At 43.2% G+C, this 57,671-nt stretch carries 52 protein-coding genes and 1 tRNA gene (1 of these 53 running past the window's edge); 4 read left to right on the plus strand and 49 right to left on the minus strand.

Features of this window, described 5'->3' with window-relative positions:
- The 11 genes from NH399_RS11985 to NH399_RS12035 all read right to left on the minus strand — a co-directional run.
- Positions 1-334: DUF4870 domain-containing protein (locus NH399_RS11985; RefSeq protein ID WP_253040468.1), on the minus strand; the 334-nt coding region annotated here is incomplete at its 3' end.
- Between the two features lie 618 nt (positions 335-952).
- Positions 953-1,237, minus strand: coding sequence for a hypothetical protein (locus NH399_RS11990; protein WP_253040469.1), 285 nt, complete (start codon positions 1,235-1,237; stop codon positions 953-955).
- A 105-nt stretch (positions 1,238-1,342) separates the two neighbouring features.
- Positions 1,343-2,314: a hypothetical protein gene (locus NH399_RS11995; protein ID WP_253040470.1), complete on the minus strand. Its 972-nt coding sequence runs from the start codon at positions 2,312-2,314 to the stop codon at positions 1,343-1,345.
- A gap of 175 nt (positions 2,315-2,489) precedes the next feature.
- Positions 2,490-3,140, minus strand: a complete 651-nt coding sequence (locus NH399_RS12000; RefSeq protein WP_253040471.1) for a TIGR02466 family protein — start codon at positions 3,138-3,140, stop codon at positions 2,490-2,492.
- A gap of 78 nt (positions 3,141-3,218) precedes the next feature.
- Complete coding sequence (locus tag NH399_RS12005; RefSeq protein ID WP_253040472.1) at positions 3,219-6,128, minus strand: TonB-dependent siderophore receptor; 2,910 nt, start codon at positions 6,126-6,128, stop codon at positions 3,219-3,221.
- A gap of 216 nt (positions 6,129-6,344) precedes the next feature.
- Complete coding sequence (gene lnt / locus NH399_RS12010) at positions 6,345-7,883, minus strand: apolipoprotein N-acyltransferase (protein WP_253040473.1); 1,539 nt, start codon at positions 7,881-7,883, stop codon at positions 6,345-6,347.
- A gap of 129 nt (positions 7,884-8,012) precedes the next feature.
- Positions 8,013-8,894: an HlyC/CorC family transporter gene (locus tag NH399_RS12015; protein ID WP_253040474.1), complete on the minus strand. Its 882-nt coding sequence runs from the start codon at positions 8,892-8,894 to the stop codon at positions 8,013-8,015.
- A 166-nt stretch (positions 8,895-9,060) separates the two neighbouring features.
- A complete protein-coding gene (gene ybeY / locus NH399_RS12020; protein ID WP_253040475.1) occupies positions 9,061-9,522 on the minus strand; it encodes an rRNA maturation RNase YbeY in 462 nt (153 codons plus the stop codon).
- Entirely contained in the window at positions 9,519-10,520 is a 1,002-nt protein-coding gene (locus tag NH399_RS12025; RefSeq protein ID WP_253040476.1) for a PhoH family protein, read from the minus strand. The genes ybeY and NH399_RS12025 overlap by 4 nt, the downstream gene beginning before the upstream one ends.
- A gap of 14 nt (positions 10,521-10,534) precedes the next feature.
- Entirely contained in the window at positions 10,535-11,860 is a 1,326-nt protein-coding gene (miaB, locus tag NH399_RS12030) for a tRNA (N6-isopentenyl adenosine(37)-C2)-methylthiotransferase MiaB (protein ID WP_253040477.1), read from the minus strand.
- Between the two features lie 160 nt (positions 11,861-12,020).
- A complete protein-coding gene (locus tag NH399_RS12035) occupies positions 12,021-12,329 on the minus strand; it encodes a hypothetical protein (protein ID WP_253040478.1) in 309 nt (102 codons plus the stop codon).
- A gap of 119 nt (positions 12,330-12,448) precedes the next feature.
- Here NH399_RS12035 and NH399_RS12040 point away from each other — a divergent pair, with 119 nt between their 5' ends.
- Positions 12,449-13,024, plus strand: a complete 576-nt coding sequence (locus NH399_RS12040) for an ACP phosphodiesterase (protein WP_253040479.1) — start codon at positions 12,449-12,451, stop codon at positions 13,022-13,024.
- A 2-nt stretch (positions 13,025-13,026) separates the two neighbouring features.
- Here the strand turns inward: NH399_RS12040 and NH399_RS12045 are convergent, their stop codons facing one another.
- The 5 genes from NH399_RS12045 to NH399_RS12065 all read right to left on the minus strand — a co-directional run bounded on the left by NH399_RS12045 (position 13,027) and on the right by NH399_RS12065 (position 20,586).
- On the minus strand, positions 13,027-13,512 hold the full coding sequence (locus NH399_RS12045) for a hypothetical protein (RefSeq protein WP_253040480.1): 486 nt from the start codon (positions 13,510-13,512) through the stop codon (positions 13,027-13,029).
- 56 nt (positions 13,513-13,568) lie between these two features.
- Positions 13,569-15,701, minus strand: a complete 2,133-nt coding sequence (pnp, locus tag NH399_RS12050) for a polyribonucleotide nucleotidyltransferase (protein WP_253040481.1) — start codon at positions 15,699-15,701, stop codon at positions 13,569-13,571.
- 111 nt (positions 15,702-15,812) lie between these two features.
- Positions 15,813-16,082, minus strand: a complete 270-nt coding sequence (gene rpsO, locus NH399_RS12055) for a 30S ribosomal protein S15 (RefSeq protein WP_253040482.1) — start codon at positions 16,080-16,082, stop codon at positions 15,813-15,815.
- 287 nt (positions 16,083-16,369) lie between these two features.
- Positions 16,370-17,665: a PP2C family protein-serine/threonine phosphatase gene (locus tag NH399_RS12060; RefSeq protein ID WP_253040846.1), complete on the minus strand. Its 1,296-nt coding sequence runs from the start codon at positions 17,663-17,665 to the stop codon at positions 16,370-16,372.
- Between the two features lie 125 nt (positions 17,666-17,790).
- Positions 17,791-20,586 (minus strand): TonB-dependent siderophore receptor, encoded by a 2,796-nt coding sequence (locus NH399_RS12065; protein WP_253040483.1) that lies wholly within the window; start codon positions 20,584-20,586, stop codon positions 17,791-17,793.
- A 1,154-nt stretch (positions 20,587-21,740) separates the two neighbouring features.
- Between NH399_RS12065 and NH399_RS12070 the strand changes: the two genes are divergently transcribed.
- Complete coding sequence (locus NH399_RS12070) at positions 21,741-22,184, plus strand: winged helix-turn-helix domain-containing protein (protein WP_253040484.1); 444 nt, start codon at positions 21,741-21,743, stop codon at positions 22,182-22,184.
- 60 nt (positions 22,185-22,244) lie between these two features.
- On the opposite strand, the gene truB is transcribed toward NH399_RS12070, so the two are convergent.
- The 22 genes from truB to NH399_RS12180 form a co-directional block, all read right to left on the minus strand.
- Positions 22,245-23,159 carry a tRNA pseudouridine(55) synthase TruB gene (gene truB, locus NH399_RS12075; RefSeq protein WP_253040485.1) on the minus strand — a complete coding sequence of 305 codons (915 nt, stop codon included), beginning with the start codon at positions 23,157-23,159 and terminating at the stop codon, positions 22,245-22,247.
- Between the two features lie 17 nt (positions 23,160-23,176).
- Positions 23,177-23,542: a 30S ribosome-binding factor RbfA gene (gene rbfA / locus NH399_RS12080; RefSeq protein ID WP_253040486.1), complete on the minus strand. Its 366-nt coding sequence runs from the start codon at positions 23,540-23,542 to the stop codon at positions 23,177-23,179.
- Positions 23,543-23,571: 29 nt separating this feature from the next.
- Entirely contained in the window at positions 23,572-26,238 is a 2,667-nt protein-coding gene (infB, locus tag NH399_RS12085) for a translation initiation factor IF-2 (RefSeq protein WP_253040487.1), read from the minus strand.
- Positions 26,239-26,254: 16 nt separating this feature from the next.
- Positions 26,255-27,757, minus strand: a complete 1,503-nt coding sequence (gene nusA / locus NH399_RS12090; protein WP_253040488.1) for a transcription termination factor NusA — start codon at positions 27,755-27,757, stop codon at positions 26,255-26,257.
- 33 nt (positions 27,758-27,790) lie between these two features.
- Positions 27,791-28,312 (minus strand): ribosome maturation factor RimP, encoded by a 522-nt coding sequence (rimP, locus tag NH399_RS12095; protein ID WP_253040489.1) that lies wholly within the window; start codon positions 28,310-28,312, stop codon positions 27,791-27,793.
- 290 nt (positions 28,313-28,602) lie between these two features.
- Complete coding sequence (locus tag NH399_RS12100) at positions 28,603-29,667, minus strand: mechanosensitive ion channel family protein (RefSeq protein WP_253040490.1); 1,065 nt, start codon at positions 29,665-29,667, stop codon at positions 28,603-28,605.
- A gap of 11 nt (positions 29,668-29,678) precedes the next feature.
- Positions 29,679-31,103 carry an NADH-quinone oxidoreductase subunit NuoN gene (nuoN, locus tag NH399_RS12105; protein WP_253040491.1) on the minus strand — a complete coding sequence of 475 codons (1,425 nt, stop codon included), beginning with the start codon at positions 31,101-31,103 and terminating at the stop codon, positions 29,679-29,681.
- A complete protein-coding gene (locus NH399_RS12110; protein WP_253040492.1) occupies positions 31,100-32,638 on the minus strand; it encodes an NADH-quinone oxidoreductase subunit M in 1,539 nt (512 codons plus the stop codon). Before NH399_RS12110 ends, nuoN begins: the two co-directional genes overlap by 4 nt.
- A 16-nt stretch (positions 32,639-32,654) precedes the next feature.
- Positions 32,655-34,616 (minus strand): NADH-quinone oxidoreductase subunit L, encoded by a 1,962-nt coding sequence (gene nuoL, locus NH399_RS12115; RefSeq protein ID WP_253040493.1) that lies wholly within the window; start codon positions 34,614-34,616, stop codon positions 32,655-32,657.
- Between the two features lie 9 nt (positions 34,617-34,625).
- Positions 34,626-34,931, minus strand: a complete 306-nt coding sequence (gene nuoK, locus NH399_RS12120; RefSeq protein ID WP_253040494.1) for an NADH-quinone oxidoreductase subunit NuoK — start codon at positions 34,929-34,931, stop codon at positions 34,626-34,628.
- On the minus strand, positions 34,928-35,557 hold the full coding sequence (locus tag NH399_RS12125) for an NADH-quinone oxidoreductase subunit J (protein WP_253040495.1): 630 nt from the start codon (positions 35,555-35,557) through the stop codon (positions 34,928-34,930). Before NH399_RS12125 ends, nuoK begins: the two co-directional genes overlap by 4 nt.
- Before the next feature lie 66 nt (positions 35,558-35,623).
- The gene (nuoI, locus tag NH399_RS12130; protein WP_253040496.1) at positions 35,624-36,115 is read right to left on the minus strand and encodes an NADH-quinone oxidoreductase subunit NuoI; all 492 of its coding nucleotides are present in this window, start codon (positions 36,113-36,115) and stop codon (positions 35,624-35,626) included.
- On the minus strand, positions 36,112-37,143 hold the full coding sequence (nuoH, locus tag NH399_RS12135; protein ID WP_253040497.1) for an NADH-quinone oxidoreductase subunit NuoH: 1,032 nt from the start codon (positions 37,141-37,143) through the stop codon (positions 36,112-36,114). The genes nuoI and nuoH overlap by 4 nt, the downstream gene beginning before the upstream one ends.
- Positions 37,140-39,341, minus strand: a complete 2,202-nt coding sequence (nuoG, locus tag NH399_RS12140; RefSeq protein WP_253040498.1) for an NADH-quinone oxidoreductase subunit NuoG — start codon at positions 39,339-39,341, stop codon at positions 37,140-37,142. Before nuoG ends, nuoH begins: the two co-directional genes overlap by 4 nt.
- A 44-nt stretch (positions 39,342-39,385) precedes the next feature.
- Positions 39,386-40,672, minus strand: a complete 1,287-nt coding sequence (gene nuoF / locus NH399_RS12145; RefSeq protein ID WP_253040499.1) for an NADH-quinone oxidoreductase subunit NuoF — start codon at positions 40,670-40,672, stop codon at positions 39,386-39,388.
- Entirely contained in the window at positions 40,665-41,180 is a 516-nt protein-coding gene (gene nuoE / locus NH399_RS12150) for an NAD(P)H-dependent oxidoreductase subunit E (RefSeq protein WP_253040500.1), read from the minus strand. The genes nuoF and nuoE overlap by 8 nt, the downstream gene beginning before the upstream one ends.
- On the minus strand, positions 41,180-42,433 hold the full coding sequence (locus NH399_RS12155; RefSeq protein WP_253040501.1) for an NADH-quinone oxidoreductase subunit D: 1,254 nt from the start codon (positions 42,431-42,433) through the stop codon (positions 41,180-41,182). The genes nuoE and NH399_RS12155 overlap by 1 nt, the downstream gene beginning before the upstream one ends.
- On the minus strand, positions 42,433-43,110 hold the full coding sequence (locus tag NH399_RS12160; RefSeq protein WP_253040502.1) for an NADH-quinone oxidoreductase subunit C: 678 nt from the start codon (positions 43,108-43,110) through the stop codon (positions 42,433-42,435). Before NH399_RS12160 ends, NH399_RS12155 begins: the two co-directional genes overlap by 1 nt.
- An 11-nt stretch (positions 43,111-43,121) precedes the next feature.
- Positions 43,122-43,598 carry an NADH-quinone oxidoreductase subunit NuoB gene (locus NH399_RS12165; RefSeq protein WP_253040503.1) on the minus strand — a complete coding sequence of 159 codons (477 nt, stop codon included), beginning with the start codon at positions 43,596-43,598 and terminating at the stop codon, positions 43,122-43,124.
- A complete protein-coding gene (locus tag NH399_RS12170; protein WP_253040504.1) occupies positions 43,589-43,945 on the minus strand; it encodes an NADH-quinone oxidoreductase subunit A in 357 nt (118 codons plus the stop codon). Before NH399_RS12170 ends, NH399_RS12165 begins: the two co-directional genes overlap by 10 nt.
- A 389-nt stretch (positions 43,946-44,334) precedes the next feature.
- A complete protein-coding gene (locus tag NH399_RS12175) occupies positions 44,335-44,847 on the minus strand; it encodes a TIGR02281 family clan AA aspartic protease (RefSeq protein WP_253040505.1) in 513 nt (170 codons plus the stop codon).
- 8 nt (positions 44,848-44,855) lie between these two features.
- Positions 44,856-45,188, minus strand: a complete 333-nt coding sequence (locus NH399_RS12180) for an MGMT family protein (protein WP_253040506.1) — start codon at positions 45,186-45,188, stop codon at positions 44,856-44,858.
- Positions 45,189-45,542: 354 nt separating this feature from the next.
- On the opposite strand from NH399_RS12180, the gene NH399_RS12185 reads away from it, so the two are divergent.
- Complete coding sequence (locus NH399_RS12185; protein WP_253040507.1) at positions 45,543-46,667, plus strand: site-specific integrase; 1,125 nt, start codon at positions 45,543-45,545, stop codon at positions 46,665-46,667.
- Between the two features lie 3 nt (positions 46,668-46,670).
- On the opposite strand, the gene NH399_RS12190 is transcribed toward NH399_RS12185, so the two are convergent.
- From NH399_RS12190 to NH399_RS12220, 7 genes are all read right to left on the minus strand, one after another.
- Complete coding sequence (locus tag NH399_RS12190; RefSeq protein WP_253040508.1) at positions 46,671-46,973, minus strand: hypothetical protein; 303 nt, start codon at positions 46,971-46,973, stop codon at positions 46,671-46,673.
- A 108-nt stretch (positions 46,974-47,081) separates the two neighbouring features.
- Positions 47,082-48,140 carry a hypothetical protein gene (locus NH399_RS12195; protein ID WP_253040509.1) on the minus strand — a complete coding sequence of 353 codons (1,059 nt, stop codon included), beginning with the start codon at positions 48,138-48,140 and terminating at the stop codon, positions 47,082-47,084.
- 95 nt (positions 48,141-48,235) lie between these two features.
- A complete protein-coding gene (locus tag NH399_RS12200; RefSeq protein WP_253040510.1) occupies positions 48,236-49,426 on the minus strand; it encodes a hypothetical protein in 1,191 nt (396 codons plus the stop codon).
- A 656-nt stretch (positions 49,427-50,082) separates the two neighbouring features.
- Positions 50,083-50,952, minus strand: coding sequence for a phage integrase N-terminal domain-containing protein (locus NH399_RS12205; protein ID WP_253040511.1), 870 nt, complete (start codon positions 50,950-50,952; stop codon positions 50,083-50,085).
- Positions 50,953-51,912: 960 nt separating this feature from the next.
- Positions 51,913-52,845 (minus strand): hypothetical protein, encoded by a 933-nt coding sequence (locus NH399_RS12210; RefSeq protein ID WP_253040512.1) that lies wholly within the window; start codon positions 52,843-52,845, stop codon positions 51,913-51,915.
- A 4-nt stretch (positions 52,846-52,849) separates the two neighbouring features.
- Entirely contained in the window at positions 52,850-53,272 is a 423-nt protein-coding gene (locus NH399_RS12215; protein ID WP_253040513.1) for a hypothetical protein, read from the minus strand.
- Between the two features lie 8 nt (positions 53,273-53,280).
- Positions 53,281-54,336, minus strand: coding sequence for an RHS repeat-associated core domain-containing protein (locus NH399_RS12220; RefSeq protein ID WP_253040514.1), 1,056 nt, complete (start codon positions 54,334-54,336; stop codon positions 53,281-53,283).
- Between the two features lie 677 nt (positions 54,337-55,013).
- On the opposite strand from NH399_RS12220, the gene NH399_RS12225 reads away from it, so the two are divergent.
- Positions 55,014-55,319 (plus strand): hypothetical protein, encoded by a 306-nt coding sequence (locus tag NH399_RS12225; RefSeq protein WP_253040515.1) that lies wholly within the window; start codon positions 55,014-55,016, stop codon positions 55,317-55,319.
- Between the two features lie 9 nt (positions 55,320-55,328).
- Here NH399_RS12225 and NH399_RS12230 read toward each other — a convergent pair whose 3' ends face one another.
- From NH399_RS12230 to tpiA, 4 genes are all read right to left on the minus strand, one after another.
- On the minus strand, positions 55,329-56,321 hold the full coding sequence (locus tag NH399_RS12230; protein ID WP_253040516.1) for a tyrosine-type recombinase/integrase: 993 nt from the start codon (positions 56,319-56,321) through the stop codon (positions 55,329-55,331).
- Positions 56,322-56,566: 245 nt separating this feature from the next.
- A tRNA-Leu gene (locus tag NH399_RS12235) sits at positions 56,567-56,653 on the minus strand.
- Positions 56,654-56,682: 29 nt separating this feature from the next.
- On the minus strand, positions 56,683-57,129 hold the full coding sequence (secG, locus tag NH399_RS12240) for a preprotein translocase subunit SecG (protein WP_305885095.1): 447 nt from the start codon (positions 57,127-57,129) through the stop codon (positions 56,683-56,685).
- Between the two features lie 4 nt (positions 57,130-57,133).
- A protein-coding gene (gene tpiA, locus NH399_RS12245; protein WP_253040517.1) for a triose-phosphate isomerase crosses the window boundary here: on the minus strand, positions 57,134-57,671 show its 3' portion. 218 nt of this gene lie beyond the right edge of the window; 538 of the gene's 756 nt are visible here — the last part of the coding sequence; the start codon falls outside the window, past its right edge; it ends in the stop codon at positions 57,134-57,136.

A 57,671-nucleotide genomic window follows, 5' to 3' on the forward strand; every position in this document is an offset into this window, starting at 1 on the left:
CGTCATTCGTTTTTACGGCAGCCATAATAATCAGCACTAACCAAACAATACCTAATACAAACATGAGTATAATGCCAACAAACACAAACATAAGCAGAACACAAACCAGCCCTGCAATCCCCATAGTAATATTAAAGTTAAGCGCTTCCATACCATGATAATTAATGTATTCAGATTGTTCGCGCTTCATTAGCCACAAAACCAAAGGGCCAACAATGCTGCCAAAGGGAATTAGTAAACCAGCAAATGCACTCAGGTGGCAAAACATTGCAAAGTCTTTTTCTTCTTTTGACAGAGCGCCAACACTATCGGTTACTTGATTGTCATTATCCATTGAGAAACCTCCCCAGTATCCTACGACCCGAAAGCTCAGTCGTACTGTTAATTGTATTATTATCCAGAGGTACTATAACAAGCTAAGCGGAACAACCCAAGTAATAACCAGACTTTTACGTATTCTTGACCTTCTCCAACTCAATCGAGCTTCAACTCAACCAATCGGTTTATAATGATAGCAATAGTCTTGTATTCCTTTGCTGTAACTATCCTCTTTATCAATCAAAAAAACTAATTTTGCTAGCATAACCTAAATAGCCGTTATTTAAAGAAAAGGAGAGATTCGCAACTCTATTACAACTAATCAGGGCAAGCTTGGTGGAATCAACAATTTATTCGTCGCTCTATTGTTGCAACGGTATATGAAAAACCTGTTGCAACAGGCAATGTACTAACAAACGCTGAGGTGGTTCAACTCAGAGTGGCAATGCAGAAAACTCAATCACACTACAATACTTTATATAATGGAAATGCAGACTTTGCTATGGATATTGAGTTTAAGATAACTCACTAGAAGATGGCAGTCGAGGCCACCTGGAAATCAAACGGGCAAGACCCTGGAGTTGACTAAGAAAAAAGCCTGCTTGTCATAAGACAAGCAGGCTTTTTAAAGTGATTAATTGTTTTTCGATGGAATATTGATTTTACGCGAAATATGCTCAGCCGCTTTTCTAGCATTTTCTCTTTCTGCAGCCGCTTGCTCTTTTGTGATACAACGACGTGACTTCATACGCGTTCCCACTTTTGCGGTCTTTTCACAAACCAGCTTATCTTTATAGGATTTTTTAGCAACCTGCTGCTTCGCATCTTTAGCGTCTAATGCATCCTTGGTGCCCTGAGTCGTCGAACATCCAACCATTAAAACACAACACATTCCAACTAATACTGATAACTTTCTCATAATGTCCCCTTCTATCCGATTTATTATTAATTGTGCTCATAAAGCATTGCATAAAATCGGAGATATTAGTATCCAAAAGAATGGTTACAAGAATTGATTAAAAGCTTAAGATTTATTGAATTTGAGTTGATGACCGACAACAAAGCCCTTCTCCAATACATCCTGACTAAACGTAAGCTCCAACCCAGCACTTTTAGCCATATTGATAAACTCTTCTCGCTGCATACGTGTCAGTGTTGAGTCCACCATATTCTGTAATCTTTGCGCATTATGCTCTAGCTGCTGTTGAGTCTTTTTTATGAATACTTCTTTATCTTTGGCGGATTCCTGCTTCTTGTCTTTCATAATGGCATTAACCAGCTCAAAGCAGTTGTAGATGATGTTCGCATTTTGATAAGCGCCAGCCAGCTCCTGTAACTGAGCCAGAATCTCGTTCACATCATTTCGATACTTATCAGCTTTCTTCGACTGCTTTAGTTTTTCTACGTCTTCAGGCCTTGTTAAATCACCCATTTCTCGAACAAGCTTCTTGAGAGCAACAAAAAACTTTAAACTCATTATTTTTTCAAACTGAACCAGCTCATCTTGCGCAATGTTATAAACAATCGATGAGTCGGTATGAATGAAAAAAGCGGCCTCACCATCCTGCTTAAGTAAATTAGCAACAAGAGGCAACGTCTCACTCCAATCGGTATATTCAATACCATACTGACTGGTAACTAAGGAGTATTGCTTTTCAGAAACAAACTTTTCTACTTTTGTTTCTGAATAAAAGTTGAAAATACCCTGGTGACTTTCTTTTAACTCCTGAATTGTTGACTCTGATACTTTTGCCGCTTCGATACCATTCAGCTCCAAACTTTTCTCATTTGTCTGGCAAAACTCAATAGCGAGCTTTAATATCGATCCATTGCCACTGCATAAGTCAAGCAGCCTGGCGTTATCATCCAGCTTAACAAAACTATCATTCCACATTTGTTTGATACTGCCATCATAGCCGTCATCAAAAGTCGTATTAAGGGAGGATAGGTTGCCTTCGGACCAAAAGTCACTCCAGGCAGAATCAAAGTTCGTCATAACAAAATTCCAAGAATCCAAACAAATTACTTAATTTCAAAAAGAACACTATAACCAAAACATTTCAAGTTGCAGGTAGGCGCCAGCAAGCAAATCCCCTGAGCTTAGATACACTAAGTGATTAGGGTGAGTGCGCGCAGCCAATACTGCTGTATCTTGAAAGGCGACGGATATATCAAGAGCGCCAACGAGACCATGAGTTAAAAGCAACGACGATACGTTCTTCCTTACCCATGTGAGCAAATACTTCATGTCTCAGATAAGATGGAAAGATCACAAGCTGACCATTTTTATGCCCGTACTCCACACCACCTAAACCGAATTTTCCCTGTAGGTTTTCATTGGATGGGTCCTGATACATATCGGCCCCCATGCGCGGATCATGAAATCGAACTTTACCGCTGAATGCCTCAGTGTCAGCATCAGTTCCTGTCTTTATGCAATAAATGCCGGACCAGGATGCCATAGGATGATTATGATTTCCCTGAAAACCTCCTGTTTTAGTCACATGAAACCAGGAGTGATAAAAAAACTCTATCTTGTTTAACTGCTCAGCAGAATAGCCATTATATTGTACTACGACAGAAGCGAGGGCCTTGTGACAAAATTGAAATAACTGCTGCACACTCGGTTCATTCCAATAAAACAGATCAAACTTACTTTCAAATACGCCGTTATTTTGTGTACTTCGCATTGTTTCGTTTTTGTAACGACTTTCATCGTTACTGCATTCAATAAAAAGCTTGGCAAGCTTAGGGTTTAGCTGTTCTGCCTGCTCCCATCGAAAAGTCGTCAAAGGCACAGAAAAGTGGTCAAGGGTTTTCATATATAAACCTACTACTGACAGTCTATTAAATGAAAAAAAAGGCCCCTTGCGGAGCCTTTTTTAACCTAACTCAAAAACTTAGAAGTTTTGAGTGTATCGAACGTAAGGAACACGTCCGAAGATGTCATGTACTTCTGAGTCATAGAAAGGATGACCAAAAGTAGCACTCTGTGGAGGTTCTTCGTTAGTCAGGTTAGTCGCACCAACTGCGATTTGACCGTCCCAAGGAGTGTTATAAGTGAACTGGATGTCAAATGTTCTCCAGCTATCCAGAGTGTTAGTGCCGTCTTGAGCTTCATCAATGTAACGCATGAATAAGCTAGCACCCATATCACCTAGACTCCACTGAGCACCTAGAGTGTAACGGAAATCAGGTCGAGCACCGTTTGCAGCAGTAACCTGACCTTCAAGGTTCTCAAAACCGTCACCTGGAGCAACTTCTTGCTCAAAGTTAAGAACTTTAGTGAACTGACCTGAGAACTTGTAAGCACCAAACTCAGTAGACATGTTATAAGCAACGTCGAAGTCGAAACCGTTAGTCATTACACCAGACAAGTTTTGCTGGTTAGTACGAGTAACCGTTTGAGCCCCTGAGCCGTCACGAACAACTGTGTGAGACTGACCTAACTGCTCACGGTTAAACATACGCTGTGCAGTAAGAGTCGCAACCTGGTTTGTGAACTCAATGTCGTAGTAATCGAAAGACAAGCTTAAGTCTTCCATTGGCTGCCATACAACACCAAAACTCATAGACTCAGATTCTTCTGCATCTAGATCTGGGTTACCACCACTAAATGTTTGGTACTGAGTAGTACGACAAATCAAAGTGTCTGGAGTACCATCGTCGTCACCATCAAAAAACTCATCAGGCTGCCCATCACCAGTAGTATCTCTTCCGCCAGCAAGGAGCTCACCATTTGAATCAACAACTTGAGCAGCAATACAACGAGAACTATCAACTGCATCGTCAAAGCTTTGAGATTGGCTACCATATAACTCAGTCATATCAGGGGCACGGAAACCTTCACCGTAGCTAGCACGAATCAACAGGCCATCAGCAGGACGATAAGCTGCACCAATTTTTGGGTTAACCGTTGTACCGAAATCTTCGTACTTATCCCAACGTAAAGCGGCAGATAGTTCTAGTACGTCGGTAACAGGGATGATAGCTTCTGAGAATAGAGAGAAACGCTCACGGAAACCAACAACATTATCACCACCAGAAGTACCGAATACGTTACCAGAGTTAGACTGAGGGTCATTAACCTGCTCAAATACAACATCTTCGTACTCGAAACCAACTAACGCAGCGATTGTACCCGCGTCTGTGTCAGCAATATCAAAAGTGATGTTACCGTCAGCACCGTGACTTTTAACTTCACTACGGAATACCGTCATGTGACCGAAAGACTGAGCGACACTCGCATCAGTAACACCATTCACGCCAAAGATATCAAAAGAGCCATCATCGATAGCGTTTTGTAATAGAGTAGAGAAACCGTAACCAGAACCTAAGTCCAAGTTAACAGCGCGATTGTAAGTCATCGCTAACTCCCAATCGAAACTATCAGTGGTACCCTGAACACCAATAACCTGAGAGATATTATCATCAGTTACGTTAGAGTCACGAGTTCCACCAGGAACATTACGATAGCCGATATCAAGACTGAAACCGCCAGGATTCGCAGGGGCATAATTAACGCTTACCCCATCAATAGGACCAAATATCCATAGACCATCATCGTTCTGACTGTATCCATATGCAGGACCATTGACATTAGGATTATTGAGCAGAGGATTATTTGGGTTATTCGCTGCCATAGTAGGTAAGAAAGGAGTACCGCCAACACGAGGAGCAGGTGCGTAGCGACCAAAACTCTTTACGCGAGAAACGATAGTACGGTTGAATAAAGAAATATCTTCATTGATTTCATAGTCACCATCAATGAATACGGAGTCGCGTTTTACAGCAGCTGAGTGAGCAGAAGTCGCAGCATAGTTAAACAAACACGCCTCGCCACCAAAGAATCCAGACTGACCAACAAACGAATTGGGGTATTCAGCCGAAGAACCTAAAGTCGCAGGACACCGTGAGTCAGCAAATGATAAGGTAATATCATGATAAGCAGGTGTTCCAGTGTTGACATCAGTTAAGTTACCATTAGCATCCAAATATTGGAAATTACCAGTCTCAGGGTCTCTAACCTGCACCAAACCACCATTCGCATCTAAAGCATTAGAAGACGCTCTGTAAGTGCCAGGGAAACCAAATGAGCTGAAACCGTTAGCAGTGAAAGTACGGTCAGTGTTGAACAACATTTCACGATCATAGTGTTCCCAACTGAACGTTAAGCTACCTTTGTCTGAAGCAACACCCATAGTGAAAGACATAGTGTCTTCGTCAGCACCAGACTCAGTAGGACGGTTAGCACCAGCAATTAACTGAACGCCGTCGAAGTCTTTACGCAAGATGATGTTGATTACACCCGCAATTGCGTCAGAACCGTATACCGCAGAAGCACCGTCACGTAATACTTCAACACGCTCTACAGCAGCAAATGGGATTAAGTTAAGGTTTTGAGAAGAACCACCGAAAGATGGAGAACCAGAAATACGGCGGCCATCTAATAATACTAGGGTACGGTTAGCACCTAAACCACGAAGGCTCACAAGTGCGTTACCAGTAGCACCGTTACCGCTACCAGAACGGTCACGATACGAACCGAAGCTGTTGAACGTCATTTGACGTAAAGCATCAGCGATAGAAGTGTCACCAGAAATGTCTAGGTCTTCACGAGAGATAACGGTGATAGGTGATGCAGTTTCTACGTCAGTACGCTTGATACGAGAACCGGTGATTTGAACTTTGTTTTCTTCCGCACCGTCTTCGCTTTCTGCGAAAACAGCAGGCATTGCTACAGTAGCTGCACCTGCGATCAACGCGTAGCGCACAGCTTTAGCAACTGGATTGCTATTAAGAGTACTCAATTTCTTTCTCCCTGGTTATTACGTTTATTCTTCTCTCAGGCTTCTGTGTTATGCTCACAAATTGACCTGGAAAAGCATTATTGGCCTTTGGCCTTTTATAAATCAGTCACGATACTAACCATTTTCTATTTCAAAGGTCAACGCTTTTTTTAACATCCAGAAACAATTATTAATAAACTTTAAAAAACTTATAAATAGCTTTAAAACACCGAATTTTTATTGAATTTTGAGCCCGCGAGCCAAAGGAAAATACAACAATAAAACAAACGTAATAAAAGCAACTAGTAGCAAAGAAAAACCGTATTTTGAGTACAAAGTTTGTGCAAACGTAAAATTAACCTCTGCGCTCAAAACACCTTGCTTAAATGCCTCAATTCGATGAACAATCGTTCCTTGATGATCAACAACAACGGTAATCCCCGTATTGGTTGAACGTAATAAAGGAATTCCGTTTTCCAGCGCTCGCATCTGAGCTATCTGAAGATGCTGATGAGGCCCCCATGAACGACCAAACCAAGCATCATTACTGATGGTCACAATGATTGGAAATAGTTGATTATTAAGATCTTTTGAAAAACCCTGCAATAAGCCGGAATACGCAATCTCATAACAAATAGCAGGCAGTACAGCCCAATTATTAATCTGGATCGCTTTTTGCTCTGTTGAACCGGGAGTAAATGACGACATGGGCATATCAAGAAACTCAATAATACCTCTTAACCACTGCTCTAAAGGCACAAACTCACCAAAGGGAACAAGATGTTGCTTATCATAGCGTGCTTCCTGGTGGCCCAATGCCAGCATTGAGGCGTATATTTTTTTCGATTCAAGATCGACGACAGGAATACCCAGAAGTAAATTTGACTGATGCTGCTCAGCAGCTTGATCCCAACGTTCAAGCCAAGCCTCTACTCGATGCTTTACCGCTGGAATGGCGGCTTCAGGCCATACAATTAAATCACTCTGCCAGTAAGGCTGAGTCATAGAATCATAACGCTGAATGAAGCGCATCAAGTTCTCACGTTTCCACTTCTCTTGCTGTGGAATGTTGGGCTGCACCAAAGCAATTGATGCTGTTTTACTAGCGCTCAGTCCAGTATGACCATAATGATCAGCGCCACCAGCAATAACTAATCCACCCACCATCAAACTTATCGCTATCACCATATGCCTTTTGAGCGGGTGCAGTATTAACCAGGCAACCATAACGGACTGAAAAACGATCACGAAAGAAAGACCATAAACTCCTAATATTTTTGCCCAACCATCCCACCAGGTGCCAACAAATCCATATCCCGCAAAAAGCCACGGAAATCCAGTAAGAAATGACGCCTGAAACCAATCAAATACAATCCAGATGACAGCGAATGACAGCACCCCATTCACTTGACCAAAGCGATGGCTAATACGCGCACTTAACCAACCAACCGCTCCTTTAAACAGCCCTAAAAAAAAGACAAATAGGAAGGTTAACAAAATACTCAAAGTCAAAGGCGCGTGGCCAAACTCATGAATACTGACATGCACCCAGCTGACGCCTGCGCCAAAAAAACCCACACCATAGCAATAAGCAAGCCAAAAGCTTTCTTTTGGCGATTTGTTAAATAACAAAAGATACAGAGTGATGATTGAGAAAAAAATGGCAGGCCAGAAGTTAACAGGAGCCAAACCCAGCACATATATTGCGCCACTCATAAAAGCTACAACAAGCTGAATACCAAACGGTTTAGCAGCTATCGTCTGTTGGATAGACATAGAATAATAATTACCTTTGTTATTTTTACTTTTGTTCGCGGGTTTTATAACTCACAAATAGGCATAAAAAAACCGACTCTAACATTTCTGCGAATCGGCTTTATGATAACAAACTAAAGAGACTAACAATTATTGATTAGCAACCTGCTCTAACTCAGGCGTGCGATTTAATAAGTTAAGTTTGAGTAGTTTAACTCGACGAGTATCCGCTGCAGTCACGGTAAACTTGTAGTGCTCTAGCTCAACAACTTCTCCGCGCGCAGGCATGTGCCCTAAAGCTTGCATAATGAGCCCACCGATGGTGTCAAACTCTTCGTCACTCAACTGAGCATTAAAGTATTCATTAAACTCATCGATAGGCGTTTGTGCTTTCAGCATAAACTCCGTTTCGCTGTGCTTTTTAATCAGATCGTCTTCATCGTCAATATCAAATTCGTCTTCAATTTCACCAACGATCTGTTCAAGCACGTCTTCGATGGTAACTAGACCAGCGACGCCACCATATTCATCCACAACAATCGCCATGTGGTTTCGATTCACTCGAAACTCTTTTAACAACACGTCAAGGCGCTTACTCTCGGGCACAATGACTGACGGTCGAAGAATATCTTTTAAATCAAAACGCGATTGAAAGTCTTTTGACTCGACCTTCTCCAAAAGTACTGGTAGTAAGTCTTTAGCTAACAAAACCCCTTCCACATCATCGCGATTATCGCCGATAACAGGGAAGCGTGAGTGAGCCGACTCTATCACCGTCTTTAAAATATCTAAAAGCGGCATTTGTTGTTCAATAACAACCATTTGCGAGCGCGGCAACATAATATCTCGAACTTGCATTTCGGATACTTGCAGCACGCCTTCTAGCATGGTGAGAACTTCACTATTAATGAGAGAGTTTTGCTCTGCGGTTTTGAGAATTTCCAGAATATCGGCTCTATCCTTGGGTTCAGCCTGAAATAATAGTCCCAATCTTTCTAACCAGGTCCTCGAGGGAGGTTTTTCGTCGTTCATCAGATTTTCTATGGCCTCTAAAATTAATGAGTCAAAGTCAGTGTAACAAACCAGTTTTTATTTGGCTATTACGAATGATTAGTATTCATTGCTGCTAAGTCAGACATGTGCTTTACACTATTACTCAAGGGTAAATAGCTAACAACAATTGTGCCAAAAGCTCATATCATTCAATGTGATAGGGATCGTTAAAACCCAGCTTTTGCAAAATTTTCGTTTCAATAGATTCCATCTCTTCGGCTTCTTGCTCCTCAATATGATCATAACCGAGCAAATGCAAAGTGCCATGAACCACCATGTGAGCCCAGTGCGCCTCGGGTGTTTTTTGTTGCTCATCAGCTTCTTGAGCAACCACTTGCGAGCAAATAATCAGATCACCGAGCAAATTGGATGGAATAAAATCAGGAATATCGGCAGGAAACGACAGCACATTAGTCGGTTTATCTTTACCGCGATACTGCGCATTAAACTGCTGACTTTCTTCTGTCGAGACACAACGCAGTGCAATCTCTGCCTCATCCTCAGCATAATCAATCAACGTCAGCGCAGCCTGAATCCATTTAATAAAATCAGCTTCAGGCGGTATTTCTAAATCACTGTCGTTTTGAACATCGATAAGGATATTCATGACTCGTCACGACTTCCATTGGCATCGTGAGGTCGATTATCAAAACGCTCGTAGGCCTGCACCACCTTTTGTACAACAGGGTGACGAACAACATCCGTCGACTGAAAAAAGGTAAAGCTAATGTCTTTTACACCTTTGAGTACCTGAATCGCTTGTCTCAGACCAGAATCCTTGCCTCTTGGTAAATCAATCTGGGTAATGTCGCCTGTAATTACAGCGCGCGAATTAAAACCGATACGAGTCAGCAGCATCTTCATCTGCTCGGCTGTCGTATTCTGACTTTCATCCAGAATGATAAAAGCCTCATTTAATGTTCGCCCACGCATATAAGCCAAAGGAGCCACTTCGATAACATTACGCTCCATCAACTTGGCCACTTTTTCAAACCCTAACATTTCGTATAAAGCGTCATATAAAGGTCGAAGATAAGGATCCACTTTCTGAGCCATATCACCGGGTAAGAAGCCCAGCCGCTCACCGGCTTCTACCGCAGGTCGTGTCAAAATAATACGACGCACTTCTTGCCGCTCAAGCGCATCCACCGCACAGGCAACGGCAAGATAGGTCTTACCCGTCCCCGCAGGTCCGATCCCAAAACTGATATCATGACTCAATATATATTCGAGATACTTAGTCTGATTAGCACCCCGAGGGCGGATCTTTCCACGGCGGGTAGCAATAGAAACTTCCTGCTGGCCATGACTTTCAGCAGCCACAGTGAGTTGCTGACATTGCTCTTGCAACAATAGATGAATCGATTGGAGCTTTAATGCCTGGCCGTTTTGAGTATCAAGATACAGGCTCTCTAACACCTCGCGACCAACCCGAATATTTTCAGGTTCTCCGATAAGGTGAAAGCTGTTGCCACGATTACTGACTTCTATCCCTAAACGTCGCTCTATTAAGCGAAAATTTTCATCCAGATAACCACAAAGGTTTGCCAGCCTCTCATTATCGGCTGGCTCCAATGAAAAATCCAAAGAACTAAGTTGTCCCAAAGAAAAACCTCTTTTTATTGAATCAATTCTGCTCTCAACGAATTGGGTAATGCTTCTGTGATCATAACATCTGCAAATTGCCCAATTAATTTATGAGAACCAGTAAAATTAACGACTCGATTGTTTTCTGTTCGTCCACTGAGCTGCATAATGTCTTTCTTGCTTGGCCCTTCAACTAATAAACGCTGACGTGTCCCCACCATGCGGCGGCTGATTTCCATCGTCTGCTGATTAATGCGTTGTTGTACCAACTGAAGACGCTCTTTTTTCACCTTCATGTCTGTATCATCCTCTAAATCAGAGGCAGGTGTTCCAGGTCTTGCACTGTATATAAAGCTGAAGCTGTAGTCATAGCCCACTTCAGCAATCAAATCCATTGTGGCTTCAAAGTCTTCATCAGTCTCTCCTGGAAACCCAATAATAAAGTCTGAAGACAGGCAAATATCCGGTCGGATCTCTTTCAATCGATTGATTTTCTCAAGATACTCCGCCGCCGTGTGGCCACGTTTCATAGCCGCAAGAATGCTATCAGAACCACTTTGAACAGGTAAATGCAGATGACTAACCAGCTCAGGTACATCACGATAAACTTCAATGAGGCTATCAGAGAACTCAACCGGGTGAGACGTGGTAAAACGAATCCGATCAATACCGTCTACCGCCGCAACATAGGTAATCAGCTCTGCCAGATCAGCCAAACGTCCATCATGAGTTTCACCACGGTAAGCATTCACGTTCTGCCCAAGCAGATTAATTTCTCGAACGCCCTGGTCCGCTAGCTCGGCAACTTCGGCAATCACGTCATCAAACGGACGGCTCACCTCTTCGCCACGAGTATAAGGAACCACACAGAAAGTACAGTATTTGCTACAACCTTCCATAATAGACACGAAAGCGGTCGGACCTTCTGCTCGAGGTTCAGGTAAGCGATCAAACTTTTCTATTTCAGGGAATGAAATATCGATAACCGGATTATGATCAGTCTTCACACTGTCGATCATATCTGGCAGGCGGTGCAGTGTCTGAGGACCAAAGACCATATCAACAAAAGGCGCACGACGGCGAATTGAGTCGCCTTCCTGACTCGCAACACAACCACCGACACCAATCATCAGATCGGGGTTATCTTTCTTCATGTTTTTCCACTGTCCTAACTGAGAAAACACCTTCTCTTGTGCTTTTTCTCTAATAGAACAGGTATTTAGCAGAAGAACATCCGCATCATCGGGATTATCGGTAACTTCATACTCATGTGAGTCATTCAGTAAGTCAGCCATACGAGACGAATCATACTCGTTCATCTGACAACCCCAGGTTTTGATATATAGCTTTTTGGTCATACTTCCGCGCTAATAAAATTAAGACGACTTAACAAAGCCGACCATTATACCATCGGTTAAATTGCGTTCACCAGTTTAAAAATGCGAAAAATTAAAGCCTGAGACTCATCCAGGTTAAAATAAGCTCAATCCGTTGCAACAACATCCAATACGTGGTGTTTTAATCTCCTATCGAGCGAATGAGTGTTTGCTCGATCATTTCCAGTTCTTCGTCAAAAGCCTCAAAATCCTCTATCTCGACGGCTTCTTGTGCTGGCGCAGCCTCTTCGACTGTATCATCGTCGTAAGTCTGAGTTTCGCTAATCTGCTTACGTGCTCCCTGCGCTGCTCGCTGCATCATCTGACGATTTAAATCCGATAGTCCAGCCATGAGAATGGTTAACTGGCGACCTTCTCGTTCGTCAGTAAAAGGCACATCATTAAGCTTGCGCAAAAGCTCTAATAGAGGTTTTTTGGTCCAGCTGGCCATAAACGTGTTTAATCCTCATGTGATTTATCAAAGTCATTGCAATTTTAAGCATAGAGGTATAATGAAAGAATTCCAAATATCACGTTTAGAATTGCTACCGAGTACTCAAAGGAAACCGATTGAACTACTTAGCTCATGCGCGCCTGTCACCGCCCGACCCTTTAATGACTATTGGCAATCTCATCGCCGATCATGTAAGAGGAAGATTGCCCGAGGCCTGGCCAAGCTCACTCACGGCCGGAGTCACCATGCACCGACAAACCGACAATTACTTTGATCACCATCCGCGTATTGCTGCTATCCGCCAAGGCTTTCCTCAAGGTGTCAGGCGATTCTCGGGTATTGCCATTGATCTCGCTTTTGACCATTGGTTAGCGCTCAACTGGGACGCTCAAGAAGATATCAGTCTGGAGGATTTCCAACAGGATATCAGCCAGCTATTACGTATGCATTGGCAATACATTCCCAACTCACAACAAGCATTTATGGATTACCTGATCAGCAGGCAGCTCTTTGTTCGCTACCAAACACCCGAAAGCATTTTAAACACAGCCCATCGGCTGGCTCAGCGCTTTAAAGATCCAGAGCCTTTGATCGCAGTCACAACCACACTGGTTTCTTCTATTGAATCTTATGAGGAAGTATTCAGTGACGTTTGGCAAGATACTCAAAGCCACTTTGAGAACTTGCCGTAAGGTTATTTTTTCTTCTGATAAACACCGTAAAACACACTGGTCCAATGGGTGCCTTTGTCGCGGCTCATTTCCCAAATTTGATGCACATCTCCATTCTTTTTCGGCTTCCAACGAATACGATGCAATTCTTTTTTTCCTTTGGCATCCACCTGCTCTCCTGATAATTCCATGGTATTTCCTTTCCAGCGACCTTCCAACACCAACAGGCGCCCACCGTTATCAACCCAGGTTTGGTGCCAAAGCTTGCGGCTGGCATCATAAATATTAAAACTTTGCCCATGATAACCGCTGGTAGCAGAATAGCTTTCATGAACCACACAGTTACCCATTTGTTTGGTAATCGTGTTGGTGCCAGCCACCTTTCCATCTTTTTGATAGACCGTCCACTCTCCCAGCCAAAAATCAAACTGTTTGAATGCAGCTTTATCACATTGTGCCCAAGACAATGACACAAAACACAAACTTATGATGATGATCAATATACGCATAAAAACTCTCAACTAAAGGGGCGAAAAAAAGGCAGCTTACGCTGCCTTTTTAAGTCTTACTCGTTTGAACCTGCGTTTTCAGCAGCAGGTGCCGGCTCTTGAGCCGGTGGATCGATTAAGACTTTCATACTTAATCGAACACGTCCCTGACGGTCAATCTCAAGTACCTTAACTTTCACTTTGTCGCCAATGGCCAAGTGATCGGTGACTTTGTTGACACGCTCGTGAGCTATTTGAGAGATGTGAACCAAGCCATCTTTGCCTGGCTTAATATTCACAAATGCACCAAAGTCTGCAATACGTGTTACTAGACCTTCATAGATAGCGCCTTCTTCAACGTCTTCTACGATATCTTTAATGCGCTGTTGTGCGCCTTCACCGGCTGACTTTTCAACAGCAGCGATGCGTACTGTTCCATCATCATCGATTTCAATGGTCGCACCAGTTTCTTCGGTAATAGAACGAATAACACTACCGCCCTTACCAATAACTTCTGCAATCTTCTCAGGATCGATTTTGATAGTAAGAATGCGTGGTGCAAACTCAGAGATGTCATCACGGTGAGCTGGAATCGCTTCGTTCATCACTTTCAAAATGTGTAAGCGACCAGATTGAGCCTGATGTAAAGCCACTTCCATGATTTCTTTGGTAATGCCTTCAATTTTGATATCCATCTGCAACGCAGTGATACCGTCATCAGTACCCGCAACCTTAAAGTCCATATCGCCTAAGTGATCTTCATCACCCAGAATGTCAGATAGAACAACAAAGTTATCACCTTCTTTTACCAATCCCATCGCGATACCGGCAACAGGCGCTTTTAATGGCACACCCGCGTCCATTAACGCTAAGCTGGTGCCACATACGCTGGCCATAGAGCTTGAACCGTTAGATTCAGTGATCTCCGAAACCACACGTAATGTATAAGGGAAGTCTGCAGCAGAAGGGACAACGGCCTGCATACCACGCTTAGCCAAACGTCCGTGACCAATTTCACGACGCTTAGGGCCGCTCATAAAGCCAGTTTCGCCAACACAGTAAGGAGGGAAGTTGTAGTGCAACATGAAGGCATTCTTCGACTCGCCTAATAGGCTGTCAACGATTTGCGCGTCACGCTCAGTACCTAAAGTCGCAACCACTAAGGCCTGAGTTTCGCCACGAGTAAACAACGCCGAGCCGTGAGTACGTGGCAAGATGCCTGTTTTGATATACAGAGCACGAACCATGTCACTTTCGCGACCATCAATACGAGGCTGACCTGCAACAATGCGCGAGCGAACAACACTTTTTTCTAGCTTAGAGAAAAAGGCTTTCACGTCGTCAGCGTCAATTCCGCTTTCTTCTGTCGCCAAAGCAGCAACAACGCCTTCACGAATTTCACCTAAACGGTCATAGCGCTGCATTTTGTCGGCAATCTGATAAGCACTAGTAACATCCGCTTCAGCCATAGAGAATACTTTATCTTTTAGCTCAGTATTTTCTTCTGCTGGTTTCCAGTCCCAGTGGTCGATTTCTACTGCAGAGGCAAACTCATGGATGGCTTTAATAGCAATCTGTGACTCAGCATGGCCAAACATAACCGCGCCCAACATAACAGACTCAGACAGCTCTTTTGCTTCTGATTCAACCATCAGTACAGCGCTTTCTGTACCAGCAACAACCAAATCCAACTCCGACTCAGCCAGTTCTGCCTGAGTTGGGTTTAAAATATATTCACCGTTTTTATAACCAACACGAGCCGCGCCCAGAGGACCATGGAATGGAATTCCAGAAATTGCTAATGCAGCCGACGTACCAATCATGGCAACAATATCGGGCTCAATTTCAGGGTTAATAGATACAACGGTTGCAACAACTTGCACTTCGTTCATGAAGTGATCTGGGAATAATGGACGAATAGGACGGTCAATCAGACGCGCAATCAAAGTTTCGCGGTCACTTGGGCGGCCTTCTCGCTTAATAAAGCCACCTGGAATTTTACCTGCTGCGTAAGTTTTTTCTTGATAGTTCACAGTCAAGGGGAAGAAGTCTTGGCCTTCTTTTACATCTTTTTTACCCACTACACTGACTAGAACTGAAGTGCCTTCCATATCAATTAATACGGCACCAGTTGATTGACGGGCAATCTCCCCCGTCTCCAAGGTGACAGTTCGGCCACCAAATTCAAAGCTTCTCTTTATGGGATTCACAAGGTTTCCTTAATCGATTTATTCATAATTTCGATATTTTTTTACATTTCTCTTTTTTGCATAGGAATAATAGCAAAAAGGGGCCATGAAGGCCCCTTTTCGTTAGCGTTATTAGCGACGCAGACCCAGTTTCTGAATCAAGCTGCTATAGCGCTCTAAGTCTTTTCGCTTGAGGTAGTCAAGCAGCTTACGGCGCTGACTAACCATTCTCAACAAGCCACGACGCGAATGGTGGTCATGGATGTGCTTTTTGAAGTGTCCCTGAAGGTGATTAATTTGAGCAGTTAATAATGCTACCTGAACTTCTGGGGAACCCGTGTCGCCTTCGCCACGTGCGTGATCAGCGACAATGCTTGCTTTTGCTTCAGCAGATAAAGACATGTTTCATTTCTCCGTTAGTGAGTTACTACTTACACTCTTAGCCGATCACTAATTCAGCCAGAGCTATAAATAAGCCGCGCAATTCTACCCGACTCCCCTTAAGGCAGCAAGCAAAATGCATAGTAAATGCCCTAATTAGCAAAGATTAAAGTAGACACTCGCCCAAATAATCGATTCAAAGTGCACGCAGGAGGCAAGTAAGCCAATTTCCCAAGGGTTAAAGCACTACTGGCGGGGTAAGTGCGTGCAGCCAGCTCACGCAAAATTTGCAAAGTGACGAATATCCATTAAGGCATCAAGGTGTTTTTAATCGCAATAAGAGTCTGGTCGTCATTAATACGCTTACCGCCAAGGAACTCATTAAGGGTTCCATCAATGCTCTCTAGCAAGGACTGTGCACTGCCGCTATGTTGACGAACCAGCTCGACCACCCGCTCAATACCGAATTCTTCTCCAGCAGGACTTGTCGATTCAATAACACCGTCTGTGTAAGCCAATAATAAATCCCCCGGCTCAAAGGTCACTTCTAGAATTTCCCACTGGTACTCTCGCAATACTCCCAGAGGAATGTCTTGAGACTTGTCCAACAAAATAATCTCACCGTTACTCTTACGAACAATGGCAGGAGGATGGCCAGCGGACGCATAGCGCAGAACCTGGGTTACAGGTTCATAGTTTGCCGTAAACAGAGTCACTATATTGCCGCGATTTTTACGCGTAAAGAAATGCTGATTTAAATAATTAATAACTTCTGCGGGGGCGGTCTCAAAATCCCCTTTAAAGGTTCGTAAAATAGCGTCTAACATGGCCGCTTCAATAGCAGCACCGGGTCCGTGGCCGGACACATCAGCAATCACCAGCCCCCAGGCTGATAATTGGTCATCGTAATCAGGATAAACTTCCGTTAAATATTGAGACAGATCCACCAGATCATAATAGTCTCCGCCAACATACTTGAAGGTTCGAAAAATAACACTGGAATCAACGCCTGGCAGTTCAAATTTATCAGGGTGAAGGGCTTGCTGAATATTGGCCATAGAACTCAGTTCATTGCCAATCCAATGATTCATTTCGTCATACTGTCGACGGAACAGGCGATGCTGCTCTTGCGCGAAAAACAGATGGCACATAGAAACAAACGGAACATAGTCAAGCGACTCTACAAAGTCGGGCTCATTGACGAGCAATAACAACCAATGCTTTGCCTTTCCTTCCAGAATAATAGGAATAGGTAATACATAGTCAACAGCAAAACCGATACGCTCAAAAAATCGCTCATTAGCGAATGAGTTGCGAGCAAATAACTTAGGTTCAGACTTGCGAGCTTCGAAACATAACTCTGGCACCACAAAAAGACGATTGGCTTCTGATATACCTAATAAAGAATCTCGCTCCAAAACAATCTCTTCACCATTAACAATACCTTTAAACTCAAATTGATGATCATTACCCACTTCTGCCATCAAGGCAAAAGGAACCTCGACGCCTAAGCGACACAATAAGTTTTTTAAAAGGCTTAAACTCGACTGTTGAGCCGGTTGGCTTGAATAGCAAAGCAGTTCGTAGAGCTCTTGAGTTGTCATCACAAAACATTGAAGTCCGTCAATGATATAGATGAATACTAGAGTGAACTAAAAGTGAATTCAACGATAATCCGAGAAGAATAAAATAAAGCCAGCAATAATGCTGGCTTTATTCTTAAAAGTTACTAGAAAGTAACCGTATAACTCACAGACACTTCACGCCCGATAGGGTTAGAGAATCCGCCGTTATTAAAGAACCAAGGCCATTGGTTATTGGTTGGGTCAACCGCTGGATCTTCGTTAAAGAGGTTATTGATGCCCAGACTGATTAAGCCTGCGCTCCCCATATCCCGACGAATGCTCACATTGGTCAGCTGATAGGGATCAATAAACTCAGAAGATAAGCATGAACCATCAGGTGCGCCACCACCATTGACACCACACATATCACCAACCCACTGATGCTTAAGCGTTGCTCCCCATTCATCACGGGTCCAATCAACAGTTACATTTGCTCGCAAGTCAGGAATGCTGGCAAATCCGGTGTTTTCTACAATAGGGGCAGAAGAATCAAATTGAGTTTTGAACGAATCAACATAAGCTAACTCAAATTTAAATGCGAAGTCACCAAGGTTTTCTGCTGGTAATTTATAACGCGCTGTGATGTCAGCCCCGGTGATTTCTTGCGATGACAGATTACGGGCAACTGCTGCAATTCCAGATAAACGACCTGCAGGATTACGCGTAATATTGTTACAGAAGCGAACGCCTGTCGAATCACACTGATTAACCATAAACTGCGCGGTTGGTGTAGACACAATATTTTCCAGGCGCATGTTATAGGCATCTACCGTCAACGAGAAATCGTCAGTAACACTCCAGACAACACCGATGTTGAAGTTCTCACCTTCTTCTTCCTCTAAAGCCACATTAGACCCAGTTTGAGTCGGAACAGATTGCTCAACCCACACTGGCTGGCTGTCATCAGTTCGAGGGATGGGTTCAGCTGGATTATTAGGATCTGGGGTGAAGTTAGGATCCGTTACAGAAATAAATCCGTTAGTAGTTGCACCAAATAACCGTTGAAGATCTGGTGCACGGAAACTTTCACCCGCTGAGAAACGAACTAATACTTCACTATTCGGACGCCAGGTTAAAGCAACACGAGGACTTAACGCACTTCCCACATCAGAGTCGTCGTTATAACTGTCATTACGTAATGCGACACTCATTTCCCAAGCTTCTGTCAACGGCAACCCTAGCTCGAAGCCCACACCAATGTGATCTCGCTCACCGCTACCAGCAGAGCTTCCATCAAAAGCGTCTCCCGATAAGGTGATAGGATCTGCAGTATTAAAAAACCATTGACGTTCGTAGTCAACAAACGCAGCAAAACCAACGGCGCCACCAGACAGTTCCCAAGGGAGTTCACCAGAAACCTGGAAGTCAGCAATCACATTGTTAGATTCGGAGTTACGCACCGACATGTAAGAAACGCTATTAACAACAGAATCTGGAATGATCTGGAATAAATCCAACCCATTGGTTACCAGATTGTTAAATGCCGAACTGATAATGTTCTTACGTTGAATCGTTAAACGACTCTGATTGTAACCGACTGATGTAGTCCAATCGTATTGTCCGCTACCGAAAGTACCTTCGGCACCCATCAAAACATTCACACCATCGTTTTGAATTAAGCTAGAACGATCACCAAATTCAAATAAACGACGACGGAAGAATCCATCACGCTCATTGGCTGTACCAGTGGTTGGGTTATTCGCAGCTCCCGCTGGAACCATACCCCATACATAATCAAGAGAACCATTAGGCAAAGTGCCCTGACTCACACCCGCCAATATATTACTCACAGCAGGAGGAGACACAACAGAGAAGTTATTGCCTGGCTGCTGTCCACCCCACCAAGCATTGTAGTAGTTGGGCTCAAGATTCGTACGAGTCTTGTAGTTAGAAAAACCTGCACGAGCATAAACTTTAATATCGTCTGTTAGCTCATGATCAACTCGTGCCATGATGGCTTTTTTATCGTTTTCGGGGAACAACTGACGATGCTGAGAACGATCATAACGACAAAAATCACCAGCAACGCCCGTATTAACTAAACGACTGCCCAGCTCATCGTTAGGATCGCCGCATAGAGGGTAAGCAATAGTTTCGGAAGACAAGTTGCCATCGGCATCAGCCGAAATTGCCTGGAAGTTAGCACCACCAGAACTGTAAGCACCTCTAGGATCAGCGATATCGGTCGCAGCATAATCTCGATCGGTCGCTTTTAACTCGTCATTTGCCGTAAATTCAGCCATAACACTTACTGAGGTCTGACCGTTAGTTGAACCAGCGACTACTGACACACGTTTGTTTTCGTAGCCACCATCAGATGTATCACCAAAACGAACACCTAACTCCAGACCTTCAAAATCTTTACGAGTAATGATGTTGATAACACCAGAAACGGCATCTGAACCGTAAATAGCCGAAGCACCATCGGTTAAGATCTCTACACGCTCAATCATTGAGGCAGGGATCGCAGATAAATCAACAAAGTTATCGGTTCCTGAATTGGCAACAGGATAAACAGGTAGACGTTTTCCATCGATTAACGTCAATGAACGTCCATTACCAAAACCTCTTAGGTCAACAGAAGAAGCTCCTGGTGTAAAACCAAAGGTAAAACTTTGATCAGTAGAACCACCGGTATTTTGAACAAGTGCATCCATTGCATCCTGCAATGTTGCATATCCCTGGTTTTCCATATCCTGTCGAGTGATAGTGACAACGGGTGATGGGCCTTCTGCTTCAGAACGCTTAAGTCTAGAACCCGTTACAACAATTTTTTCGTTCCCACTTTCTTCATCTTCAGTCGCAGAAAAAGCAACAGGCATCATTAAAGACGAACTCAACCCTAGTAGTAGTACATTCCTAACGGCATGCACAACAGTATTATACTTTTTGTTATTCATGATTATTCCTCAAAGAATAGCTCCACAGCTCAACCAATACACTGTTGTTATATTTTTATAATGTCTGGTCGAGGCGATTGTTTGCCTTATAAACAAGACGAATCCATAAAATAGGATTCAAGAAATAAATACAATTGAGGTGTAAATGAATAATTATTTAATTTCTTTTGAATAACTTTAAATTAAATAAATTTAAATATTTGAAGGATAAAAATTCGATAAGCTCACATTTTTAATAAACAAGAGAAACACTTTGTTACCTATATGTAACTAATATTTAAGGTTAAAGCCAGAACAATAAAAACCATAATTTTCACTTCTAACTTCTTAATAAAATAAGCATTTCTGTCAGATGCAAAAGACACACCTGCTTCATAACTATTAGATAGACAAATCCAATGCTTCCATCTCAAAACATGACCTGTGTCACAATAGCTACTTATAAGGAAATAATAAAAAAGAGCCCTATGTCCATAGGGCCGTAATAACCAGAAAGTGCCTTTTTTACAAGGCCCAGCTATTAAGACAAATAACCTACGATGAGTACAATCTCGACAAGGTTGAAAATCCGTTTAATTTTTCCTACTTATGTTTAATAAGCAAAATTTCTCGAAAACTCAGGCATTTGCGGAGATAAAAAATAAACTATTTCACTTTTTTTCAACATTTTTCAAATTCCTGTAACCCTTTTCATCTCTATCACGTCTTAATAGAACAGCAATCAAAAAAAGGCAGTCTGTTCATTACACACTAGATACGATTCGTTTCAAGAACGCTGTTGAGACAAGCAACTTCAAGGGTATAACGAAACGCACTCCGTGCTTTACTTGTAGCACAAAAATACTTATTCACAAGGGCTTTGCTAGCAACAATTGATTACAAATGAATAATATTTGTATCTTACTTTTTTGCTAAAAAGAACAGGAATAAGCAATAGGTCGCTTTAATCAAGCGGTTAATCGAATTGGCTATTTTTATATAATATTTTTTAAACTATTATTCAGCCATTATCGATGCACATAAAAAGCAGACCGTAAGTGCAGAGAAATGCAGTAAGCAAAAACATGAACAGATTGGCAAATAAATAAAAAGAGCGAAGCTATAGGCTTCATCTTTTAAAGCAGTACTTTTTATCATTAGGAGGAGTTCAGGTGATGTACGAAAAGACATCGAATACAAATCAAGATTCAACCGTTAAGATAGGCAAGCTTGCTCTTTGCCGAGACACCCATACACTATTGATTAACAATGAATCTCATCACTTAAGAAATAAATTATTTCTGCTCCTGAATTATTTAGTCATCAATCAAAACCGACTGATTAACCGAGATGAGCTTATCTCCAACATTTGGGATGGGAACTACTATATTGGTGAAAAAGGATTAACTCATGCAGTTTGCATGTTAAGAAACCTGTTGAAGAAGGATCCTGACTGCGGCGTATTAATTGATACGATTCCCAAAACGGGCTATCGCTTAAGAATCAGAACAGAAAATAAAGAAGCACCGACGGAAGAAAATCAATTGTCGGTAAAAATGGATGCGGATCTTCCAAATTGGTGGCCAAACTCTTCTTTCTACATGCATGAAGCAATTTAGCGATAGGTAGATAAACTCCAACTGATGATAAAAAACTGGAAGCCAAAGCTTCCAGTTAAATCAAAGATTAACTAACCGTTTAGGAGCCAGCTGCATTTCTGCATTAAGTTCTGCCACTCCAAGAAAAACACGATCAGAATTAAATACCTTTACCATACCTTCACTTGGCGCATCAGGAACCGACACTGCTTGACCTTGTAGAAAATAAGCAGCAACCGCATCAATTAGAGTAACCTCTGGCAAATCGCACAAAGCAGCATCAATAGGAAGCAATAGAGCATCCATTTCTTCAAACTGCTTTTGCTCCTTCATATCACGTAAAGACTCTAGTGATACCATAGCGTCTGGCTGAAAATCAGCAACCCAGTCGCGGTACAAATAGGTAACATGAGCACCACAACCTAACTTTTCTCCAATGTCTTCAACCAGGCTGCGAATGTAAGTCCCTTTGCTACATTCAACATACAAAGTGAAATTATCTGCAGAGAAATCTTCTATCTCTATGTTATAGAGATGAATGGGACGGGCCTCGCGTTCAACTTCAATGCCTTGACGAGCAAGTTTATAGAGCGGTTGTCCCTTATGTTTCAGGGCTGAATACATGGAGGGAACTTGCATCGACTCCCCCAGAAAAGACATCACCGCATCATGAAGTTGTTGTTCAGAAACATCAACAGGAAGCTCTTCACGAATCTCCCCCTCAGAATCACCGGTGGTCGTTTTAACGCCAAGCTTAGCAGTTACTCGGTAAGCTTTATCTGAGTTCAATAAAAACTGAGAAAACTTGGTCGCTTCGCCAAAACAAATCGGCAACATACCGCATGCTAATGGATCAAGACTGCCAGTATGACCTGCTTTTGCAGCATTAAAGAGCCGCTTTACTTCTTGCAGAGCGTGGTTTGAAGTCGCTCCGGTCGGTTTATCAAGCAACAAAATGCCATTAACCGGACGGCCACTAAAACGTCTACGTGCCATAAAATTCTCTTAGCTTATTAATCAGTATCTTTGGAGCGAGCTTCATTAATCAAAGAAGTCATCTCCTGACCTCGAATAATTGACGCATCGTATTGGAAGTGTAGATGAGGCATGACTCTCATTCTAACTTTTTGAGCTAATGTGCTACGAATAAAACCTTCTGCCTGAGTCAATATCTCTAGCGCAGTCTTAACATCGTCTTCTTTGTCGATACCAAGAAACGAGACATAAACTTTAGCATGTTGCAGATCCTTAGTGATATCTACTGCCGAGACAGTAGGCATACCAACACGAGGATCTTTCATCTCGCGCTGTAAAATAATAGCCAGCTCTCTTTGAAGCTGCTCAGAAACGCGATCTGTTCTTTTAAACTCTCTAGCCATAAAACCTAAACTTAGAGTGTTACTCGAACCTAAATGGTTCGAGCAACCTCAATAATTTCGAAACATTCGATCTGGTCACCGACCTTAACGTCGTTGTAGTTCTTAACACCGATACCACATTCCATACCATTTCGAACTTCATTGACGTCATCTTTGAAGCGACGTAACGATTCCAATTCACCTTCATAGATAACAACATTATCACGTAGAACGCGGATTGGATTATTACGTTTCACGTAACCTTCGATGACCATACATCCAGCAATTGCACCTAACTTAGGCGAGCGGAATACATCACGAACTTCTGCCAATCCAACGATGTCTTGTCGACGCTCAGGAGAAAGCATGCCCGACATGGCGCTACGCACCTCTTCGATAACATCGTAGATAACACTGTAATAACGCAGGTCAACACCTTCGCTTTCAACAGCACGACGAGCAGATGAATCAGCACGAACGTTAAAGCCAACAATGATGGCATTCGACGCTGCCGCTAACGACACGTCAGTCTCAGCAATCGCACCAACACCGGTTGCAACAACATTCACCGAAATTTCTTCTGTTGATAAATCCATCAATGATTTGCTAATGGCTTCAACAGAACCTTGTACGTCTGCTTTGATAATAACGTTAAGCGACTTAGTTTCATCTTCGCTCATATTAGCGAACATGTTTTCAAGTTTTGCTTTTTGTTGACGTGCGAGTTTTTCGTCACGCTGCTTGCTCTGACGGAACATAGCAACTTCGCGAGCTTTACGTTCACTTTCAACAACCAGCATGTCATCGCCTGCATCAGGAACACCTGACAAGCCTAAAACTTCAACTGGCATAGATGGGCCAGCCTCATTTACCGTCTTACCTTGATCGTTAATCAATGCACGAACACGTCCATAGTGCAGACCTGCCAGCATAATGTCGCCTTTGCGCAATGTGCCTGACTGAACCAGTACCGAAGCAATAGCACCACGGCCTTTATCCAAACGAGCTTCAATAACAAGACCTGATGCCAAACCAGAGTCACTTGCCGTGAGTTCTAAAATCTCTGCTTGTAGAGAAATAGAATCCAATAAGCCTTCAACACCTTCACCTGTTTTTGCAGAAAGATGAACGAACTGAGTATCACCACCCCAGTCTTCTGGAATCACTTCGTGTTGTGATAATTCATTCTTTACACGATCAGGATCTGATTCAGGCTTATCAATTTTGTTAACAGCGACAATCAAAGGCACTCCCGCTGCTTTCGCATGCTGAACCGCTTCAATCGTTTGAGGCATCACACCATCATCGGCAGCAACAACCAAGACAACAATATCAGTCGCGTTAGCTCCACGAGCACGCATTGCTGTGAACGCCGCATGGCCAGGAGTATCTAAGAAGGTAATACCACCACGCTCAGTATCAACATGGTAAGCACCAATATGCTGAGTAATGCCGCCAGCTTCACCATCAGCAACTTTACTGGTACGAATGTAATCCAATAAAGACGTTTTACCGTGGTCAACGTGACCCATGATTGTTACTACTGGTGCACGGCCTTTTTGTGACGCCGATGCATCACTGGCAGATTTCTCTTCTAACAGTTTATCCTCAGCAGAAACTTGACTTGCAGCAATGGCTTTATGACCCATTTCTTCAACGATCAACAATGCAGTGTCCTGATCAATCGACTGATTGATGGTGGCCATAGTGCCCATCTTCATCATGACTTTCATCAGGCTGGCAGCTTTAACACTCATCTTCTGTGCTAACTCACCAACAGTGATAAACTCAGGAATCTCAACCTGATGAACCACAGGCGCTGTTGGCTTAGAGAAACCATGACGCAGTGCTTTCGGTGCTTTCATTGGGCGAGTAGACTGAGTGATGTCATCCAGTTTACCTGGCTTACGTTTAGACGAAGAATATTTGTTAATCATTTCTTCGGCTTCGTTCTCAGAACGATTACGATTGGTTTTCTTTTTGCGGCGCTTCTTCGCAGGAGCTGCAGGTGCATCGGTAGCAGCAGTTCCAGGAGCCGTTGTCGCAGGAGCAGCAGCTCTTTCAGTCGTTTTGGCAGCAGCGGCAGCAGGCTTGGCCTTGCTATCAACTTTTGCCTTACTCTCTGTTTTTGCTTTAGCTTCTGTTTTAGTGTCGCTTTTAGCTTTTTGAGCTTTCGACTCACTGTCTAGAATTTGCTTGGCTTTTGCTTCTTCTGCTTTGCGCTTAGCGAGTTCTTCTTCTTTACGCTTAGCATCTTCGGCATCTTGCTTCGCTTGTTCTTCAGCCTTACGTTGCGCTTCCGCTTCTTCCTCTTTACGTTTGGCTTCTTCGGCAGCTAGACGTTGCTCTTCCTGTACGCGCTTCTCTTCTTCAAGCTCCTTTTCTTTACGAGCTTCTTCTTCAAGATTCGCCTTCTTAACGTAAGTACGCTTCTTTCGAACTTCAACGGTTACTGTTTTTGCTTTTCCAGTAGCGCCAGTTACTTTTAACGAGCTCTTGGTCTTACGCTGCAACGTAATTCTTTCTGGTGTAGCACTGGATGAGTCACTACCGCCATGGCTGCGTTTTAAGAAAGCTAAAAGAGTCTTCTTCTGCTCATCAGATACAACATCTTCTGAACTTTCTAAATCAACACCAGCTGATTTCATTTGTTCGAGCAGCTTATCAACAGGAGTGCCGACTATCTCGGCTAATTTTTCTACAGTTACTTCAGACATTTATTCTCGGCCCCCATTAAGCGTCGTCTTCATTTTCAAACCAAGGCGCTCTGGCAGTAAGAATCAGTTGACCTGCTTTCTCTTCCGTCATACCTTCAATTTCTAATAATTCGTCAACTGATTGCTCAGCTAAATCGTCCATTGTGCTTACACCAATGGCAGCTAATTGGTAGGCCAGATTTTTTTCCATGCCTTCCATATTTAATAAGTCTTCGGCAGGCTCAGATGCATCTAACTTTTCTTCGCTAGCAATCGCTTTTGTTAGCAAGGCATCTTTTGCACGTGCTCGTAATGTTTCAACAAGATCTTCGTCAAAACCATCAATTTCAAGCATCTCTGCAAGAGGCACATAAGCCACTTCTTCAATCGACGTAAAGCCTTCCTGAACCAGGATAGAAGCCAGCTCATCATCAACGCCCAAGTCATTCATTAATTTCTGTGCAATGCCCTGACTCTCAGCCTGATTTTTCAAAGCAAAATCTTCTTCAGTCATTACATTGAGTGTCCAACCCGTTAGCTCACTGGCCAGACGAACATTTTGTCCACTGCGGCCAATCGCTTGTGCTAGCTGATCAGAAGAAACGGCAATATCCATGCTGTGATTATCTTCATCAACTACAATGGCAGCCACTTCAGCAGGAGCCATTGCATTAATCACATACTGTGCAGGATTATCGTCATACAAAACAATATCGATGCGCTCGTTATCTAGCTCACCGGATACTGCTTGAACACGAGAACCACGCATACCCACACACGCACCAACAGGATCGATACGCTTGTCGTTGGTTTTAACCGAGATCTTTGCTCTTGAACCAGGATCACGAGCAGCACCACGCAGCTCAATCACTTCTTCTGCAATTTCAGGAACTTCAATGCGGAACAACTCGATAAGCATTTGTGGGCGAGTTCGGCTGATAAACAGCTGAGGACCACGTGCTTCTGGCTTAACGGCATATAACAGGCCACGTACTCGATCACTGGTACGAACCGACTCGCGCGGCATCATTTCATCGCGAGGGATAATAGCTTCGGCATTGTTGCCTAAATCTAAAATAATGCTATCGCGGCTGGCCTTTTTCACCACGCCTGTTACCAGCTCACCAACACGCTCTTCAAAAGCACGAACAACTTTCGCGCGCTCAGCTTCACGTACTTTCTGAACAATGACTTGTTTAGCAGTCTGAGCAGCAATACGCCCAAACTCAATAGATTCAATTTGCTCTTCTACATATTCGCCGACTTGTATCTCGGGTTCTTCAACCTCTGCTGCAGAGAAGCTGATTTGAGTGAAGGGGGACTCTAGTCCAGTATCACAATCTTCAACGACTTCCCAACGGCGGAAAGTTTCATAATCGCCAGACTCACGATCAATCGATACTCGAACTTCTATTTCACCACCATTTTTCTTCTTCGTAGCCGTCGCGATAGCTGCTTCCAGAGCCTGAAAGATCAGTTCAGGTTCAACATCTTTTTCATTTGAGACGGCATCTACAACCATTAATATTTCTTTGCTCATACCTTCAAACCTCGACCTCACCTCTCAGTCTGACTATTCGTAGTCAGGAATTAATCTAGCTTTATCAATGTTCCCATGTGGTATCGTTACCTTATCCTCGTCAACACCAAGAATAATGTCTTCACCTTCAACGGCAACAATTACCCCACGGAAATTGCGACGACCGTCCACCGGAACCATACATCGAACTTTTGCTTCTTGCCCCAAGAACTGCTCAAAGTGCTGTAGCTTAAATAGCGGTCTGTCAGAACCTGGAGAGGATACTTCCAAGTTATACTGACCAGATATAGGATCTTCTACATCCAGAACACCACTGACCTGATGGCTAACAGTTGCGCAATCATCAACATTAATGCCTTGCTCTGAATCAATAAATATACGCAGAACAGAATGTCGACCCTGTGCAACATACTCAAGACCGATAAATTCGTATCCAGCGGCTTCAACAGCTGGTTCAATCAATCGGTTTAGCTCTTCAATGACAGCCACGTTAAACGCCTCTACTTGCAGCAAAAACAAAAAATGGGCACTAATTGCCCATTTTGTACACTTCATTTGGGCGGCATCTACCGAATTTCGGTAGTAAAGAAGGCCATGACGAGCCAGCCTTCAAATGCCTACGAAAAAGCCCCATAAAGCGGGGCCTTTCAAAAAACTCACTAGCACACTAATAACGTCTTATATCAAGCCATAAATAGGTGCTTATCTGAAGCCGACTGAGGCTCCAGTAGTACTTAGGCCGGAATTTTAACGAATACAGCCACCGATAACAAGTATAGGTCACCAGTTCATCAAATTTCGATAGAAATATGGTGGTTTAGTTTCTGATATAAGAAGAAATCATCTCATGATGGGCCAGAGACCTGACGCAAGTTCACATCTCGCTGAGGAAAAGGGATTGTAATATTGTGTTGGCTCATAGCATCATACACAGCTTCATTAAGCAAATCAGACACTTTGCCTCTCAGCTCGGGCTCAGCTACCCAACACAATAATTCGAAATTAATCGAGGAGTCACCAAAAGTACGAAACCGAACTCTTGCTGCGGGTGATTCGCAAACCTCTTCACAAGCATTGGCTACCTCTAACAATACCTCGCGTATTTGCTGAACTGAGGAACCATAGGCCAGACCGATTTTTATACGAATACGATACTTTTCATGGGGGCCAGCGGTCTCATTGATGATTTTGCTGTTCCCCATAATCGCATTGGGAATAGTCACCTCGACATCATCACGAGTCAATATACGGGTACTACGAATGCCGATATGAGTCACTTTGCCACGCTCACCGCTATCTAGCACAATATAGTCGTCCAGCTTATAAGGAGCATCGGCCAAAATAAAAACACCCGCGAATAAGTTGGCCATTGTATCTTTAGCCGCTAGAGACATCGCTAAGCCCAATATCCCAGCTGAGGCAACAATGGGTCCAACATTAATATTCCAGGCAACCAGGATGAAGTAAATCCCCGTAGCGCAGGATGCTAATATCAGCACATTGTCGAATAAGGGTAAGGTTCTATTCTGAATGAACTTTGAGGTTTTGTTCGAATTAGCATTTGCTCTCAATAGATAGCGGCAAACATTTAACACAAACACCAACCAAAGTACGATGGCGACACTCATCATAAAAGAATAAAAAATCGCCTTCCAGGACTCATCTATCGGCAAACGGTGGATACCTAAATAGAATGCGAAAAAGACAATGCTCCAAAATAAAGGAGTCCTTGATTTTTCGATCAATAAATCATCAAATTTATTTTGAGTCTTTGATGCACCAGACACCAACAATCGACTTAAAATTGCGAAAGTCGCCTTAGCAACCAGAATCCCTGCAATAATCCAGACAAAAAACTGCACCCAAGGGTTAGGAAACCATTCAACAATAAGGAGCTTGATCTCTTCCATTAATCACTCACTTAAGAAAATGCCATCAGACAGTATCGATAGATAACATCAGGGGATATCCCTAACACCACAAAACCCAAACAATTAAAAGTTAAGGCAAAGCGAATACTACGACTTGGCATAAACATAAAATCTTTGGTTGCCTTATCAAAGAAGATAACTTTGACGACTCTCAAGTAGTAATACAAACCAACCACCGAAAAAATCACAGCATAGACAGCTACCTGACTATATCCAGAAGCCACTAATGCGCGAAAAATTTCCAGCTTAGGCCAGAAACCTAATAAAGGAGGAATACCCGCCATTGACAGCATCACCAGAGTAAACATCAAACCATACCAGGCATTCTGTTGGCCAAGACCTTTAAAATCATCCAGATCTTCACACTCATAACCAAGACGGCTCATGAATACCAATAAGCCAAATCCAGCCAATGTCATCATGGCATAAACGAAAACATAAAACATGGAGGCAGCATAACCACCATAATCACCAGCGAAAAAGCCCAGCGCAAAGTATCCCATGTGAGCAATGCCAGAATAAGCCAATAGTCTCTTAAAATTCGTTTGCGCCAAGGCAACCAAATTCCCTAAACCAATCGACAACATTCCAGCTACCAATAAGATCTGAGACCAATCGGAAACCTGAGCATTGACGCCTTCTAACAATAAGCGAATCGTTAATCCAAAGGCCGCTACCTTAGGAGCGCTAGCTATAAAAGCTGTGACTGAAGTTGGCGCACCATGATAAACATCCGGTATCCACATGTGAAAAGGAACCAGTCCTAATTTAAATACAACACCCGCCAACATAAATACGATGGCAAAACGAGCTAACCAAACAAATTCGGTAGGCTCGAGTAAAACTTGACTGATTGCCGATAATTTAAGGTGCCCTGTCACACCGTAGAGCAATGACATTCCATAAAGTAAAAAGCCAGAAGCAATGGCTCCCGTGACAAAATACTTAACCGCCGCTTCAGGCGCTCTCTTATCATCACGCTGCATGGCAATCATGGCATACAAAGTTAATGAGAGTAACTCAATCCCCAGATACACAGTTAACAAACTATGTGCCGATACCATCACCATCATACCCAAAGCAGCGAACAAGGTAAGTGTGTAATACTCTCCACGCAAAAACCGTCGGTCTCGAATAAACACACGAGCGTAAACCAACGCAACAAAAGTGAGCAACAGTATTCCCAGCTTTAATAACGTTGCTAAAGTGTCGAACACAAAAGTTCCGTGATACAAAATCTGTTTGGGTTGATGAATACTTCCCAATAACAAAATGAAAACGGAAATGATCCCTAGTTGAGTAATCAGATAACAGGTTTTCTTTTCACGATCTTTAGAAAACAAATCACTGAATAAAGCTAAACACGCAACACACAGTATCGCGATTTCTGGTAGCAAGGGGTTTAAAAAGTTCATGGTTTGCACATCCCCTCTAGGCTAATTTTGCTTCTTGTGCCGCACTCAACCAAATGCTCAACAGAAGCCGACATGAGATCGAGCAATGGCGCAGGCCAAAGGCCAAAGACAAAAACCAATATGGCTAATGAAGACAGGATAAGCATTTCACGCATATCCAAATCTTTTAGTGCCGCAATCTTATTATTGGCCGTTTCGCCAAACATGACTCGACGATACATCCATAAAGTGTAGGCAGCCCCTAACACTAATGTTGTGGCAGCAAAAAAGGCATACCAGGGACTTGCATGAAATGCCGCCAGGATAACCATAAACTCACCGACAAATCCCGAAGTGCCAGGCAAGCCTGCATTCGCCATAGCAAACACCATAAATAATGCTGCGTATTTAGGCATTGCATTAGCAACACCACCATAGTCCGCAATCATGCGGCTATGCAATCTGTCATACAAAACACCAATGCACAGAAACATGGCACCAGAAATAAAGCCATGGGAGATCATTTGAATCAATCCCCCCTGAATACCCATGATCGCAATATCTTTATGCTCGCCAGATAAGAGTGCAAACGTAATGAAAAAGCCCAAAGTGACAAAGCCCATGTGGGCAATAGAAGAATAAGCAATGAGCTTTTTCATATCCTCCTGAGCCAGAGCAACTAGACCAATATAAACGACAGCAATAAGGGACAATAAAATGACAATATCCGCCCAATGTGCAGCGGCGTCAGGTGTAATAGGTAAACTGAAGCGAATAAAACCATAGGCCCCCATCTTCAACATGATTGCTGCCAATATAACCGAGCCGCCAGTAGGTGCTTCAACGTGAGCATCAGGCAACCAGGTATGCACAGGCCACATGGGAACTTTAACAGCAAACGCAATAAAGAAAGCCCAAAATAAATAGCTTTGTACTTCTAATGTCATTGGATGTTGATGAAACGCAGCAATCTCAAAACTTTTGGTTTCAATGCCTAAATATATCAATGCGATCAACATTAGTACCGAGCCAATAAAGGTATAAAGAAAGAACTTTATGGTCGCGTAAACTCGGTTTGGCCCACCCCATATACCAATCGCCATAAACATAGGCACTAGCATAGCTTCCCAAAAAACGTAAAATAAAATAGCATCTGCTGCCGCAAAAACGCCATTCATTAAACCGCACATCATTAAGAATAAAGACAAGTACAAACTAACGCGTTCTTTTACCGATCGCCATGCGGCTAAAATCACGACGATGGTCATAAAAGATGTCAACATGATAAGAGGCAGCGTAAAACCATCCACTCCCACGTAGTAATAGATATTCAGAGACTCGAACCAAACATCTTTTTCGACAAACTGTAGCGCTGCCGATTGACTATCGAAATTCAAAAACACCGGAATAGTTAAAGCAAAAGTGACAATGGCTAAGGCTAAAGCCAACCAACGATGCAATCGAACACGCGTTTCATCTACTCCGAATAGTAGACTTAACCCTCCCAAAATAGGCACCCATATTATTAGACTTAGCCAGGGTACTTGATATGCCATAAGAGTTTATCCATTGTTATTTTACTTGAAAATAAAGCCACAAAAACACAGCTAGAAGTCCGACTAACATGAGCAAGGCATAGTGATATAAATACCCCGTTTGAATATGGCGAATAACGGCAGCAAATGTGTTAACAAGCTTGGCACTCCCATTAACCATCATACCATCAATAATACGTTGCTCACCTGCTTTCCATAAACCTTTGCCCGTTAACAGTCCAAGACCAACCAGAACTTTTTGATAAAAGGCATCAAAATAAAAGTGATTCGACAATATCTTTTCAGGCAATGCAAGCTTGCTAACCAAACGCGTCCGCCACTCGGGTTTAATCACAAACAACATTAACGCAGTAATAAAGCCAGCCACCATAAGATAAAAAGGAAGTGTTGCCATTCCATGCAATGTAAATGCACGAATACCATGAAACTCTCTGGCCATCATGGCTAAGGAGTCATGCTCAGGCAAAACATGAATCGACTGTTTAAAGAAGTCACCAAACAACATAGGCTCCATGGTGTTCCAACCAATAGCGAATGATGGCACAGCCAGTAAAATCAGAGGCAGAGTGATAACCAGTGGCGATTCCTTTAAGCCAGAACGAGTATGGTCATCCATTCGTTCTTTGGTATGAAACACTAAAAAGAAAACCCTGAAACTATAAAGTGCGGTAAAGAACACACCCGCTACAAGACAAACATAAGCAAAAGAAGACCCTGCAATTTCAGTATGCCTCACGGCTTCTATGATCGCATCTTTTGAATAAAATCCAGCAAAGGCTGGCATCCCAACCAGAGCCAGGGTGCCGATCAAGGATGTGAAGTAGGTAACCGGCATATACTTTCTTAAATTACCCATCTTACGAATATCCTGCACGTGATGCATGGCGACAATGACCGAACCTGCCGCCAAGAACAGTAATGCTTTAAAAAATGCATGTGTCATCAAATGAAAGATACCTGCGGCATAAGCTGAAGCACCCAGTGCAGCAACCATATAACCTAGCTGAGACAATGTGGAATAAGCTACCACGCGTTTAATGTCTTGCTGAACAATCCCCAGCAATCCCATAAAGAAAGCAGTGCATGCGCCAATAACCAAGATAAAAGATAAAGCGGTTGTCGAAAGCTCAAATAATGGTGACATTCTGGCCACCATAAAGACTCCGGCAGTCACCATCGTAGCCGCGTGGATCAGTGCAGAAATCGGTGTAGGCCCTTCCATTGAATCAGGTAACCATACATGCAAAGGCACTTGAGCAGACTTGCCCATGGCACCAATAAACAAGCAAATACAAATAAAGGTCAGTGCAGACCACTCTCCCATTCCAACAGAAATGACAGGACCACCATCGGTAATAAATTTAGCCTGAGTAAAGACACTTTGATAATCAAGAGAGCCAAAGTAATACAGTACTCCTGCAATCCCTAATAGAAACCCAAAGTCCCCCACTCGGTTCACTAAAAACGCTTTTAAATTAGCGAAGACCGCACTGTCTTTCTTAAACCAAAAGCCAATGAGTAAATAAGAAACAACGCCAACGGCTTCCCAACCGAAAAATAATTGCAAAAAGTTATTAGAAAGCACCAGAGTGAGCATAGAGAAAGTGAAAAGAGAAATATAACAAAAGAAGCGCTGATAACCAGGATCATCTTTCATATAGCCAATCGTATATATGTGCACCATCAGCGAAACAAAAGTAACGACGGAAATCATAACGGCACTAAGAGGATCCAATAATACTCCAATACCCAAGGATAAATTCCCTAGACGCCCCCACTCATAGAGCTGAATATTAATAACTGGAAAATCACCGTTAGTAATTTGCCATAAAATCTGAAAAGACAGTAAGCAAGAGGTCGCAACACCAATGATAGTAACGTAGTGGGCACCAGCTCGGCCAATCCAACGTCCAAATAAGCCAGAAATGATAGCTCCCAGCAAAGGTAAAAGAATAATGGCTAAAATGGTATTTTGCATGGCAGCCTCCTATCCCTTCAGTTGGTCAAGTTCTTCTACATCAATCGTTGCGCGATTTCGAAACAGAGCAACTAAAATAGCGAGACCTATTGCAGCCTCAGCAGCAGCGACCGTTAAAATAAAGAAGACAAAAACCTGCCCCTGAATATCATTTAGATATCGACTAAAAGCGATGAAATTAATATTGATGGATAACAACATTAATTCGATGCACATTAATAGAGTGATGACATTCTTCCTATTAATGACAATACCTGCAACACTGATCGCAAAAAGAATCGCTCCCACTAACAAATAATCAGATAAACCAATCATGCTTTTTCCCCATCCGAGATTTTGGGACTGACAACCGGCTCTACCTTCACCACTTTTAGACGGTTCTGTTTGTTTGCTTCAACCTGTTTATCAATGTCCTGACTTTTTCGCCCACGCTTTCCTCTAAACGTCAAACTTATCGCGGCAATAATAGCAACCAATAAAATAACGGCAGCCAGTTCAAAAGGATAAAAGTAGTCGGTATATAACACTCGGCCAAGCTCTCTTACATTACTGTAGTCTGCCGGGTGCTTTTGTGGTTCAGCGATAATGTTGAGGCCAAAGTGCTCATTGCCAACCAACCATTGCAGCAATAGCAAAAACCCGAGAGCGACCATCAAAGCAATAGGCAAGACCTTGGTATACCCTTGCCTGAGAGCCGAGTAGTTAATGTCCAGCATCATCACTACAAATAAAAACAGCACCATAACGGCGCCGACATAAACAAGCATCAGGGTAATAGCAAGAAATTCAGCTTCTAACAGTAGCCAAAGTGCCGAAGAAGCAAAAAAGCACAACACCAGAAACAGAGCGGCTTTGACACTGTTTTTGACCAGGATCACCATCAGCGCCGAAAAAATAAGCATGAAGGAAAAGCCATAGAAAACAATTTGTTCGAAGCTCATAAAAATGCCACTCTGATGGTCTGATGTTTATTTTCTTTTTTTAATAAATGCATAAGGCACTGTCCTTTAACGATATCGAGCATCTGCAGCTTTATCTGCCGCTATTTGAGGCTCCAGCTTATCGCCGATTGCCAATAATTTGGCTTTTGTCATAATTTGTTCACCACGCTTTTCGAAGTGATAATCAAATACTCGTGTCTCAACGATAGAATCTACCGGGCATGATTCTTCACAAAAACCACAATAAATACACTTGAACAAATCAATTTCATACAGCGTTGTTCGACGAGTTCCATCTTGTTCTCTGGGGCCAGCTTCAATGGTGATCGCCAGAGCAGGACAAACGGCCTCACACAGCTTACAGGCGATACAACGTTCTTCGCCATTTGGATAACGTCTGAGCGCATGCAATCCGCGAAAACGAGGCGACATAGGCGTCGTCTCTTCGGGATATTGAATGGTTATTTTCTTTTTCCATAAGTGGCGCCCCGTCACTCTCAAGCCTTGGACGAGCTCCCACAGTAAGAAGGTCTTAAAAAACTTTCCGAGTTTACTCATGACGCCCCCCATAACCAAAATGGTGACTTTATCCATACCGCCAACACAACAATCCACACAATCGTGACCGGGATAAAGATTTTCCACCCCAGACGCATCACTTGGTCATAGCGAAAACGTGGAAAAGTCGCTCGGAACCATAAGAATAAAAACAGAAAAAAACCAGCTTTAAGCAACAGCCAAACGGTTCCAGGTATCCAGGACGTCAAGTTATCCAAAACAGGAATGCCCTGAAACGGTGACAGCCATCCGCCAAAAAACATCACTGCAGTCAGACAGGAAATCAAAATCATGTTGGCATATTCCGCTAAGAAAAATAGCGCAAATGCCATACCGGCATACTCGACATGAAAGCCAGCTACAATTTCGGATTCTCCCTCGGCCAAATCAAAAGGAGCTCGATTGGTTTCAGCGACGCCAGAAATCCAGTAAACGACTAGCATGGGGAATAATGGAATGAAGTACCAGCTCGCAATGCCTCCCGATTGTTTCTCGATGATGGTGCCAAGGTTCATACTATTGGAACACATCAGCACACCCACAAGAGCAAATCCCATTGCCAATTCGTAAGAGACAATCTGAGAAGCCGAACGCAATGAACCTAGAAAAGCGTATTTGGAATTCGATGCCCATCCAGCAATAATAACGCCGTATACACTGATAGAAGTCATGGCCAAAAGAAACAGTAACCCCGCATCGATGTCAGCTAATACTAATTCAGCATCAAATGGCATCACAGCCCACGCAGCTAAAGAAGGCCCAATAAATAAAATAGGTCCTAGAATAAATAAACTTCGGCTGGCACCGGTTGGGACAACGATTTCTTTCATTGCCAACTTAATCACATCAGCAAAGGGCTGAAACAAGCCTTTGGGACCAACTCGATTAGGGCCAAGGCGCAGTTGCATATAACCAATGACCTTGCGTTCTGCATAAGTCGTGTAAGCAACCGCCAAAATGACAGGTAATAAGATCGCAGCAATCTTTAGCAAAATGTCCAACAAGATGAGTGCCCACTCCATAATCATGAGACATCTCCGAATATTGACTGTATCAATTCATAGCGCCAATTATTTTTGGCATCCGCTGTTGCTTGCAATGAAGGTGAGCGACGCACTAAGGGGTCCGCATCGTAAAGCCCCAGTCGGCGAGGACTTTCTCCGCCCTTCTCTAATTGTTCTGGAACTCGATATTGCCCAACCACTAATTCACTTTTTGCTTCGCTTCTCGTTTTAACTTCGTTTCGAACATCTTTTGATGAGTTGTAATCGAATCCGCTTACATCCAGTAAATTGCCCAAAACTCTAAGAATTTTCCAGGCTGGACGCGCTTCTCCTTTTGCTTTCACTGCAGCTGTAAAACTTTGCCACTTGCCTTCAACACTGACATAAGAACCGGATGTTTCTGAAAAAGCAGCGGTAGGTAACAAGACATTGGCGTAATCTAAAAACTGTCCTTGAGCAAATGGCGTCATACACACAACAAAGTTTGCTTTTAGCAGAGCCACTTGAGCGGCATCTTTATAACTGGAATCCAGATCAGGTTCGGTATTAACTAACAGGTAAGCCTCTAACCCTTTTTGCAACATCTGAATAGTATTCCAGCCACAAACATCGCTTTCTGTACCGCCGATGGTTCGGTGAGGTAAAGCCCCAGCAATATGTCCACCCGCACTATTAGCACCATGAGAAAGCTCACCATAACGCGCATGACTGAGACGAGCAATCGTTCGAGCAAGCCAACGCAGATGGCCACTGTTTGAATGTTCCAAACCACTTTGACCAAGCACAACACAAGCATTCTCTGCAATACGCAACTGACTGGCGATTTTTTCTTGCTCGGGAGAAAACTCAACATCGGCAAACAGCTCAACTAAATCAGCACTGACAGGATCTTTCTGCTGTTTAATGAGAGCCGCCACCACACCATGCAGCTGGGTAGGAATATCCGCAGGGTTAGCCTGCAAATCAACGGAGAGTTTAAAGTTATAATTCGCTTCGAAAGAATTAACCGCCATCACCTGGCCGAAACGAGTCGACTTGCGCAACCGCAATGCTAATAGAGGTTGTTCTTTACGTAGGTCCGAACCAATTAACAAGGTTGCATCCATCTCCTCAAAATCTGAGATAGAAAATTCTAAGCCGGGATACAAGGGGTCATCATGTTGGCAAGAAAAGTCGACCTGTCGTAATCGATGATCAATATTATGCGAACCTAACCCTCGCATTAACCGCTGTGCAAGATACATTTCTTCGGTCGTACTGGAGCTTGAAACAAGACAACCAATAGACTCAGCTCCACGAGACTCACAAATGCTTTTAAATTGATCGGCAACGAGCGATAAAGCTTCTTCCCATGTTGCGTCCTGCCACTCATTATCTTTTTTAATCTTTGGTGTGAGCAGACGTTTTGCTTTATTCAGCGACTCATAAGAAAAACGATCTCGATCAGAAATCCAGACTTCGTTAATATCTTCATTTTCTTCTGGGACAACCCGAATCACTTCGCCGCGACGATGATGAATACTGATATTCGTACCAAGGCAATCGTGAGGTGCAATAGCTGGCGTCGATTGAATCTCCCAGGCTCTCGCTCTAAAGCGCGAAGGCTTCGCCGTTAAGGCACCCACAGGACACAGGTCAATGATGTTACCGGATACTTCTGACTCGATGCTCTTTTCTATAAAAGTGCCGATTTCCATGTGTTCGCCACGCCCAGTAGCGCCCATTTCTCGGATACCAGCTACCTCGGTACCAAAGCGTACACAGCGAGTACAATGAATACAACGCGTCATATCTGTCGCAATTAAAGGACCAATATTTTTATCTTGAACAACGCGCTTGCCTTCCGTAAAACGAGAGACATCACTGCCATATTCTAGAGCCACATCTTGCAACTCACACTCACCCCCCTGATCACAGATAGGGCAATCTAAAGGGTGGTTGATCAATAGAAATTCCATCACTGACTTTTGAGCCATTTTAGCCTTCGGTGAATCAGTGAGAATTTTCATTCCCTCAGCAACGGGAGTGGCGCAGGCAGGCACGGCTTTAGGTAAGTTGCTCACATCCACTAAACACATTCGACAATTGGCCGCCACTGACAATTTTTTGTGATAGCAAAAACGAGGAACGGTTAAACCTGCTTCGTCAGCGACTTCAATAATCATGGAGCCAGTTTCTGCCTCCAGTGCAACGCCATCAATTTCGATATGAACTATACCCACTCGTTGCTACCCTTTTCTGTTGTTAGCACGATAACAGACTCCCATTACGCGGCTCTGTCTTTATGGTCATCCACCCAACGTCGACCGGTTTGTATCATGTATTCAAACTCATGACGAAAGTGCTTTAAAAATCCACCAACTGGCATCGCGGCGGCGTCACCCAGCGCACAAATTGTCCGCCCCATAATGTTGGCAGCGATGTCATCGAGCTTAGCCAAATCATCAGAATGCCCTTTGCCTTCAAGAATGCGATGGATCACTCGAGACATCCACCCGGTTCCTTCACGACACGGCGTACATTGTCCGCAGGATTCTTCATAATAAAAGTGTGCTGTTCTTGCGGCCACTTCTACCATGCATGTATCTTCATCCATCACGATCACAGCACCGGATCCCAACATGGTCCCCGCTTTTGACAAAGCGTCGTAGTCCATGGTGATATCCATCATAGTGTCTGCTGGTAATATCGGAGATGATGAGCCGCCAGGTATCACTGCTTTTAATCGCTTGCCATTGCGCATACCACCACACAACTCCAGCAACTCTTTAAACGGCATACCAAGATTCACTTCGTAATTACCTGGTTTCTCAACATGACCGGATACCGAAAATATTTTTGTTCCGCCGTTATTAGGCTTACCAAGTTCAAGGAACCATTGTCCGCCATGTTGCAATATGGCCGGAACAGACGCATAACTTTCTGTGTTGTTAACGTTAGTCGGACGCCCAAAAACACCGTAGTTTGCAGGAAAAGGCGGTTTGAATCTTGGCTGTCCTTTTTTTCCTTCTAACGACTCGATGAGTGCTGTTTCTTCGCCACAGATATAAGCACCGGCTCCCAGCACATTATGCAGATCAAACTGAACGCCGCTGCCCAAAATATTCTTTCCTAAATAACCATTATCGTAAGCTTCTTTTAACGCTTGCTCCATACGAGCAAAAGGTTCAAAGAATTCGCCTCGCATATAGTTATAACCGGTCGTTGCTGTCATAACATAGCCAGCAATGGCCATACCCTCAATGAGCTGATGGGGATTAAACCGTAAAATATCACGGTCCTTAAAGGTACCCGGTTCTCCTTCATCAGAATTACAAACAACGTATTTTTTTCCTGGCATGCCTCGCGGCATAAAACTCCATTTCAACCCTGTGGGGAATCCAGCACCGCCGCGACCACGCAAAGCCGACGTCTTGAGTTCATCAATGATTTTGTCCGCTGGCATTTTTTCTTTCAGGATCTGTTCCCATACCTGATATCCACCAACACTCTTATAGCTTTCTAACGACCAGGGTTGTTCAAGATGCAAGGTTCTAAAACAGACTTCATTCATCTTCATCAACTCCTAGCTCAGCAAGAATGTGATCGACTTTCTCTGTCGTTAAGTTTTCGTGAAATTCTTCTTTAACTTCCAACATGGGAGCACCGCCACAAGCGGCCATACACTCGACTTCTTTTAAAGTAAAAGCACCGTCTTCTGTTGTCTCTCCCAGGCGAATGTTCAAACGTTTTTCTAGATGAGTCACTATGTTTTTAGAACCGCACAACATGCAAGAGAGATTGGTACATACCGAGATCACTGTTTTACCAACAGGTTTGGTGTGATACATCGAATAAAAGGTCGCGACTTCATAAACCGCAATATGAGGAACATCCAGGTAATCGGCCAATGCCTGCATCAAAGGTTCGTTAAGTGAATTGTTATTTTCTTTTTGAATAATATGCAGTGCAGCCAAAATGGGTGGGCGCTTTCTTTCGACAGGGTATTTTTTACGCCAGTGTTCAATATCTGCTACAGCCTGTTCAGAAATCATTTTTTCGAGTTTCAAAGCAACAGCCATCAGCGATCCACCTCTCCAAAAACTATATCCATAGTACCGATAACTGCCACAACATCAGCCAACATGTGGCCTCGTGTTAACTCATCCATAGCGGCCATGTGGGCAAAACCTGGTGCACGAATTTTGACTCGATATGGCTTGTTGGCTCCATCCGACACCAAATAAATGCCAAATTCACCTTTTGGATGTTCGACAGCAGCATAAGCTTCACCTTCTGGAACACAGAAACCTTCGGTAAAAAGTTTGAAGTGGTGAATCAAGGCTTCCATATCATCTTTCATGGTGGCCCGATTAGGTGGAGTCACTTTATGATTATCTAACATGACAGGGCCAGGATTTTCTCGTAACCACTGAATACACTGACGAATGATTCGGTTGGACTGACGCATTTCTTCTACACGAACCAGATAGCGATCATAGCAATCACCATTACGCCCAATGGGAATGTCAAAGTCCAACTCATGGTAGACTTCGTAAGGTTGTGTTTTTCTTAAATCCCAGGCAACACTGGACCCACGCAACATAGGTCCAGTAAATCCTAACTGGTATGCTCGTTCAGGCGATACCACGCCAATACCTACGGTTCGTTGCTTCCAAATTCGATTATCAGTCAGTAACGTTTCGTAATCGTCAATATGCTGGGGAAAGGTTTCGGTAAAGTCCCACAAAAAATCGAGCACACCACCTTGACGATTACTGTTTAACTCATCAGTCTCTTTGCTGTTGCGCCATTTTGATGGAGCATACTTTGGCATCTCATCAGGCAAATCACGATACACACCACCTGGACGAAAATAAGTTGCATGCAACCGAGCACCCGATACCGCCTCGTAACAATCCATTAAGGGTTCACGATCGCGGAAACAATACAAAAACATGGTCATGGCACCGATATCAAGGCCATGGGCACCCAACCACATCAAGTGATTTAGAATTCGGGTGATCTCTGCAAACATGACTCGAATGTATTGTGCTCGTTTAGGTGCTTCGATTCCCAATAGCTTTTCAATCGCCAATACATAAGCATGTTCATTACACATCATCGAAACGTAATCGAGACGATCCATATAACCAATGCTTTGATTATAGGGTTTACTCTCTGCTAACTTTTCGGTTGCTCGATGCAATAATCCAATGTGTGGGTCCGCACGCTCAATGACTTCACCATCAAGCTCTAAAACCAAGCGTAATACTCCATGAGCCGCAGGATGTTGCGGACCGAAATTCATGGTGTAATTGCGTATTTCAGCCATTACCCCTCCTGCTCACTGGTTGGAACATTGTCTTTGTTTTGCTGACGAATAACACGAGGCACTAATATTCTAGGTTCAATAGAAACAGGCTCATAGACACAACGCCCTTGCTCTGCATCGTAACGCATCTCAACGGTTCCAATGAGTGGAAAATCTTTTCGGAATGGATGGCCAACAAAGCCATAGTCGGTTAACAATCGTCGCAAGTCATTGTGACCTTCGAAGCGAATACCAAACAAATCAAACGCTTCTCGTTCATACCAGTTAGCACTCGCCCATACATCATTTACTGAAGGGACCGTGAGTGTTTTATAAGGAACAAACACACGCATTCTTAGGCGGCGATTATTAGCAATAGATAACAAATGATATACAACGGCAAAACGTTTCTTTTGTGCTGCATCTTCATTTTTTTTGTTATGGGATACAACCGCTCGAGAAAACCCAGAGCCTGAGGCTTCGGATGTTTCCCATTCACTTTCTCCGTAAGCAGAATAATCAATGCCGCATAAGTCGATCAGTTGTTCAAAGTGCAGCTCATCTTCGTCACGCAAACGGCGCGACACTGCAATCAATAATTCTGCATCGACTTCAATGGTCACTTCTCCACGATCAACGACACAACTTTCAATTTGGGAAGTGAGTAGTTGTTTTAGTTGTTCTACCCATTTGTCCAAAGCTTTAGCTCCTATACTTGTCGAGCAATAGTGTTGGTTCTCTTTATTTTATTCTGCAGCTGAATGATGCCATACATTAAAGCTTCAGCCGTCGGCGGACATCCTGGTATATAAATGTCGACAGGGACAATGCGATCACACCCTCTTACGACCGAGTAAGAATAGTGATAATAACCGCCACCATTAGCACAAGATCCCATCGAAATAACCCAGCGGGGTTCTGGCATTTGGTCATATACACGACGCAATGCTGGCGCCATCTTATTGGTTAACGTACCAGCGACAATCATCACATCAGACTGTCTCGGAGAGGGTCGAAAAACCACGCCAAAGCGATCCAGATCATAACGAGATGCTCCAGCGTGCATCATTTCAACGGCGCAACAAGCCAGACCAAATGTCATTGGCCACATACTGCCTGTCCGTGCCCAGTTAATCAGTTGATCAGCGGATGTCGTAAAAAATCCTTTGTTTGCTGCTACTCCCACTCCAGCGCCCCTTTTTTCCACTCGTAGATAAAACCAACCACCAGAAGTCCCAGGAATACCGCCATCGAAATCACACCAAACCATCCAAGCTCGTCAAACACCACAGCCCAGGGAAACAGAAAAGCAATTTCGAGATCAAAAATGATAAACAGGATAGCTACAAGATAAAAACGCACATCGAATTTCATTCGAGCATCTTCAAAAGCATCAAAGCCGCACTCAAACGGAGCGTTTTTTGCGTCGTCAGGTTTGTTCTTTCCCAGAATAAAGCCAGCTAACTCAAGGCCGACTCCCAAACCAAGGCCAAGAATTATGAAAACCAAAATAGGAATGTAGTTTTCTATCATACCGCACCAGTTCTTTTTTTATGCAACCGTTCAGTACTTTAGCCTAAGCATTGAGCATGCTTAGCGGCTTACTGCTAGAGGAGCACTGGTCGCTTAACAGCACTCTTCTTTAGCTTAGGCAGACTAGAATATAGCGTAACTGTTGACGGCTTTCTTTTTTAACTTAAGATTAGTCGCAGATCCTACTTTTGTAAAACCATCAATCACTTACAAGCTATCGATGCAGTCTACACATTTTCGTTTGAATAACAAAGGAATTTAGAAGACGTGCTGCAACATTGGTCACAATCACAATGTTTAGCGATAGGCGCTGTATAAAAATGATGCAACGCGAGAAGTTTCTGTGAGATTTGCGGTGAAGTGCTAACCATTCAAAATGAGATAAATCATCAGTATCGCAAAATCAAAGTGTCGCCCTGTTGAGAAAAATCCACTTGTTTCAAGACACTCATCCCTAATAATATCTCCTCACCTTCAAGGCCTGGTGAGATAGCAGCATCCACATTATTGAACTGTAAGTTGCCAATACTTAAAGATTTCAAGCGTGTGTAATAGGAAGTACCAATACCATTAGCTGTTTGTGTTTGAAAGGCGCGTCCTTTCTTAAGCCCCACTCTTTGCGCTACCGCTTCAGGAATAGCAACCATCGTTGCGCCAGTATCCAGAAAGAAAACAACTGGCTGATTGTTGATCGTCCCACTCGCAACATAATGACCGTAGCGATTACGCTTAAGTATGACCTCTTTGGTCATACCATTATCAAAAGTTTCGGGATCTTGATTAGGATTCAGACGCTCTTCGAGAATGTCAGAGAAAAACCAGGTAAGTCCGGCCAAGGCGATAATCCAGGCAACAAAAGCCATTTTTTTGCCGACCTTTTGAGTTGAATCCCCATGCTCCATAACAACAATTACCCTTCTAATAAAAAGATCATATCCGCCATCGATGGCTGCCACTGAAAATCCGCTAACCTGACTCTCGTCTTGTTAACCACCACACCTTCTTTTTCTAACAGGCGCTTTTGCTTTGTCGCCATTTCTGAATAACGTGGAAACGCTAACTCACCACTCGAACGCAAAATACGATGCCAAGGTAACACCACATCGGTTTCCTTTAACACCTTGCCGACTAACCTTGCCCGCCCAGGCAACCCTGCCAAATCTGCAATCTGACCATAACTTGCCACTTTTCCTTCTGGAATGTGCGCAATGGTCTTTATGATGGATTCATGTTTCTGTTTCATACTTTTATAGTAATCGAGTTCCAAAAGATCTCAAAACAGAGAAATGTGACGAAAAGTTTGACTGATTAAAACGCAGATACAAAAAAGCCTTGGAAAATTCCAAGGCTTTTTTAAGATGGTGCCGAAGGCCAGCGAGTTGGATTGAAACAACTCAGAGTCCTAGCTCGACCTTCTGAACGCAACTATATCCTAATGAATTGATATGTAAAGAATTTAATCTTCACATATCAATTTTTGTACAAAAGATTCAACCCCACATGTTCCGTCCAAATCCGTGTAAATCCATTCCAGTTTACACCGATTCTACACACACTGGGGGCAACGCAACTGCCCCGATTTGACGGAGATTTAACCATGGCTTCTATTGTAAAAACCCCATCAGGAAAATTTCGCGCATTTATTCATGTAAATGGTATCCGCGACAGCAATATCTTTCCTTCCCGTAAAAAGGCTCAATCCTGGGCAAAAGACCGCGAAGTTGAGCTTCAAAAGCATGCTGGTATTGTTCACGACAATTATACCCCGGGCGACCTGCTCAACAAATACGCTAAAGAAGTATCCCCCTCCAAAAAAGGGAATGACAAAGAGATCCTTCGCATTGAATCATTTATAGCGAATTACCCCAAACTAGTGGCGATTAAACTTATCAGATTAGCTCGGGAAGACTTAGAAAATTGGATTACCAAACGACTAAAGAAAGTCAAACCATCTACCGTGAATAGAGAACTTAACCTGATTAGCCACGCCTTAACCAAGGCGCGCGTCTGGCGACTCATGACCCATAACCCTTTTGCAGATTTGGAACGCCCCACAGATCCACCACCTCGATTTCGCCGCATTGAACCTGATGAAATAACAATCATGTGTCACGCGCTCAATTACCAGCCAGATCTAGCCATCACAGAAAAACGGCAATTTGTAGCTGTCGGCTGGTTACTCGCCATTGAAACCTGCATGCGTCAGGGTGAGATATGTGGACTCACGCCAAACACCGTGGATTTTAACAAAGGTGTTGCACATCTAGGGGATACTAAAAATGGTGCAGCACGAGACGTCCCTCTTTCACCGAGCGCCATTGCATTACTAAAAAAGCTACCAACCCCCAAAACGGCGCACCACCCTTTCTTTCAAATGAAAGCGAGCAGCATGAGCTCAACTTTTAGGAAGTACCGAAAGACTACAAGCATTGCAAATCTAACCTTTCATGACAGCCGACATGAAGCCATTACCCGGCTAGTTGATTCCAATCGGTACAATGTACTTGAGGTGGCTTCTATTACCGGACACAAGGACATTAAGGAACTAATGACCTACTACAATAAAACCGCCGCCCAGATCGCGGCCGATATGGCCAAGTGCTTAGACACAAAACCTAAAGCCGATGTATCCAACACGATTGATCTGAACGACTTGGTAAATGTGGAAGGCTTTAAACATATTATTAAGGAAGCCTTAGCCGAACAATTACAACAACATTAGTCATTAGTGCTCCTGATGGCTCGCTACCCACTTAATCACTTCGCCCGCATACCAACGCGGGCGGCCTTTTGTTTGATTCTTGCTGGGCATTCTTAGCGCATTCGGAAACGTGTGGTGGGTGACAATATATTCACTGGTGTATTTATAAGTCACACCGATGTAATTCGCGACATCCTGCGTATTCCAAAGCGCCATATCAAGATTCACTTTCGGGACAACTTTACAATCCAAGGTAATCGATATTAATTGCTCTAGTTTATTAACCACATCGCTTAAGTTTGCTGGGTTGGTTTCTTCCTGTTCCATAACACTACCTCTAGTGGATGATTAAATAGACATCAAGCACCATGGCATAGTTTAAGTGTACCGAACACGAAAAACGTTTTTCCCATTTTCGGACACTTCTAAAAAGCTCTACTTAAGTACTGGCTCCGTAGTGACATGAATACTCTTTTCTTGCCGTTCAACAGATATCACCCCCTGATGCTTTTGTGTTTCAAACATGTTAACACCCACTGAAAGATGCTGTGGTGCTTTTCGCCCTAAAACCTTAGCCATGCTTTTCCAAAGTTTAATATTATCTTTCGAGAGAATAAGCTTAAGGGGTACTAATGTTGGCTCTACAAGACCACTCTCACTTAAAGGAAGCTTATTTCCATTCAAGTCTCTCGCACTCGCGAGCTTAAAAACGTTTAAATACGCATCCCAAATCAATGCAAGATAAGCATCGGGCAATCTTAGCCAAATGTGTGCAGGCTTCCAGCCACCAGGAATATATGCACTGTAATTTCCTTTAAACTTTATCTTTTCATCCCACAGAAACTCAGGAGAAATAATACTAACCACCTCACCTAATTGAGCATTAAGATAACGAGTTCGCTTTGCCGAATAGTTCGTTAGCTGGGCATTCGTTCGGAAAACACCGACACCTTTGCTATCTGACAGCCATATCACAATAGTATTAGAAACACCTTCTAACCATGTATCTTCCGCGACTTGAGCAACCATCCCCAAGGTTTGCCATACTTTAAACCCAAGCGATAATGACGACACCCCTGAAACAGAATATCCACTCTGTAAATCTTTCCTAGATATCAAGGGAGGCATATTGAGCTTGAAATGCTCAAACAACTGAGCGGTTCCATCAAGCATGCTTTTGGCTGCATCAGATTGTGATTTCGTTCCCTGTATCGGCCCTTTTATAAAGTCTTGATACTGACCGTCTGTTGGCATTTTAAATATAGCCACCAGTCGATCATAGTACTCCAAGCGGTCCGATTGACGATTGAAGAAATAGATAACATGAGAAACGTTGCTCTGCGCATAAAATAGATCGGGCCACAAACGCTTTACTATTTCCTTTTTCTTTTTTGGGTCATCACAAAACCCTTCACAGTCCATTAAATAGTGTTGCGCAAATAGCGGTAAGCAACCTAATTGCAGAACGATGCCAAATACAATTCTAAATACCATTGCGATTTCTTTACCTGGATATATTCGAATCAAACAAAAAGGCCTTACCATCCGAATGATAGTAAGGCCTTAGAGGAGTCTACTTTGTTGTCAATTTAGTTCTCTTTGACCGTCACGTTCTCAGTCTGACAACCCGTAATGCACTGCCCGCCAACCCAAACAGACACATTACCGCCAGAGCCGTAGCTGTTACCGCCACCATTACCGAAACCAGCACTTACGTTACTGTCTTCACCACCGCTATTATCATTTCCTTCACCAGGCGTTTCGTCACCTTCACGTACCGTAACCGAGCCATTGTGATTACCAGATCTGAACTTTTTAACCGCTCCTGATAAATGAGCAACTTTACCTTTGAACGCTTTGTCCAACAGCTCCCAAATATCAATATTGGCATTAGAAATAGTTAAAGTTGAAGGAACTAATTCAGACTTAGGATAACCGTTTTTGTCCAAAGGCAACTGATGGCCATTTTTATCCAACGCTTCAACTAGTTCAAAACGACCTAGCTTGGAGCTCCAAACCAAAGTTAAAGCACCATCTGGAAGCATCATTCGAATTTGAGCAGGATGCCCGCCATATTGGACAGAACTACTTAGGCTCCCTTGAGCACTACCAGTACCTTCAAGCATACCAGTCGGGGAAGTCACCGTCACAGACACACCCATCTGAGCATTCATTTGACCAGTCCGATTTGCCGAATAGAAATCGAGTTGTGCAACGACCTGACCATAAGAAAGGTTTAGCTCCCCTGCAAGCCAAGTGACAAAAGTATCTGAAAGCCCAGCCATCCAGCTAGATTCACCATATGTAAGTGAGCGCTGTAAGGTGTGGCTATCAAGAAAACCAATGTCTGTAGATAAAGCACCTCTGTATGTATAACCCGTTAGAACATTATAACGAGCTGCAAATTCTGGCTGATCAAGACCAAAATAATTAAATAAACCACCAGTTCCTTCTAGCATTTCTTTTGCTGCATCTGCTTGGGTTGCTGTCCCTAATTTAGGACCATCAACACGGCTTTGAGTAATACTGGTGCCAAATACACGAGAGGTTTCAACTAGCTTTGTGTAATACGTTAATCGCTCTGTCTGTGAATCGTAGAAATAAACAGAGTGCTCCTGTGGTTCACCCAATGGAGCTGTACTTGGAAGCATATTATCTGCGATTAATTTTTTCTTTGCATCGTCACTACAGAAACCTTCACAATCTATCAAATAGTTTTCTGCATGAGTTAGAGATGAAGCTAAGGCCAATCCAAAGGCCGCAATAGTTTTTAATTTCATTGTTACTACTTTTCCATTAATAATTGAACTTCATAGTCAAACTTTTGGTTAGTGTATCGGCAACAAGCTGAATCTAAACTTAGCACCAATACCTAGCCTTTCCGTTGGCTTGACTAGCTACCTATTTCTAGGCACTTGATGAAAACAAGGCGATCTTAACTAAACGATTTAGGACAAAACAATGGTAAAAAGCACAAATGAAAGGCGGCAATACAAATTGAGATAGCAAAGCACGTAGCACACGATATACATTTCTTGATGACACTAGCTTTTGTTTATTAATCGAACTAACTACGATGCTGTAGCAAATGCCCTAACAGAGATATTTTCTGTCTTTAGGAAGTGACAACGATTTTTTTCAGTTCTGGCTTAAGGAAAATCAAGACAAATAAGTGACCAAAAACCTTTCAAAAACTTCTAAAAGATTTCCGAAAGGTTTTTATTGTTGATTTATAGAGGATTTTTACAATCTCCTATCTGTCACTACAAAAAGACAGAGCACTAAAATTATTGAATGTTTTTCCTGTGCAGCAACCTTTCAGAAAGGTCGCGCAATGTTTCGAAAACTTTTGGGAAAAATAAAACCATCAAAAGCAGGCAGTATCCTGCCTGCTCATTGAGAAATGCTTGAGTGAAATAAGAAGTGATTAAACTCGTTACACCCCGATATAATTTGCCACCACGTTAATGCGCTCATGACCCAATTCGAGAGCTAATTCTTTTCTTGCTCTCTGGTCAATTTGCTTTTGTTCTCGGGTCAGCTCCTTCCGACGAGGACCACCCATAACCGGACAGTGCCACCCTGCCAGTTCAAAATATCGGTCTTGGGCATACTGATGCCGCAAGCCATGAGGCTTGATTAGTCCGACAGTGCGCAGTGCATAGTAGTAGTGTCTTCGATGTTGGGAATAACTTTTACTTGGGGGGATTAACGAACCTTTACCCGCTATCGCTTTCGCTTCGTTCAGAATGTCACGTTGTTGTTCGGTTCGAATTGGGACAAATCGCTGTTTACCGCCTTTGCACCAGGACGCCTTTAACCAGAGTTCACAACCTTGGTCAGCGATACCAGGCTGTATTTTTAACACTTCCTCGGTTCGCAACCCAAAGACTGCTGCCAACTTGATACTAATACGTACATGCTCGCTTTTGACACCTTCGAGCTTGGACTCATCCAGTCGCCAAGCCTTGCTCTCGTTCGTCACATACTGTCGATTCGAAATGCCATATTGTGCATTCGTTTTATAGACCACACCTTGGCGGTCCTTCTTCCGAGCCCACCAACGAACATAGCTCATACGGGTTTTTATCGTACTCACCGCAATACCTTGAGCCTTCCAATGCTCAACCAAGGCAATTACATGCTTCGGCTTTATCGAACGCGCACGCATTTTCCGAAAGCCTAGCTCTCCCACCAAAAGCTCGCCCATCGCTTTCAATTCTCGGACACGCTTCGCTTGTGTATCAAAACTGCCATCCTTATTTCTGTTACACAACTGAATAAAATCAGACACGATATCTTTCATCGCCTTACCTCCGCCTCATGAATGAAGGCAAAGCATAATCCGATTAAAATACCAAAGAACGTAAAAACGTTTTATTGAATTCCTACAATTAATGAAGCCTAGAAAACACAGTGTTGAGTTTGAATGTTTCTGTGGCCAAGCAATACACTCTCGCCACCGAGTGTCATTTTTCTGGTAAGTGAACATCCTCTTTTGCGTTCCGAAGAATAGGCAAAGTTAGCCAAGCTAACAACGAGGTATTCGGGCACTAATCCAACATTCAAACACCGCATAACCCTGCGGTAATGATGCGCGATTCGAAATACGCTGCCATCAAAGGGGTATCAACACCATAACTACTGTTTTCTATCGTTCGTTTACGCTCCTTATCGTTGTATCGTTAACGTTTTTCATATTGCTTATTCATACAGATTGCTTCTCAATTACCCACTTTTTTAATCCAGTTGGACTCTGGTTTGTCCTTTTCTATACGGAAAGGATGAATTAAGTCAGCCATCAATCCCAAGGGATAGACGGATGACGGCCACAGCACGAAAATAACGAGCATTTTAGGTGGTTTGTTTTTGAGAATCATGACGGCACTGACAACAGCGCTATCATTTCATTGATAGAATCAAAAGATTATGTTGATGAACATCCTAATAAGGATTTAATTATGGTTGCCTAACCTCAACAACCTTTAGAAAGGCCTGGCGACCTTCCTATTAACCTGTCTCTGATAAGAGCTAGATTGATGCATGCGACAAAAAGTCGCATGTCTAACGACGCATGACCAGTATTACATAGTAGAAATGTACCGGCAATAAAAAACGTTTTCCTGCCGTTCCGGATTAAAAATAGGCTAAACCGTTGATTTTATTCGTCGCTAGGTATGCTAAACCATCGTCACCTTTTAATTTTTAACAAAATTGGAAAAGGTGACGATGGTTTATGGGTTCGTTCCTGCACATCACCGACAGTTTAGGCGTCTATTTTGATAGCACCAGAGGGAGTAGTCAGTGTTATCGCTAACATTAAATCACCATAGCAATAGAACACAATGGCAACATGATTGCTGAGCATGATTTCGATTGATTGGTTACTCGTATATGAAGCAGAGGTGACAGATACTTTTCCAGCCCACTTGCCCAGCAATAGCTTTGCACGAGTCATCAACTCTTCGTCAACTTCCCCAGCCTTGTACAACTCCTCTTCCAAGGCAGTCAGTTGTTTTCTCACACTGTCCGTTATCTCGCCTTGACTCGTTTCGAGTAGCTTTAGTTGTTCAGCACGAGCTTTTGCGTAGTTGACCGCATTAATACTGACAGCATCGGTAGAGATTGACCAAGCCAGACTCGATAGACTATGACCCGAGGACAAAGAAATGCCTAATCGTTGCTCATCGGTTACAAAGCCGTTTATTTCAGCGCCAACAATAAGTTCCAGCTCTCTTTGAACATCATTGCTCATATCTCTTTTATCAGATCCTTTCGTCCCTTGTTGAGAGCTATTAATATTCTCTAGCGCCCACTGTTTAGCATCATCACTGCCTAAATACTCTCCATCCTCATCGGTCAAACACCCTTCACTCAGAACCGTAAGCGCCAACCCAACAATGGACGCCACTTTCAATTCTAACCAGTCTCCATAAATAGTGATAAGAAGCTCTGTATTTAATCCTTTGTAACCAGCTTTTGAGGCCAAAGATTTATCATGTTTAGATATACCTCCAACCTCTAGGTCAAAGCCAGACTCTTCCCCATCAATTTTGACAGGTAAGTATCCCAAGTCTTGGTAGAAATCCCACTCAGACTCAAATTCGACGCAATAACCAAACGACTGACACCAGCTCAAGATATCTTGACTGCTGGGAACCTGTTTCTTATTAAGTAACACCTTAAAAGTATGAGACATAATATTAAATCACCACATCTTCTTGCTGAACTTCTACCTCTGCTGGAGGACAAGAATAAGATTCTGCAAGCACATTAGTTGCTATGGTCACTAACGGCATCTTTAAATAGTCAGAGTGGCTTTGAGTTATTTTCATGGTTTCGATATCAGCTTGAACCAGCTCAAATAATTCCTTTGAGCTTGGACTTTTCCCATCAGGGAAACAAAAAACATCTTTCATGCCATTCAGTTTATTATGCTTCTCAACCATTCTCAAACTATCAAATATTCCTTGAAAGTAAACGGAGAACATATACTCGTAATCAAACTTACCTTGCTTGGTCTTTTCTTTCAGTTGGTAGAAGGTACTGACATTCCATTCGGCACCAAACGCAGTAGAACAAGAAAACAGCGATAAAGTGATTACAACTAAATATCTTCGAAACATAAGCATTATCATTTTTTACTTACAAAAATTTCAATGATGTCTGAGCCGAATACCCCTTGAAGCTTTCGGTTTCGCTTACCAGACATACCTTTTCCGGTTTTTAAGTCAAACGCTAAAACAGGTTTCCCCTTTAAATCCCTTATTTCTACATCAATACCCACAGATCCTTTTGCTCTCTTTTTCACCTGCTTTCCTGGATTGCCAGTACTGTCCCTGAACACTTCGGCCTTTATCACATAGCCGTACCGTTTGTATTTCTCGTTAATCTCACCAATGAGTCTTTCGAATTGCTGATGGGCTGCTGTACCTCTAGCCCCCGCATTGGCGAAACTCGTTCCACCAGATAGTTCAGCTAACAGAATGTTCAGCATAGATTCCTTTGCGAGCTGGATAATTTCTTCTCCAACAATCCCAAACGCATCTTTACCACTCCCGGTCAAAGCCCTGGAAATGGTTGCTCTCCCGCTTGAAGTCGCCAAGGTACTCAGTCGGCCATTGACCCTTAACGCAGCACCGATACTGGAAATTCCAAACATCCCAGAGGGATCGATAAAGTTGACTGGATCAGAGTAAGCATACAGATATTTATGAAGCGTGATGGGGGCTTGAGGAATACCTTTCCAAGTATCCATTTGCGTGAAACGGCCCACATTGGGGTCATAGTCTCGCGCTCTAGCATGATAGTGTCCGGTGGTTGGGTCGTAGCGATTGCCACCAAATATTAAGTCTTCCAATCGGGCTTCTGGACCACGCATGTATAAGACTTTTCCAAAGGCGTCATATCCATATTCAGCCACGAGTTTTCCGCTTTCATTTGTAACGGCTAACACATGGTTCTGATTGGTGATATAGGTAAACGTTTCCCCCCTGACCGTATCCGTTCGCATGAGAGGCAAGAACCCATTTCCATAGGTATAGGTATTAAGTAACGTTCCATTTTCGTCACTTTCAGAAATTACAACGGGGTATTCTCTATTCGTATCAACGGTGTAAAGAATGTCTGCGAAGCATGTGGAGACCGTTAACCAAAGAACGAAAAAAGACAGCAACTTCCTGTACGACATAGCGAATCCCTTTGAGAAGGTAAATTAAGGGCGAGGATTATATCGATGCAGGATCATTACTTTGTAGTTGGCTTTTGTTTAATTACGTTACGATGATTCACAAAAAAATGACTTAGGTGTTTGCAAGATAATCCTTAGCGCGCCGGATGGCTGAATGCCTTGCTGAGGGGTGTTTGCCTGACTGACCGTAAGGAACTCCCCCCTGCGGCGCAAGACCTATGCAAGCGCTGGCGATGAAACGCCAGCGGCCTTGCGCTCTTGGGTTTCGCTCCTTAGGTCTTTAGTCACGGCAAACGACACTCACCAAGACGATGCACACCCAAAGGCACTGGCCCTGAGTGTGATTATTATTTTCGGTTTCTCTTTCCGGCACCAACATCTTCCAATCCGATGGCATGAGAGAGGCACAGCCAAACCCAACCATCGCACTCGGCTTTTAACAGAGTGAGGTCCAAACATTCAAGCCGCGTGTTTGCGTCAGTCTTGCGTAGCATGGGTGATGGAAACAGGTGGCAACACTCGCATACTTTCAAGCTGGCAGGTGCTTTATATCGTAGAACCCAAACCTGACAATTCTACATGCCATTTATAGTCCGAAGAGCAAAAAAACGTTTTACCTTCTTCGTACACTTCAAGTATGTAAGATTGTTCGCATTGAAACGAAACGGTGAGTGACAATGCAAACAGATACTACAAACAACGAAAAACCAGACGAACGTCTTTTTTCAAAATTTGAGCAATTAATTGGTGCCGTCTTAGATAGCAAGGTTGCGCCTAAAGTGGATATAGATAAAACCCTTTGGGAAACACAAGATGTCGCTAACTACCTTAAGCTAAGTTACCGCTATACCAGTGAATACGTAGTTACACACCACACCTTCCCTAATGCTCTTAGATTTCCTACTCGTAACAACACGAAAGGTCACCCGCGTTGGTACGCGGGTGAAGTGATAGCCTGGGCTGCTACTTTTCAAGAAGGATAGCAGCTCTTCTTAACCAAGCTGTTTAGCGATATCAGCAGCCGATTTATTGTAATAGGTCATTAACTGACGAATATCCCTATGACCAACCATTCTAGCCAAATCTAACACCTCTATCTTTTCTGCCAATCGAGTAATGGCTTCATGTCGTGAGTCATGGAAGGTTAAATCTTTGATCGTCGTCATTTGGCAATACTTTCGAAACAATGTGCTCAACAATTGCGCCTCTAGTTGAAACACTGGTTCATACTCGCCTTGCCTCTTTGGCAACAGTTTAAGCAAAGCCATCGCCCTATTGGACAATAGCACTTGTCGAGGCAAACCGTTCTTTGTATTTGGTAAATGAGCTACAGCAGATTTAACATCAATCAATGCCTCACATAATTGACATATCTCGCCAGCTCTCATGGCTGTCTCTAAAGCAAACAGAAAGGCCACAGCTACAAATTGAGATTTACTCTTAGGTGTAAGCCCCTCACGATAGCCAAGAGCCAAGCACAACTCTTGTTCTTCCTCAGGAAGCACCCTACGATCTCTAGGAGGCGGGTTCTTGGGTCGTTCCAGATCTTTGAAGGGGTTATGCTCCATTAACCTCCATCGTCTTGCTTGCGTCAAACAGTGGCTAATCAGATTCAACTCTCGATTGATCGTGGACGCTTTTACCTCTTTCTCACGAAGATGAATCCAATCTTCAATATCTTCTCGCTTAACATCACACAACTTAGTAAGGCTTAAATCTTCAAAACGCAGCAACATATTAAGCCTCACCTTCTCCCACTGCGCTCCTTTCTTTTTTGGTGACACTTCCTCTGCGTAACGGGTAAACAATTCTGCCATTGTTACATTGCTTCGATATTTCTCATCAAGCTTACTTAGTTCCGCTTCCTTTTCTCTTGCCCAGCTTTGGGCTTTCTTCTTGTTGGGAAAGGTGGCCGTTTTGCGTCTACCTTGAACATACAGATAAACACGCACTTTGCCTGACTCTAAGGTTTCATAAGATGCCATGATGGACCTCGCTTTATATTCGAAAATTCGTGTAATACTGTGTGTAAAATTCGTGAAATAGTGAATGAACACAACAGGGCTAAAGCGATCCAAAGAGTTGGAAAACAGATCTGTTAAATTCCTTGTTCTTTTTTCAAGACAGCAAAAAACAGAGAATAAACAGATAGTTATTCACAAATAAGAACAGATACGAATATATACGAGATGAAAAAGCCCCGAAGGAAATTCGGGGCTTTTGAGAGATATGGTGCCGAAGGCCGGACTTGAACCGGCACGACCGATAGGTCACTACCCCCTCAAGATAGCGTGTCTACCAATTCCACCACTTCGGCAAAAAACTGTCTAAGAATGTAAAAGAAGCTTACTGGCCTTCTTTTGTGTCATCCTTTTTTTCTTCAGTAGCTGGAGGTGCGTCTTGCTTCGCTTCCTCTTTAGCAGACTCGATTGTTGTCTCTGCTTTTTCTACTGTCTGAGCAGGTTCTGGTTTTGCTTCAGCAGCAGGCGCTGTTGTTGCTGGAGTTTGCTCTTCTACTTGTTTAGCGGCAACATCCAATAATGTTTCTTCTGCAACAGCATCTTTATTGGCAGTGATATAACCCAAAGCCAACGCGATAGCGAAAAAGCAAATCGCTAAAATCGTAGTCACTCGTGTTAGCGTGTTTCCAGAACCACTTGCTCCGAAAACAGTACCCGATGCACCAGCACCAAAAGAAGCGCCCATGCCAGCACCTTTACCTTGTTGAAGTAAAATAATTCCAACAAGCGCAAGTGCCACTACTAACAAAATTACTAATAAAAACTGTTCCATTATATTAACCTGCTGCTTTACAGATTTGATAAAACTCATTGGCATCTAACGCGGCGCCACCAATCAGGCCACCATCGATATCTGCTTGAGCGAATAATTCGGTAGCGTTTGCAGCTTTCACACTACCACCATATACAATTCTTACCTCAGCGGCTGCTGATTCGCTGCGCGAAGCCAACCACCGTCGAATCGCTGCGTGAACTTCTTGAGCCTGTTCTGGTGAGGCAGTCTTGCCTGTACCAATAGCCCAAACAGGTTCATACGCAATAACCAACTCAACCAGTTTGTCGTTTCCGATTTTGTCGGCAACAACATTCAGTTGCTGGGTAATCACATCCAGAGTTTCGTTGCCTTCTCTTTGTTCCAGAGTTTCTCCGACACAAAAGACAGGCACTAAGCCAGCTTCAAGAACTGCGGCGACCTTTTCAGCGATGACTTCATCACTTTCTGCAAATAAGGTTCTACGCTCTGAATGGCCAAGAATAACATATTTACAACCGATATCAGCGCTCATTTTTGCTGATATTTCACCGGTATACGCG

This window comes from Pleionea sp. CnH1-48, assembly GCF_024124665.1.
In the GTDB taxonomy this organism is placed as follows: domain Bacteria; phylum Pseudomonadota; class Gammaproteobacteria; order Enterobacterales; family Kangiellaceae; genus JAMXSB01.

Excerpts from the sequence above, each read along its gene's own strand:
- NH399_RS11990 (WP_253040469.1), bottom strand. The coding sequence starts at position 1,237 with ATGAGAAAGTTATCAGTATTAGTTGGAATGTGTTGTGTTTTAATGGTT.
- NH399_RS11995 (WP_253040470.1), bottom strand. The coding sequence starts at position 2,314 with ATGACGAACTTTGATTCTGCCTGGAGTGACTTTTGGTCCGAAGGCAAC.
- NH399_RS12000 (WP_253040471.1), bottom strand. The coding sequence starts at position 3,140 with ATGAAAACCCTTGACCACTTTTCTGTGCCTTTGACGACTTTTCGATGG.
- lnt (WP_253040473.1), bottom strand. The coding sequence starts at position 7,883 with ATGTCTATCCAACAGACGATAGCTGCTAAACCGTTTGGTATTCAGCTT.
- NH399_RS12015 (WP_253040474.1), bottom strand. The coding sequence starts at position 8,894 with ATGAACGACGAAAAACCTCCCTCGAGGACCTGGTTAGAAAGATTGGGA.
- ybeY (WP_253040475.1), bottom strand. The coding sequence starts at position 9,522 with ATGAATATCCTTATCGATGTTCAAAACGACAGTGATTTAGAAATACCG.
- miaB (WP_253040477.1), bottom strand. The coding sequence starts at position 11,860 with ATGACCAAAAAGCTATATATCAAAACCTGGGGTTGTCAGATGAACGAG.
- NH399_RS12035 (WP_253040478.1), bottom strand. The coding sequence starts at position 12,329 with ATGGCCAGCTGGACCAAAAAACCTCTATTAGAGCTTTTGCGCAAGCTT.
- NH399_RS12045 (WP_253040480.1), bottom strand. The coding sequence starts at position 13,512 with ATGCGTATATTGATCATCATCATAAGTTTGTGTTTTGTGTCATTGTCT.
- rpsO (WP_253040482.1), bottom strand. The coding sequence starts at position 16,082 with ATGTCTTTATCTGCTGAAGCAAAAGCAAGCATTGTCGCTGATCACGCA.
- NH399_RS12060 (WP_253040846.1), bottom strand. The coding sequence starts at position 17,665 with ATGACAACTCAAGAGCTCTACGAACTGCTTTGCTATTCAAGCCAACCG.
- NH399_RS12065 (WP_253040483.1), bottom strand. The coding sequence starts at position 20,586 with ATGAATAACAAAAAGTATAATACTGTTGTGCATGCCGTTAGGAATGTA.
- NH399_RS12070 (WP_253040484.1), top strand. The coding sequence starts at position 21,741 with ATGTACGAAAAGACATCGAATACAAATCAAGATTCAACCGTTAAGATA.
- truB (WP_253040485.1), bottom strand. The coding sequence starts at position 23,159 with ATGGCACGTAGACGTTTTAGTGGCCGTCCGGTTAATGGCATTTTGTTG.
- rbfA (WP_253040486.1), bottom strand. The coding sequence starts at position 23,542 with ATGGCTAGAGAGTTTAAAAGAACAGATCGCGTTTCTGAGCAGCTTCAA.
- infB (WP_253040487.1), bottom strand. The coding sequence starts at position 26,238 with ATGTCTGAAGTAACTGTAGAAAAATTAGCCGAGATAGTCGGCACTCCT.
- nusA (WP_253040488.1), bottom strand. The coding sequence starts at position 27,757 with ATGAGCAAAGAAATATTAATGGTTGTAGATGCCGTCTCAAATGAAAAA.
- rimP (WP_253040489.1), bottom strand. The coding sequence starts at position 28,312 with ATGAAGTGTACAAAATGGGCAATTAGTGCCCATTTTTTGTTTTTGCTG.
- NH399_RS12100 (WP_253040490.1), bottom strand. The coding sequence starts at position 29,667 with ATGGAAGAGATCAAGCTCCTTATTGTTGAATGGTTTCCTAACCCTTGG.
- nuoN (WP_253040491.1), bottom strand. The coding sequence starts at position 31,103 with ATGAACTTTTTAAACCCCTTGCTACCAGAAATCGCGATACTGTGTGTT.
- NH399_RS12110 (WP_253040492.1), bottom strand. The coding sequence starts at position 32,638 with ATGGCATATCAAGTACCCTGGCTAAGTCTAATAATATGGGTGCCTATT.
- nuoL (WP_253040493.1), bottom strand. The coding sequence starts at position 34,616 with ATGCAAAATACCATTTTAGCCATTATTCTTTTACCTTTGCTGGGAGCT.
- nuoK (WP_253040494.1), bottom strand. The coding sequence starts at position 34,931 with ATGATTGGTTTATCTGATTATTTGTTAGTGGGAGCGATTCTTTTTGCG.
- NH399_RS12125 (WP_253040495.1), bottom strand. The coding sequence starts at position 35,557 with ATGAGCTTCGAACAAATTGTTTTCTATGGCTTTTCCTTCATGCTTATT.
- nuoI (WP_253040496.1), bottom strand. The coding sequence starts at position 36,115 with ATGAGTAAACTCGGAAAGTTTTTTAAGACCTTCTTACTGTGGGAGCTC.
- nuoH (WP_253040497.1), bottom strand. The coding sequence starts at position 37,143 with ATGATTATGGAGTGGGCACTCATCTTGTTGGACATTTTGCTAAAGATT.
- nuoF (WP_253040499.1), bottom strand. The coding sequence starts at position 40,672 with ATGAATGAAGTCTGTTTTAGAACCTTGCATCTTGAACAACCCTGGTCG.
- nuoE (WP_253040500.1), bottom strand. The coding sequence starts at position 41,180 with ATGGCTGTTGCTTTGAAACTCGAAAAAATGATTTCTGAACAGGCTGTA.
- NH399_RS12155 (WP_253040501.1), bottom strand. The coding sequence starts at position 42,433 with ATGGCTGAAATACGCAATTACACCATGAATTTCGGTCCGCAACATCCT.
- NH399_RS12170 (WP_253040504.1), bottom strand. The coding sequence starts at position 43,945 with ATGATAGAAAACTACATTCCTATTTTGGTTTTCATAATTCTTGGCCTT.
- NH399_RS12175 (WP_253040505.1), bottom strand. The coding sequence starts at position 44,847 with ATGGAGCATGGGGATTCAACTCAAAAGGTCGGCAAAAAAATGGCTTTT.
- NH399_RS12180 (WP_253040506.1), bottom strand. The coding sequence starts at position 45,188 with ATGAAACAGAAACATGAATCCATCATAAAGACCATTGCGCACATTCCA.
- NH399_RS12185 (WP_253040507.1), top strand. The coding sequence starts at position 45,543 with ATGGCTTCTATTGTAAAAACCCCATCAGGAAAATTTCGCGCATTTATT.
- NH399_RS12190 (WP_253040508.1), bottom strand. The coding sequence starts at position 46,973 with ATGGAACAGGAAGAAACCAACCCAGCAAACTTAAGCGATGTGGTTAAT.
- NH399_RS12195 (WP_253040509.1), bottom strand. The coding sequence starts at position 48,140 with ATGGTATTTAGAATTGTATTTGGCATCGTTCTGCAATTAGGTTGCTTA.
- NH399_RS12200 (WP_253040510.1), bottom strand. The coding sequence starts at position 49,426 with ATGAAATTAAAAACTATTGCGGCCTTTGGATTGGCCTTAGCTTCATCT.
- NH399_RS12205 (WP_253040511.1), bottom strand. The coding sequence starts at position 50,952 with ATGAAAGATATCGTGTCTGATTTTATTCAGTTGTGTAACAGAAATAAG.
- NH399_RS12210 (WP_253040512.1), bottom strand. The coding sequence starts at position 52,845 with ATGTCTCATACTTTTAAGGTGTTACTTAATAAGAAACAGGTTCCCAGC.
- NH399_RS12215 (WP_253040513.1), bottom strand. The coding sequence starts at position 53,272 with ATGTTTCGAAGATATTTAGTTGTAATCACTTTATCGCTGTTTTCTTGT.
- NH399_RS12220 (WP_253040514.1), bottom strand. The coding sequence starts at position 54,336 with ATGTCGTACAGGAAGTTGCTGTCTTTTTTCGTTCTTTGGTTAACGGTC.
- NH399_RS12225 (WP_253040515.1), top strand. The coding sequence starts at position 55,014 with ATGCAAACAGATACTACAAACAACGAAAAACCAGACGAACGTCTTTTT.
- NH399_RS12230 (WP_253040516.1), bottom strand. The coding sequence starts at position 56,321 with ATGGCATCTTATGAAACCTTAGAGTCAGGCAAAGTGCGTGTTTATCTG.
- secG (WP_305885095.1), bottom strand. The coding sequence starts at position 57,129 with ATGGAACAGTTTTTATTAGTAATTTTGTTAGTAGTGGCACTTGCGCTT.